This window comes from Achromobacter sp. 413638 (assembly GCF_043119405.1).
Classification (GTDB): Bacteria; Pseudomonadota; Gammaproteobacteria; order Burkholderiales; family Burkholderiaceae_B; genus Achromobacter.
Window position 1 is genome coordinate 1 of sequence record NZ_JBICCO010000048.1, and the last position, 49143, is coordinate 49143.

The 49143-nt window shown below is 66.0% G+C and carries 43 protein-coding genes and 1 pseudogene; 19 read left to right on the forward strand and 25 right to left on the reverse strand.

Features of this window, described 5'->3' with window-relative positions; translation table 11 throughout:
• Positions 1-64: 64 nt before the first annotated feature.
• Positions 65-2821, reverse strand: coding sequence for a M16 family metallopeptidase (locus ACEU5R_RS19000; RefSeq protein ID WP_392411232.1), 2757 nt, complete (start codon positions 2819-2821; stop codon positions 65-67).
• Positions 2822-2915: 94 nt separating this feature from the next.
• Between ACEU5R_RS19000 and ACEU5R_RS19005 the strand changes: the two genes are divergently transcribed.
• From ACEU5R_RS19005 to ACEU5R_RS19015, 3 genes are all read left to right on the forward strand, one after another.
• Complete coding sequence (locus tag ACEU5R_RS19005) at positions 2916-3518, forward strand: GNAT family N-acetyltransferase (RefSeq protein ID WP_392411233.1); 603 nt, start codon at positions 2916-2918, stop codon at positions 3516-3518.
• Between the two features lie 251 nt (positions 3519-3769).
• Positions 3770-4147: a hypothetical protein gene (locus ACEU5R_RS19010; protein WP_212314511.1), complete on the forward strand. Its 378-nt coding sequence runs from the start codon at positions 3770-3772 to the stop codon at positions 4145-4147.
• A 107-nt stretch (positions 4148-4254) separates the two neighbouring features.
• Entirely contained in the window at positions 4255-4812 is a 558-nt protein-coding gene (locus tag ACEU5R_RS19015) for a GNAT family N-acetyltransferase (protein ID WP_103276336.1), read from the forward strand.
• A gap of 34 nt (positions 4813-4846) precedes the next feature.
• On the opposite strand, the gene ACEU5R_RS19020 is transcribed toward ACEU5R_RS19015, so the two are convergent.
• Positions 4847-6019 carry a VWA domain-containing protein gene (locus ACEU5R_RS19020; RefSeq protein ID WP_392411234.1) on the reverse strand — a complete coding sequence of 391 codons (1173 nt, stop codon included), beginning with the start codon at positions 6017-6019 and terminating at the stop codon, positions 4847-4849.
• Positions 6020-6038: 19 nt separating this feature from the next.
• Positions 6039-6908 carry a MoxR family ATPase gene (locus ACEU5R_RS19025; protein ID WP_103276337.1) on the reverse strand — a complete coding sequence of 290 codons (870 nt, stop codon included), beginning with the start codon at positions 6906-6908 and terminating at the stop codon, positions 6039-6041.
• Positions 6909-7058: 150 nt separating this feature from the next.
• Here ACEU5R_RS19025 and ACEU5R_RS19030 point away from each other — a divergent pair, with 150 nt between their 5' ends.
• Positions 7059-7412, forward strand: coding sequence for a cytochrome c (locus ACEU5R_RS19030; RefSeq protein WP_103272869.1), 354 nt, complete (start codon positions 7059-7061; stop codon positions 7410-7412).
• A 14-nt stretch (positions 7413-7426) separates the two neighbouring features.
• Complete coding sequence (locus ACEU5R_RS19035; protein ID WP_103272870.1) at positions 7427-7789, forward strand: c-type cytochrome; 363 nt, start codon at positions 7427-7429, stop codon at positions 7787-7789.
• 209 nt (positions 7790-7998) lie between these two features.
• Here the strand turns inward: ACEU5R_RS19035 and ACEU5R_RS19040 are convergent, their stop codons facing one another.
• Positions 7999-8424 (reverse strand): DUF1841 family protein, encoded by a 426-nt coding sequence (locus ACEU5R_RS19040; protein WP_103272871.1) that lies wholly within the window; start codon positions 8422-8424, stop codon positions 7999-8001.
• 200 nt (positions 8425-8624) lie between these two features.
• On the opposite strand from ACEU5R_RS19040, the gene icd reads away from it, so the two are divergent.
• The 4 genes from icd (at position 8625) to ACEU5R_RS19060 (ending at position 14555) form a co-directional block, all read left to right on the forward strand.
• On the forward strand, positions 8625-9881 hold the full coding sequence (icd, locus tag ACEU5R_RS19045; RefSeq protein ID WP_103272872.1) for an NADP-dependent isocitrate dehydrogenase: 1257 nt from the start codon (positions 8625-8627) through the stop codon (positions 9879-9881).
• Between the two features lie 542 nt (positions 9882-10423).
• Positions 10424-11404 (forward strand): glycosyltransferase family 9 protein, encoded by a 981-nt coding sequence (locus ACEU5R_RS19050; protein ID WP_103272873.1) that lies wholly within the window; start codon positions 10424-10426, stop codon positions 11402-11404.
• 106 nt (positions 11405-11510) lie between these two features.
• Entirely contained in the window at positions 11511-12782 is a 1272-nt protein-coding gene (locus tag ACEU5R_RS19055; RefSeq protein WP_103276338.1) for an O-antigen ligase, read from the forward strand.
• A gap of 231 nt (positions 12783-13013) precedes the next feature.
• On the forward strand, positions 13014-14555 hold the full coding sequence (locus tag ACEU5R_RS19060; protein WP_103272874.1) for a methyl-accepting chemotaxis protein: 1542 nt from the start codon (positions 13014-13016) through the stop codon (positions 14553-14555).
• On the opposite strand, the gene dapA is transcribed toward ACEU5R_RS19060, so the two are convergent.
• From dapA to kdpF, 9 genes are all read right to left on the reverse strand, one after another.
• Positions 14533-15426, reverse strand: coding sequence for a 4-hydroxy-tetrahydrodipicolinate synthase (gene dapA, locus ACEU5R_RS19065; RefSeq protein ID WP_233772733.1), 894 nt, complete (start codon positions 15424-15426; stop codon positions 14533-14535). The genes ACEU5R_RS19060 and dapA overlap by 23 nt on opposite strands.
• 9 nt (positions 15427-15435) lie before the next feature.
• On the reverse strand, positions 15436-15759 hold the full coding sequence (locus tag ACEU5R_RS19070) for a hypothetical protein (RefSeq protein ID WP_392411236.1): 324 nt from the start codon (positions 15757-15759) through the stop codon (positions 15436-15438).
• A 147-nt stretch (positions 15760-15906) separates the two neighbouring features.
• On the reverse strand, positions 15907-16668 hold the full coding sequence (locus ACEU5R_RS19075) for a TorF family putative porin (protein ID WP_392411237.1): 762 nt from the start codon (positions 16666-16668) through the stop codon (positions 15907-15909).
• 113 nt (positions 16669-16781) lie between these two features.
• Entirely contained in the window at positions 16782-17474 is a 693-nt protein-coding gene (gene kdpE, locus ACEU5R_RS19080; RefSeq protein ID WP_392411238.1) for a two-component system response regulator KdpE, read from the reverse strand.
• Positions 17475-17486: 12 nt separating this feature from the next.
• On the reverse strand, positions 17487-20273 hold the full coding sequence (locus ACEU5R_RS19085) for a DUF4118 domain-containing protein (RefSeq protein WP_392411239.1): 2787 nt from the start codon (positions 20271-20273) through the stop codon (positions 17487-17489).
• 57 nt (positions 20274-20330) lie between these two features.
• Positions 20331-20942, reverse strand: a complete 612-nt coding sequence (gene kdpC / locus ACEU5R_RS19090) for a potassium-transporting ATPase subunit KdpC (protein WP_392411240.1) — start codon at positions 20940-20942, stop codon at positions 20331-20333.
• A 25-nt stretch (positions 20943-20967) separates the two neighbouring features.
• On the reverse strand, positions 20968-23127 hold the full coding sequence (kdpB, locus tag ACEU5R_RS19095; protein ID WP_103272880.1) for a potassium-transporting ATPase subunit KdpB: 2160 nt from the start codon (positions 23125-23127) through the stop codon (positions 20968-20970).
• 244 nt (positions 23128-23371) lie between these two features.
• A complete protein-coding gene (gene kdpA / locus ACEU5R_RS19100; RefSeq protein WP_392411241.1) occupies positions 23372-25168 on the reverse strand; it encodes a potassium-transporting ATPase subunit KdpA in 1797 nt (598 codons plus the stop codon).
• Positions 25168-25257, reverse strand: a complete 90-nt coding sequence (gene kdpF / locus ACEU5R_RS19105) for a K(+)-transporting ATPase subunit F (RefSeq protein WP_103272882.1) — start codon at positions 25255-25257, stop codon at positions 25168-25170. Before kdpF ends, kdpA begins: the two co-directional genes overlap by 1 nt.
• Before the next feature lie 743 nt (positions 25258-26000).
• Between kdpF and ACEU5R_RS19110 the strand changes: the two genes are divergently transcribed.
• Positions 26001-26273: a DUF4212 domain-containing protein gene (locus ACEU5R_RS19110; RefSeq protein WP_103272883.1), complete on the forward strand. Its 273-nt coding sequence runs from the start codon at positions 26001-26003 to the stop codon at positions 26271-26273.
• The gene (locus ACEU5R_RS19115) at positions 26273-28363 is read left to right on the forward strand and encodes a sodium:solute symporter family protein (RefSeq protein ID WP_103272884.1); all 2091 of its coding nucleotides are present in this window, start codon (positions 26273-26275) and stop codon (positions 28361-28363) included. The genes ACEU5R_RS19110 and ACEU5R_RS19115 overlap by 1 nt, the downstream gene beginning before the upstream one ends.
• A 22-nt stretch (positions 28364-28385) precedes the next feature.
• Here ACEU5R_RS19115 and ACEU5R_RS19120 read toward each other — a convergent pair whose 3' ends face one another.
• The 3 genes from ACEU5R_RS19120 to trxB are packed head-to-tail and all read right to left on the reverse strand — an operon-like array spanning position 28386 to position 30366.
• A complete protein-coding gene (locus ACEU5R_RS19120) occupies positions 28386-28715 on the reverse strand; it encodes a multidrug efflux SMR transporter (RefSeq protein ID WP_103272885.1) in 330 nt (109 codons plus the stop codon).
• A complete protein-coding gene (locus tag ACEU5R_RS19125; RefSeq protein ID WP_103272886.1) occupies positions 28712-29395 on the reverse strand; it encodes a Smr/MutS family protein in 684 nt (227 codons plus the stop codon). Before ACEU5R_RS19125 ends, ACEU5R_RS19120 begins: the two co-directional genes overlap by 4 nt.
• On the reverse strand, positions 29395-30366 hold the full coding sequence (gene trxB, locus ACEU5R_RS19130; RefSeq protein WP_103272887.1) for a thioredoxin-disulfide reductase: 972 nt from the start codon (positions 30364-30366) through the stop codon (positions 29395-29397). The genes ACEU5R_RS19125 and trxB overlap by 1 nt, the downstream gene beginning before the upstream one ends.
• A gap of 42 nt (positions 30367-30408) precedes the next feature.
• Between trxB and ACEU5R_RS19135 the strand changes: the two genes are divergently transcribed.
• Positions 30409-32787: a DNA translocase FtsK gene (locus ACEU5R_RS19135; RefSeq protein ID WP_103272888.1), complete on the forward strand. Its 2379-nt coding sequence runs from the start codon at positions 30409-30411 to the stop codon at positions 32785-32787.
• Positions 32787-33422 carry an outer membrane lipoprotein chaperone LolA gene (gene lolA / locus ACEU5R_RS19140; RefSeq protein WP_103272889.1) on the forward strand — a complete coding sequence of 212 codons (636 nt, stop codon included), beginning with the start codon at positions 32787-32789 and terminating at the stop codon, positions 33420-33422. The genes ACEU5R_RS19135 and lolA overlap by 1 nt, the downstream gene beginning before the upstream one ends.
• A 192-nt stretch (positions 33423-33614) precedes the next feature.
• Here the strand turns inward: lolA and ACEU5R_RS19145 are convergent, their stop codons facing one another.
• The 9 genes from ACEU5R_RS19145 to ACEU5R_RS19185 all read right to left on the reverse strand — a co-directional run bounded on the left by ACEU5R_RS19145 (position 33615) and on the right by ACEU5R_RS19185 (position 43487).
• On the reverse strand, positions 33615-34025 hold the full coding sequence (locus ACEU5R_RS19145; protein ID WP_103272890.1) for a RidA family protein: 411 nt from the start codon (positions 34023-34025) through the stop codon (positions 33615-33617).
• Between the two features lie 14 nt (positions 34026-34039).
• Positions 34040-35515, reverse strand: coding sequence for an amidohydrolase family protein (locus ACEU5R_RS19150; RefSeq protein WP_392411242.1), 1476 nt, complete (start codon positions 35513-35515; stop codon positions 34040-34042).
• Between the two features lie 14 nt (positions 35516-35529).
• Positions 35530-36405 (reverse strand): MurR/RpiR family transcriptional regulator, encoded by an 876-nt coding sequence (locus ACEU5R_RS19155; RefSeq protein WP_103272892.1) that lies wholly within the window; start codon positions 36403-36405, stop codon positions 35530-35532.
• Positions 36406-36433: 28 nt separating this feature from the next.
• Complete coding sequence (locus ACEU5R_RS19160; protein WP_233772736.1) at positions 36434-37495, reverse strand: ABC transporter ATP-binding protein; 1062 nt, start codon at positions 37493-37495, stop codon at positions 36434-36436.
• Positions 37492-38499 (reverse strand): ABC transporter ATP-binding protein, encoded by a 1008-nt coding sequence (locus ACEU5R_RS19165; RefSeq protein ID WP_103272893.1) that lies wholly within the window; start codon positions 38497-38499, stop codon positions 37492-37494. Before ACEU5R_RS19165 ends, ACEU5R_RS19160 begins: the two co-directional genes overlap by 4 nt.
• Before the next feature lie 2 nt (positions 38500-38501).
• Positions 38502-39374, reverse strand: coding sequence for an ABC transporter permease (locus ACEU5R_RS19170; protein ID WP_103272894.1), 873 nt, complete (start codon positions 39372-39374; stop codon positions 38502-38504).
• Between the two features lie 142 nt (positions 39375-39516).
• Positions 39517-40458 (reverse strand): ABC transporter permease, encoded by a 942-nt coding sequence (locus ACEU5R_RS19175; RefSeq protein WP_103272895.1) that lies wholly within the window; start codon positions 40456-40458, stop codon positions 39517-39519.
• 88 nt (positions 40459-40546) lie between these two features.
• Positions 40547-42106 (reverse strand): ABC transporter substrate-binding protein, encoded by a 1560-nt coding sequence (locus ACEU5R_RS19180; RefSeq protein ID WP_392411243.1) that lies wholly within the window; start codon positions 42104-42106, stop codon positions 40547-40549.
• 109 nt (positions 42107-42215) lie between these two features.
• The gene (locus tag ACEU5R_RS19185; protein WP_103272897.1) at positions 42216-43487 is read right to left on the reverse strand and encodes an amino acid deaminase; all 1272 of its coding nucleotides are present in this window, start codon (positions 43485-43487) and stop codon (positions 42216-42218) included.
• Positions 43488-43703: 216 nt separating this feature from the next.
• Here ACEU5R_RS19185 and ACEU5R_RS19190 point away from each other — a divergent pair, with 216 nt between their 5' ends.
• From ACEU5R_RS19190 to ACEU5R_RS19215, 6 genes and pseudogenes are all read left to right on the forward strand, one after another.
• Positions 43704-44495: a deaminated glutathione amidase gene (locus ACEU5R_RS19190; protein ID WP_392411244.1), complete on the forward strand. Its 792-nt coding sequence runs from the start codon at positions 43704-43706 to the stop codon at positions 44493-44495.
• Between the two features lie 63 nt (positions 44496-44558).
• On the forward strand, positions 44559-45755 hold the full coding sequence (locus ACEU5R_RS19195; protein WP_392411245.1) for an AAA family ATPase: 1197 nt from the start codon (positions 44559-44561) through the stop codon (positions 45753-45755).
• Positions 45755-46348 (forward strand): DUF4276 family protein, encoded by a 594-nt coding sequence (locus ACEU5R_RS19200; RefSeq protein WP_392411246.1) that lies wholly within the window; start codon positions 45755-45757, stop codon positions 46346-46348. Before ACEU5R_RS19195 ends, ACEU5R_RS19200 begins: the two co-directional genes overlap by 1 nt.
• Positions 46349-46419: 71 nt before the next feature.
• Positions 46420-46878, forward strand: a complete 459-nt coding sequence (locus ACEU5R_RS19205) for an AAA family ATPase (protein ID WP_392411248.1) — start codon at positions 46420-46422, stop codon at positions 46876-46878.
• Positions 46871-48175, forward strand: a complete 1305-nt coding sequence (locus ACEU5R_RS19210; RefSeq protein WP_392411249.1) for a replication-associated recombination protein A — start codon at positions 46871-46873, stop codon at positions 48173-48175. The genes ACEU5R_RS19205 and ACEU5R_RS19210 overlap by 8 nt, the downstream gene beginning before the upstream one ends.
• A 55-nt stretch (positions 48176-48230) precedes the next feature.
• Positions 48231-49143: pseudogene (locus ACEU5R_RS19215) on the forward strand (hypothetical protein); the annotation flags it as partial.

A 49143-nucleotide genomic window follows, 5' to 3' on the forward strand; every position in this document is an offset into this window, starting at 1 on the left:
GCCCCTGCCGAGGCAGGGGCTGGATGGGCAGCAGCGGGGCGGGCGAGGCCGCCCCTGTTAGGCGTCAGGGCGCCGCTTTTTTCTTGAAGTCGCCGGCGACGGCGGTGCTGAAGGCGTCCGGGCGCAGATACTTGCGCATGGCCGCGTTCACCACGTCGGGCGTCAGCGCGGAGATCTTCTTGTCCATGTCGGCCGACCAGGCGAAGGTGCGTCCGCGCTCCAGGTAGTCCAGCCACACGCCGGCCACCACGTCATCCTGCGCGCGGGCGAGGTTGCGGTAGTTCAGCAGAGCGGTGATGCCGTCGGAGATCTCCTTGTCCGAGAAGCCGTCCTTCAGTACGCGGGCCAGTTCCTCGCCCACGGCCTTTTCCAGGCGCTCGCGGTTCTGCGGCGCATAGATGGCGTAGATGCTCCACGAGGCGTTCGGCTCGAATGCCGACACCGACAGCGAGCTGCGCACGTTGTAGGACAGCCCTTCGGTTTCGCGCACGCGGTTCCACAGGCGCGAGGTTTCCGAGGCGCCGAACAGGTAGTTGGCCAGGTACAGCGCCGCATAGTCGGCGTCGCTGTCCTGCAGCTTCAGCGGCATGCGCGACAGGTAGAAGGCGTTGGCCTTGTCGGGCGTCTCGATATCGAAGCGCTGCGCGGCGATCTCGCGGTACGGATTTGCCACGCGCTCATAGGCGGGCGCGCGTTTCCAGCCGGCCAGGCCGGCCTTGATGGCCTTCTCGATGGCCTCGGGCTGGAAGTCGCCCACGGCCGAGTACTCGATGTTGCCGGCGCCGTAGAACCTGGCGTGGAATTTCGCCAGGGCGTCGCGGTTCAGGCCGCGGGCGCTGGCCAGCGCTTCGTCGAAAGTCGGCACGTAACGCAGGTCATCGGCGGGCCACGGATTGTCCTGGCGGGCCAGGGCGCGCGAGGCCAGCGCCGAGGGCTCGGTCATGGCGTTGCGGATCGAGGTTTCGAGCTGGCGCTGGTACTCCTCCAACTGGTCCTTCGGGAAGTTGGCGTTGCGGACGATGTCCAGCGCCAGCGTGGTCAGCTCGGGCAGGTTCTCGCCCTTGGTGGACATGGCGATGCGCAGCGTGGTGCCCGAGCCCGAGAAGCCCAGCTCGGCCTGCAGCTTGTCCAGGCGATCCTGGATGTCCTGGCGCGAGAGCTTGGCCGTGCCGCGGTTGAGCTGGTCAGCCACGGCGGCGGCATTGACGCGCTGGCCGCGCAGGTCCTGCGCGGTGCCGAACTGGATCTGCATCTGTGCCTGCACGCGGTTGCCGCGCGTGGCCTTGGGCAACAGCGCCAGCTGCACGGGGCCGTTGGGCAGGTCCAGCTTCTTGCGCAGCGTCAGCTTGTCGATGTTGGCGGGCGAGGGGTCGAAGGCCGACGCGCTCTTGAAGTCCGGGTCGCCCTTGTAGTCCTTGAACACCTCGCTCAGGTCCACGCGCTGCGCCTGCGGCGCGCGCTGCGGTTTTTCGGTGGGCAGGTAGCGGCCCTCGATGCGGTTGCTCTGCACCAGGTAGGACGTGGCCGCCTTCTGCACTTCGCCCAGCGTGGCCTTGCGGGCGCGGTCGCGCTGCAGGAAGAACAGGCGCCAATCGCCGGCGGCGATGGCTTCGGACAGCGCCACGCCGACCTGCTCGGGATCGCTGTACACCTGTTCCCACGAGGTCAGCCACTTGCTGCGCGCGCGTTCCAGTTCCTGCGCGGTGAAGGGCTTCTTGTCCAGCGTTTCGAGCGTGCCGGTCAGCGTCTTGAGCGCCGCGTCCACGTTCTTGCCCGGTGACAGCTGCGCGCCGAACATGGCCAGGCCGGGATCGAGCTGCTCCATGGTGAAGCCGAACACGCCCGAGGCCATCTTGGTGGGCACCAGTGCGTGATACAGGCGGCCGGAAGGCGTATCGGCCAGGATGGTGGCGGCCAGGTCCAGCGGCACGAAGTCGGCGCTGCCGGCGGCGGGGATGTGATACATGGCCGCGACCAGCGGCGTGCCGCCCGCGCGGCGCAGCGTCACCGAGCGTTCGCCGTCCTGCACCGGTTCCACCGTGTACTCGCGCGGCAGCGCGCGTTCGGGCTTGGGCAGCTTGCCCAGCGTTTCCTCGATGTCGGCGAGCGTGGCCTGCGGGTCGAACTTGCCGGCCACGATCAGCACGGCGTTGTCGGGCTGGTAGTACTGATGATAGAAGGCGCGCAGCTGGCCGATGTCGACGTTTTCCACGTCGGAGCGCGCGCCGATGGTGTTCTTGCCGTAGCTGTGCCACTGGAACGCGGCCGCCTGCATCTTCTGCATCAGGATGCGGGACGGGCTGTTCTCGCCGCTTTCCATTTCGTTGCGGACCACGGTCATTTCCGAGTCCAGGTCTTCCTTGGCGATCAGCGAATTGACCATGGCGTCAGCCTGCCAGCCCAGGTACCACTTGAGCGTCTCGGGGTTGGCGGCGAAGCTGGCGAAGTAGTTGGTGCGGTCGCCAGAGGTCGAGCCGTTGGCCTGCAGGCCGCGGCGCGAGAATTCGCCCATCGCGTTGCGCGTGGTGGACGTGCCCTTGAACAGCATGTGCTCCAGCAGGTGGGCCATGCCGGTCTGGCCGTAGTTCTCGTTGCGCGAGCCGACCAGGTAGGTCATGTTGACCGTGGTGGACGGCTTGGACTCGTCCGGCACCAGCAGCACCCGCAGGCCGTTGCCAAGGCGGTACTCGGTGATGCCTTCGATCGAGGCGGCCTCCGTGACGCCTGCCGGCAGGCTGGCGGCGCCGGCCTGGAAGGCCAGGAAGGAGGTGAACAGCAGCGTGCCCAATGGGCGCGGCAGCTTCGACAGGGACAGGCGCATGGCGAATCATTCCTTGGTCATGGCAGAATCCGTTGGAGTGTATACGGTGTGATAGGTTCAGGCTGTTCCGGGCCGCGCACCCAAGGAATCCCGCATGTCCCTGTCTATGGAAATCGAAACGCCGCGTCTGCTGCTGCGGCAATGGCGCGCCGCCGACCGCCGGCCTTTCGCCGAGCTGAACGCCGATCCGCAAGTCACTGAATACCTGGTGCCACTGGACGCCGCGCAGAGCGATGCGCTGGCGGACCGGCTGGCGGCCGAAATCGATGAGCATGGCTGGGGCGTCTGGGCGGTCGAAGCGCCGGGCGTGGCGCCGTTTATTGGTTTCGTCGGCATCCGGCCGCTGTCGTCCGCACTGCCTTTCGCGCCTGGCATCGAGATCGCCTGGCGGCTGGCGCGCCCATACTGGGGGCGTGGCTATGCGGCCGAGGCCGCGCGGGCCGCGCTGAGGGTGGGCTTCGAGCAGTTGCGCGCGCCCGAGATCGTCGCGTTCACGGTGGTGGAAAACCGGCGCTCGCGCGCGGTGATGGCGAAGCTGGGCATGCGCGAGGATCCCGTCCAGTTCCGGCATCCCGCCTTGGCCGAGGACCATACGCTCAGCCTGCATGTGCTGTATCGGCTGCGTCAGCAGGACTGGCGCGCGGCGTCCGGTCGCGATGGTGATGGGGACCGCTGCACGCCGGTCGCGGCCGCATAACGGCCCGCGCGGCACGCGGTCATGCCGTGTTGCGACGCAACAAGCAGGCGCGGCGCCGTGGATTTGAAGACCGCCCGGTCACGGGTGTAAGCTGTCCGCACCGTATCACCTGTTGCAGACGGGGTGCGCGACAGCCGCTTAGCAGGTTTCCCGTCCAACGCCAGACGCCGCTGGTTCATCGCGGCGCCGGTGCTTGTGTTCGCGCCTTCGCCGCCGGCATCCTGCCGGCGCATCTTTCGGAGGAACGACCCATGCTGACCGAGATCGTCACGCGTGCCTTGTCCCAACTGACCGGCCGGCCCATGAGCGGCGAGCTGATCAAAGGACAGTTTCAATACGCCTATGCCAGCGACGACGGCCAATTCGTAGCCATACTCACCCATGACATGACGACCTACGTGGTCGACCTGAGCGCGCGCCGCTACTTCGCCGAATGCGGCGGCTCGCCCAGGGGATTCGCCGGCCATGTGCTGGAAATGGAGGGATCGGCCGCGCGCCGGCATCCCTGGCCCGCCGCCAACGACCTGTTCGACCTGGACATGGACGCGGACGAACTGGCCTGGCGCAATTGTCCGGGCCTGCGCTCCGCTGGCGCGGCGGGAGGATCAGTGGAGAGCCGCGCCGCCTGACAGAGTGGCCAGAAGCGGCAGCATCTGCTTGAACCGGCGTCTCGCGCCGGTTTTTTTTTCGCGCCGCGCTGGCGTCGCGATGCGTGGGCCATCGCTACAATCAGCGCATGAACCCGTCCGCCGAATTCCCCGCGCCCGAGGGCGCCACGCTGGTCGACTGCACGCTCGAGCGCCATGCCGACCAGATCCTCGCCATTTTCAACGATGCCATCGCCACGTCCACCGCGCTGTACGACTACAAGCCTCGGCCGCGCGAGTCCATGGATACCTGGTTCCAGACCAAGCAGAAGGGCGGATTTCCGGTGATCGGCTTCGAGAACGCGGCGGGCGAGCTGATGGGCTTCGCCAGCTACGGCACGTTCCGCGCCTGGCCCGCGTACAAGTATTCGGTGGAGCACTCGGTCTATGTGGACGGCCGCCATCGCGGACTGGGATTGGGCGAGGCGCTGATGCGCGCGCTGATCGCCCGCGCGCGCGAGCGCGACGTGCATGTGCTGGTCGGCGGCATCGACGCGGCCAACCAGGGCAGCATCCGCCTGCACGAAAAGCTGGGCTTCAAGCACGCGGGCACGCTGCGCGAGGCGGGCTTCAAGTTCGGCCGCTGGCTGGATCTGGCGTTCTATCAATTGACGCTGGATACGCCCGCGAACCCGGTCGACGGCTGACAGGTCGAACCCGTCCGGACGCGGCGCGGGCGGACTACTTCGACAGGACGCGCATGGCCTGTTCCAGGCCGGCGACGGTCACGGGGTACATGCGGTCCTGCATGATGTCGCGCAGCAGCGCGATGGATTGGCGGTATTGCCAGGACGCGGTCGGCTCCGGATTGAGCCAGACCGACTTGGGCCAGGCGTCCAGCAGCCGCCGCAGCCACAGCGCGCCGGGCTCGGCGTTGTAGTGCTCGACCGAGCCGCCCGGCTGCAGAATCTCGTATGGGCTCATGGTGGCGTCGCCGACGATGATGAGCCGCCAGTCCGGGTTGTACTTGCGCAGCACGTCCCAGGTGTCGAAGCGCTCGTTGTTGCGGCGCCGGTTGCTCTGCCACAGGCTTTCGTACGGGCAGTTGTGGAAGTAGTAGACGTCCAGGTTGCGGAACTCGCTGCGCGCGGCGGAAAACAGTTCCTCCACGCGTGTGATGTGGTCGTCCATGCTGCCGCCCACGTCCAGCAGCATCAGCACCTTCACAGTGTTGTGGCGTTCCGGCACCATGCGCAGGTCCAGGTGGCCGGCGTTGCGCGCGGTGCTGGCGATGGTGTCGTCCAGGTCCAGCTCCAGCTCGGCGCCTTCGCGCGCGAAGCGCCGCAGCCGGCGCAGCGCCACCTTGAAGTTGCGGGTGCCGAGTTCGACCTGGTCGTCGTAGTCGCGGAACTGGCGCATGTCCCAGACTTTGACCGCGCTGCGGTTGCCGGCCGAGTCGCCGCCCACGCGGATGCCCTCGGGATGGTAGCCGCCATTGCCGAACGGCGAGGTGCCGCCCGTGCCGATCCACTTGTTGCCGCCGGCGTGGCGTTCCTTCTGTTCTTCGAGCCGCTGCTTGAACAGCTCCATCAGCTTGTCCCAGCCGTGTTTATGGATGGCGGCCTTTTCCTCTGGCGTCAGGCTCTTTTCGAACTGTTTGATCAGCCAGTCCGCCGGCACTTCGCGGCCTTCGGGCAGCGCGGCCGCGATGCCCTTGTAGTACGCGCCGAAGGCCTTGTCGTAGCGGTCGTACAGCGATTCATCCTTCACCAGCGTGGCGCGCGCCAGGAAGTAGAAATCGTCCAGCGTCGGCGGCATCAGGTCCTGGCGCAGCGCGTTCACCAGCGTCAGGTACTCGTTGACCGAGACCGGCAGCTTGTGCGCCCGCAGGTGGTAGAAGAAATCGATCAGCATGGCGGGGCCGGCGCAAGGCTTAGCGGCGTTGTCCGCGGGTCATGGCGGCCAGGCGGTCGAGCAGGTGCATGTCCTGCTCGTTCTTGAGCAGCGCGCCGGCCATCAGCGGTACGGCCGCGGCGGCGTGCGCGTCGATCTCGGCGGCGGTGGCGTCTTCGGCCAGCAGCAGGCGCAGCCAGTCCAGCAGCTCGGACGTCGACGGCTTTTTCTTCAGGCCCGGCGCCTCGCGCAGCGCGAAGAAATTGTCCAGCGCGGCGCGCAGCACGTCCTGCTTCAGTTCGGGGAAATGCACGGCCACGATCTCGCGCATGGTCTCGCGGTCGGGGAAGCGGATGTAATGGAAGAAGCAGCGGCGCAGGAACGCGTCGGGCAGGTCCTTCTCGTTGTTCGACGTGATGATCACCAGCGGGCGGTGGCGCGCGGCGATGGTCTGGCGCGTTTCGTACACATGGAATTCCATGCGGTCCAGCTCGCGCAGCAGGTCGTTGGGGAATTCGATGTCGGCCTTGTCGATCTCGTCGATCAGCACCACCACGGGCTCCGGCGCTTCGAAGGCCTGCCACAGCGTGCCCTGCACGATGTAGTTGCGGATGTCGCGGACCTTCTCGTCGCCGAGCTGCGAGTCGCGCAGGCGCGACACCGCGTCGTACTCATACAGGCCCTGGTGCGCCTTGGTGGTGGACTTCACGTGCCATTGCAGCAGCGGCCGGCCCAGCGCGCGGGCCACTTCCTCGGCCAGCATGGTCTTGCCGGTGCCGGGCTCGCCCTTGATCAGCAGCGGTCGCTGCAGGGTCAGCGCGGCGTTGACCGCCAGCTTGAGATCGTCGGTGGCGACGTAGGTATCGGTGCCCTCGAAGCGCGCGGGCGTTGCGGATTGAGCTGCGGACATGGGGTTTTGCCGGATGGGATTGACGGGGATCAATACGCTTTCAAAGGTATTCATTCATGGCAATTATCGTACAATCGGGCAGTTTTGCAGCCGGGTTCGCCCCGCGAAGTGTTTGCCCTGTCCCTAGCCATATCAAGAAGAGTCATTCCAATGAAGTTGCGAACCTCTCTGAAGTGCACGGTTTCCGTGTTGGCCGCGATGGCATCCTGTGCGATCGCCGGTCAGGCAGTCGCTGCCGACGCAGCCCCGGTCGGCAATATCCAGAACGCCCGCGATAAAGTCTCCATGTGCATCGGTTGCCATGGCATTGAAGGCTACAAGGCGACGTTCCCCGAGCTGTACCACGTACCCAAGATTGCTGGCCAGAACGCCAAGTACATCGAAACGGCCCTCAACGAGTACAAGAAAGGCGCGCGCAGCCATCCCACGATGGACGCCGTCGCCGGCAGCCTGTCCGACCAGGACATCGCCGACCTCGCCGCTTACTACTCGAATCTCAAATAAGAGGGGGCCACACCATGAATCGCACCATGCTTGCCCTCGCGGGCGCAACCCTGGCCATGGCGGGCGCCGCCGCCCAGGCGCAAGACCTGGCGGCCGGCAAGGCCGTGTTCGACAAGTTCAACTGCGCGTCCTGCCACGGCGCCGACGCCAAGAGCGCGGTGGATCCGGCCTATCCGACGCTGGCTGGCCAGCACGCCGACTACCTGGTCCATGCGCTGAAGGCCTACAAGCGCGGCGCCTCGGGCAGCGCGGCCACGGCCAATGTGCGCAAGAATCCCATCATGGGCGCGTTCGCCGCCCAGCTTTCCGACCAGGACATCAACAACGTCGCCGCCTGGCTCTCGTCCCAGCCCAGCGATCTGGGCGTGCGGAAGTAGAGGGGTCCACCCCCGAAGCGCTGCGCGCTTCCCCCTCTAGGGGGCATGCCTACGGACCGGCGGAGCCGGATCCGTGGCATCGCGCTCTTGGGGCGTCTGCGTTTTGCGGGGGCGCTGTGCTGTGGCTGCACGGTTGGTATTGCGCGGCTCAGGTTGTGGCGGGCGTGCGGGATCGCAATGCCTTGCGCATTGCTGGCTGGTGCCGGGCTTCAGCGTTCGGCGCGCTGGCGGATCAGTTCCACGTAGCTGTCGCTGTCCAGCGGCTTGCCCAGCCGTTGCGCTTCCCAGACCACCTGGCCCAGGCATTCCATGATTTCGTGGGCGGCGTGGTGGGCGTCGCTGCGCGAGACCAGCTTCTGATAGGCGCGGCGGATGCCGGGCGGGTGGTCGATGGACAGCTGCTCGGCGATGGCCAGGTGCATCGACAGGTGCAGGAACGGGTTGGTGCGCCCCTTTTCCACCGCGTATTCGGCCGTCATGGCTTCCGGGCTTTCCAGGTCGCCATGGTATTCGGGGTGCTCGATGATCCAGTCCAGGGCCATGATCTCGAGAGGCGTCAGCACCTCGGACGCGCGGTGCTTGCGCCAGGTTTCGATGAAGAATTCGCGGACTTGGTCGCGTGATGGGTTGAACATCTGCAAAAGTGAATTGGCGATAGATGTCCACATTTTAGCGCTCGCGGCCGGGCGGGCCCCGCCGGGCGGGCCATTGCGATATAGAATGGGTTGCCATCCGCTTGCCTCGTGCGTCCAGCGGGCCGCCGCGCCCGGCCGGGAAGCACGACGGGCGTCGCGGCGCGCGCGCAGAATAATCACCCGGAGCAAATGGAGCATTCATGTCCTATCAACATATCAAGGTTCCCGCCGGCGGCCAGAAGATCACGGTCAATGCCGATTTCTCGCTGAATGTGCCTGAGCAGCCCATCGTGCCTTTCATCGAAGGCGATGGCACTGGCGCCGACATCACGCCGGTGATGATCAAGGTCGTCGACGCCGCCGTGCAGAAGGCCTACGGCGGCAAGCGCAAGATCCACTGGATGGAAGTCTATGCGGGCGAAAAGGCCACCAAGGTCTATGGTCCCGACGTCTGGCTGCCCGAGGAAACGCTGGACGTGGTCAAGGACTACGTGGTCTCCATCAAGGGGCCGCTGACCACGCCGGTGGGCGGCGGCATCCGTTCGCTCAACGTGGCCCTGCGCCAGCAGCTGGACCTGTATGTGTGCCTGCGCCCGGTGCGCTACTTCAAGGGCGTGCCCTCGCCGGTGCGCGAACCCGAAAAGACCGACATGGTGATCTTCCGCGAAAACTCGGAAGACATCTATGCCGGCATCGAATACATGGCCGAGAGCGAGCAGGCCAAGGAACTGATCCAGTTCCTGCAGACCAAGCTCGGCGTGAAGAAGATCCGCTTCCCGGCCACCTCGTCCATCGGCATCAAGCCGGTGTCGCGCGAAGGCACCGAGCGGCTGGTGCGCAAGGCCTTGCAGTACGCCATCGACAATGACCGCGCCTCGGTCACGCTGGTGCACAAGGGCAACATCATGAAGTTCACCGAAGGCGGCTTCCGCGATTGGGGCTACGCCCTGGCGCAGAAGGAATTCGGCGCGCAGCTGATCGACGGCGGCCCGTGGTGCAAGTTCAAGAACCCGAAGACGGGCCGCGAGATCATCGTCAAGGACTCGATCGCCGACGCCTTCCTGCAGCAGATCCTGCTGCGCCCGGCCGAATACGACGTGATCGCCACGCTCAACCTCAACGGCGACTACGTCTCCGACGCGCTGGCGGCGCAGGTGGGCGGCATCGGCATCGCGCCGGGCGCCAACCTGTCCGACTCGGTCGCCATGTTCGAGGCCACGCACGGCACCGCGCCCAAGTACGCGGGCAAGGACTACGTGAACCCGGGTTCGGAAATCCTGTCGGCCGAAATGATGCTGCGTCACATGGGCTGGACCGAAGCCGCCGACCTGATCATCGCCAGCATGGAGAAATCCATCCTGTCCAAGAAGGTCACCTACGACTTCGCCCGCCTGCTGGAGGGCGCGACCCAGGTGTCTTGCTCGGGCTTCGGGCAGGTGATGATCGACAATATGTAGGATGGGCCAACGATTGCTGGACAGCGAAACGCCGCGGATGACGTCTTGCTGCTTTCGTTGTCCGGCGGTCACGTGCCCGGGGGCCGATACGATTGTGCTGCGGTTGACTGTCAACGGGCGAGCCGGACGTGCGTGTTTCTTGGGATCACGTTCGTGTTTGCCTGGAGGCCGCGAGGTTTTCCTGGCCCCGCGTTTGGCTGATGCGCAAGGGGGGCAAATCCGCTAAAGTGGAATCCAGACGGCGCTTGGCCACGAGGCGTTCGAGCTTTTCAGACTCATTTTCCGGGGCGCGATTTGCCAGCCGATGCTCCATCGGCGCCTGGGAGTGATACTGTTGGCGCGTACCCTCACGTAAAAACCCGCAAGGTCGAGCTGGCCTGCGGGTTTTTTGTTAATGCTTGGGCTGAAAATTGTTATTAATGCGATGAAAATGAAGTTAATCGTATTCAATTGTTAAGACTTGGGGAATATAATGCCCGCCTCACCGGAACTAAGCACTATCGTGCTGTTGTTTCCCGCGCATTCCGCCGACCTCTGAAACGATGGCACAACCCGCGCCGAACATGCCGCCTTATGACGTATCATCCTGCCTGCGCAGTTTGCGCGAGGCGGAGCGCGTCGCGTTGCTGATGGCGCCGCGGCTGGGTGATACCTTGCTGATGATGGCCATGGCCAGCAACCTAGCCAAGCATGGCCGGGCCGTGACGGTGTTTGGCGACTATGCCTATGCCTTACGCAGCTGGTTTCCCGGCGTGGACATCCGTCCTTCGTTGTCGGAGTCAGATGCGGCTGGTGCGCTCGCCGGTTTTGACTGCGCCGCCCAGATGCATGTGGGTTGGCCCTATGCCTTGCACGATCATGCGCGCTCGTACTTCTACTACGATGCCCATGTCGTGATCACCGGGAAGGGCTTTGTAAAGGTCAATCAGATCAGCGATTTTTGTCGCGACCAGCTTGGTTTGGCGCTTTCGACGACGGACATCGGCCTGTGTCCTCCCGTCGGCGGGCGACATCGGCTGCACCGGCGACGGGTCGCCGTCCATCCTTCGTCGAGCGGCATAGAGCGCTGCTGGGCGCCCAGGCATTTCGTGGAATTGGGCCTGCGCTTGAAGCGCGACGGCTATGAGCCGTTCTATATCCTGGCGCCGCATGAGCGGGATCGATGGGCGTGCCTAGCGGAAGCCGGCCTGCAGATCCAGCAAGCACCGTCGCTGGCCGATGTCGCTGCCTTCATCCATGAATGCGGCTGGTTCATCGGCAATGAATCGGGCGTCGGTCATCTGGCGTCCAGCGTGGGCGTTCCGACTCTGACGCTCACGGGGCGGCCCACCCGAACCAGGGCATGGCGACCGGGCTGGTCCTTGTCGCATATCGTCTATCCCGCATATATTCCTGGCGGCAGATGGCGCGATCGTTTCTGGCGTGACTGGTTGTGGCCGGGCAGCGTCATGGCTGCCTTTGGACGCCTTGCCCGGGAGTATGAGGGGTCCGCGGCGTCCTCGAAAAGATTCCATCTCGAATAAGCCTGGTCTGCGTGCTTGAAGCGCGGCGTGGCCCGCTTAGCGACGGCGTCGCACACCTACTTCTTTCCCATTTGCAGCCCACCTCCTGGTGGACAAGTCCATCGATATGTCTATGATCAGTTCCCGTTGTGTTGCCTTGCTGGTCATGCTTGTACCGGCGATGGCCCTGACCAGCGCCGTTGGCGGTCCCGCAGTCATTTATCTGACCGCGTTGATCTCACTGGCCGTTCTGGCGTCGAATGCCTTCACCCGTCGGCAACTGTTCGATTTCAGGGAGTTGATGCCGATGGCGGTGGCGCTGTTCGCGCCTTTCACTGCGATGTTGATCAGCAGTATATGGCTGGGTGTATGGAGCGCATCCGAGATCGAAAAACTGCTCAGGTTCGCGCTGGCTGTACCCGTGTGCTGGATGTTGTTGCGGGCGCCGCGCCACTGGCTGCAGCATGTGCAATGGAGTGTGCTGTTTGGCGCGTATGCCGGCTCGATCATGCTTTTCGTCATCCTGCTGCACCCGGGCCTGGGACGGGGATTTGTATCGGACTACGGCGGGCGCTACAACGCCGTTGCCTTCGCCGACCTGACCCTGTTGTTCGGCGTAATGTCGATCGTGACCCTGCCCTGGACGTTGACGCGCTGGGCCAGGTTTGAGGCGGCGTTGAAGATCTTCGCCCTGCCGCTGACGCTGGCTGCCGTCTGGGTGTCCCAGACCCGCAGCAGCTGGGGCTTGCTGCCGGTGTGCGGTGTGGTGTTTCTACTGGCCAAACGTGGCTGGACGGTACGCAAGAAGGCGATTTTCGTGGCCTGCATTGCCGCGGTCCTGGCCCTGGGAGCGGTGGCGGCATGGCATGCCAAGGGCACGCGCTGGACTGAAGCGGCATCGGACGTGAGCCTCTTCACCGAGAACAAGGAACGCGATACCTCCGTTGGCATACGCATGCAGCTCTGGCACGCGTCCTGGCTGATGTTCAAGCAAAGCCCGCTGGTCGGCGTGGGCGTGCCCAACTTCCGGCCCGAGCTGGTCAAGATGGCGGAGCAGGGGACTGTGACCAAGCTGGTCTCCACGGACTTTGGCGAGCCGCATAATGATTATCTGGGCGCGTTGGCGGGCTACGGCCTGCTTGGCATCCTGAGCATCTTCGCCCTCTATTTCGTCCCCGCGGCGGTGTTCATGCGCCGCATGCGCAGCGATGATGTGGTGGTGCGGGTAGGCGCCCAGCTCGGCCTGCTGTTTTGCCTGGGCTACAGCGTCTTCAGCCTGTCCGAAATGATGTTCCGCAACATGCGCAGCGTGCCTATCTACGCGGTGACGGTCGTGCTGCTGTACGCGCTGACCACGGTTCGCAGGAACCGCTCCCAGGCCTCGTCCGCCAGCGCCTGAAATCCGAGGCGCTTTTCGCGCTGCTCCGGTCAAAAAACGCAAGGTCTGATCCTTGCGTTTTTTTTCGTCCGCGATCAAAACCCGGGCGGCATTGACCTGTGTCAACAGCATGATCTCTTCCTGGTGAAAACCCTGGCTCATCCCCGTATTCTGATGAAACGCAACATATAAACCGTCACATTCTGCCGCTATTGCTTGCATGCGCAGGGTGGGCATAGAAAGAGAGGTTCTATGAAAAATTCCAGTTTGCGTAGGGAATTGCTGTGGTTCGTATTCGCCATCGGCGCGGCCGTGCTGGCCCTGGGCGTCTGGGACGCCTGGGAGCGGCGGGCCGAGATGGTGGCGCAGCGCAAGACCGAGCTGCGGCACGTGCTGGACCTGGCGTCCAGCATCGTGCAGAACGGCAAGCGGGGCGTGAGGGAGGGGCTCACGCTGGAGCAGGCGCAGCGCAATGTCGCCCAGCGCCTGGCGCAGCTGCGCTATGGCGCCGACGGCTACGTGGGCGCGTTCCGCGACGATTATTCACTGCTGGTGCATCCGGATTCCAAGCTGGTCGGCACCAATGTGCGGGACACGCGCGACGCCGAGGGCAGGCCGATCTTCGAGGATCTGTATGCGCAGGGCAAGGCCGGCGGCGGCTATGTCGATTACCTGTTTCCGCGTCCGGGATCGGACGAAGCCCTGCACAAGATCAGCTATGCGGTTTATGAACCCGAATGGGGCTGGCTGCTGTTCACCGGGCTGTACGTCGATGACGTGGACGCGGCATTCCGCGCCACGCTGTGGCGCCAGGGCGGCGTGACGCTGGGCTTGCTGGCGGTGGTGCTGCTGGCGGCGCTGCGCTTTTTCCGCACGCACATCATCCGTCCGCTGGACGAGGCGGTGGTCGTGTGCGAGCGAGTGGCGCAGGGCGATCTGTCCAGCATCGTGTCGCGTCATCACCGGGGCGAGATCGGCCGGCTGTTCGACGCCATGGCGCTGATGCAGGAACGCCTCGATGTGGCCGTGCGCAGCATCGTGCATTCCACGGGCTCGATCGCCGCCGCTTCGCGTCAGATCGCCGCCGGCAGCATGGACCTGCATGACCGCACCGAGAAGCAGGCGGCTGCGCTGGAGCAGACGGCGGCCAGCGTGGAGCAGATCACGGCCACCGCCAAGCAGAGCGCCGACCATGTGCGCGAAGTGAGCGCGCTGGCGGGCCAGTCGGCGCAGCTGGCGCGTCAGGGCAGCGAGGAAACCCAGCACGCCATCGACGCCATGCGCGAGATTTCGCAAAGCTCGCAGCGCATCGACGAGATCATCCGCCTGATCGACGAGATCGCGTTCCAGACCAACATCCTGGCGCTCAACGCCGCGGTCGAGGCGGCGCGCGCGGGCGAACAGGGCAGGGGCTTCGCCGTGGTGGCGGGCGAAGTGCGGGCGCTGGCGCAGCGCTCGGCCACCGCGGCCAAGGAAATCAAGGGCCTGATCGAGGCGTCCTCCGATTCGGTGGAGCGCGGCAGCCAGCGCGTGGAACAGGCCAGCGCCACCATGGGCAGCGTGCTGGAATCGGCCCGCAACAGCGCGCCGCTGATGGGCGAGATCGCCACGGCCTCGGCCGAGCAGAGCGTGGGCATCGAGCAGATCAATCAGGCCGTCACGCACCTGGACAGCGTGACGCAGCAGAACGCCTCGCTGGTGGAGGAGTTCGCCGCGTCGGCCGCCACGCTGCACGACCAGGCCGACGACCTGGCCCGCGCCGTGTCGGTGTTCAAGCTGTCTGCAGCCTACTAGGCGAGCACTGGACCACGCTCATGGCGCGCTGCAGCCGCGCGCTAAGTTCGCGGCTGGCGCTGGTCATGGGCGGGCGCAGCTCGTCCGTGATCAAACCTTGCAAGGCCAGCGCGCGCTTGATCGGCGCCGGATTGGGTTCGGCGAACAACAGCCGGATCAGGCCGCGCAGCGGTTCGAACAGCTCGCGCGCTGCTTCGGCGTGGCCGTCACGCGCCAGCTGCATTACCTCGACGTAGCGCTCGGGATACAGGTGCGCCGCTGCGGGAATGGCGCCGCGACCTCCCATCTGGAAGTGATCCAGGAAGGCCATGTCCTCGCCGCACAGGACGTCCATCCTGCCGCGCGCGTTGAGCGCGGACAACAGTGAGGGATTGCATTCCTTGACCGAGCCGAATTGCGGCAGCGCGGCCAGCGTTTCCATGGTCTCAACCGTCATCGCAACGCCCGCGCGCTTGGGGATGTTGTACAGGATGACGGGGCGTTCGGTGGCCCAGGCGATCTGGCGGTAGTGCCACAGGATGCCTTGTTGCGACGGGCACAGGTAGTACGGCGGCGGCACCAGGTAGCCGGCCGGGCTCAGCTTGTCCAGGCGGCGGATGGCCGCCGCCACGCCGCGCGTGTCCACGCCGCCGGCGCCGAACACCAGCGGCAGCGCGTGCGGATCGGTGCGGATGGCTTCGATCATGTCGATCTTCTCCGGCAGGCTCAGCAGGTTGCCTTCGCCGGTGGAGCCGAACAGGACCAGGCCGGCGATGCCGGCGTTGCGATAGTAGCGGGCCAGCGCCTGGGCGGCCTCGCAATCCACGTGTCCGGCGCGCATGGGCGTGACCATGGGCAGCCAGATGCCTTCGAAGACGGGGCGGGCGGGCATGTCCATGGCTCAGTGCCTCCGCGCGGAACCGGCCAGCAGCACCGGGCCGAATTCGGCGCGCGGCAGGCCGGACATGACCGCATGCATGATGGCGTCGACCTGGTCGCGAGCGCACTGCAGCTGGACGGCGGTCTGGCCATGCTGGTGATCGACCGCCAGCACGTAGACGCCGATGCGCGCGCCCAGCGCCCGATGCAGCGCCAGCCGCAGGTTCAGCGCGTCCAGGCTGTCGATCCGGATGGTCAGCGACACGTCCGCCGGCGCGTGGCGCGGCGGAATCCGTGACGCGGGATTGAAGACTGGGGAGGCGGCGCGGGCTTGTCGAGGAATCATGGCGTGGGGCCGGGCGAGGCCGGAAAACGTGTTTCCGGGGTACCGGCTTGGGGTGGTTGACGACGCTTCCACTATAGGAAGCGCGTCGTAAATCCTGCCGATAAATGCGGGCGCGGCGCGTAAAAACCGCGTCAACGCCCGGCGGGCTCAGAACGTCTTGGTCAACGACAGCAGCCCGGTGGAGCGGCCCATGTAGCGGCCCTTGCTGTTGGTGTAGGCGCCACGGTCGGCGTTGGTGTCCAGATAGGCCAGCGACACGGCGAAGCCCTGGCCGAAGTCCTTGGTCAGGCCCAGCTTCCAGTCCGTGTAGGAACCGTTATCCACGTTGCGCACCGTCTGCCGGCCCACGTGCGCATTGACGGTCAGGCCCCAGACGCCGGTGTCGAAGTTGCCGGACAGGTCGAAGTACTGGCTGTACTTGCTGTCGACGGCGCCGAACAGATTGGTCATGGCGATGGAGTACTTGAACATCACCGGGCCGTAGCCCAGGCCGGCATACAGCTCGGTGGTGTCGGGACTGGTGTAGCCGGACGGGTAGTCGCCGGGATAGTAGTACTGCATCACGCCCAGATCGAAGGGCACGCTGGGCGCCAGTTCGCCCTTATAGCCGCCGTAGAAGTCCATTTCCACGGGCGCGGAGACGGCGCTATTGCTGTCGCCGAGCCAGCTGATGCTGGAGTTCCAGTTGCCCAGGTACAGGCCGCTGGAATGCGCCAGGTCGAAGCCGCCCTGGATCGCGGGCTTGTTGTTGGTCTGCATCAGGCCGCGATAGCGGTACTGGCTGGCCAGCGTCACGTTGGCGCTCAACGTGAAATCGGATTGCGTGGATTGCGGGGCGGGCGCCTGCTCGGCATGCGATGGCGCGGTCAGCGCGATCAGCGCCAGGGCGGCCAGGGTGTTGCGGGACATCGGAATGCTCCATGCGTTGAACGGATCGCAACGATAGGAGAAGCCGCATAAACGCCGAGACAAGAGTGGCGCCGCGCGCGTAAACGCGCCGTCAATGCCGAGTCCGGCGAGGGTCAGCCGGCGAAGCGGTAGCCGACGCCGATCTCGGTGAGCAGGTACACGGGCTGGGCGGGATCGGCTTCCAGCTTCTGGCGCAGGTGTCCCATGTAGATGCGCAGGTAGTGGTTGCTCTCCACATGCGAGGGGCCCCAGACCTCGCGCAGCAGTTCGCGGTGCGTCATGACCTTGCCGCGATGCGCCAGCAGGGCCGCCAGCAGTCGATACTCCATCGCCGTCAGGTGCACGTGCTGGCCGTTGCGTTCGACCACGCGCTTGGCGAAATCCACGCGCACGTCGCCGAAGCTGATCTCCGACGCGTTGCCCGCGCCGCCCCGGGCGTGCCGCCGCAGCAGCACGCGCAGCCGCGCCAGCAGCTCGCTGACGCCGAAGGGCTTGGTCAGGTAGTCATCCGCGCCGGCGTCCAGCGCCGCCACCTTGTCGGCCTCGGCGCTGCGCGCCGACAGCACCAGCACCGGCACCTCGGTCCAGCCGCGCAGTTCGCGGATCAGCGTCATGCCGTCCTCGTCGGGCAGGCCCAGGTCCAGCACGATGGCGTCGGGCTGGCGGGTGCCGGCCTCGATCAGGCCGCGCTTGACGGTGTCGGCCTCATGGACCGTGCAGCCCTCGCTTTCCAGGGCCTGGCGCACGAAGCGCCGGATGTAGTCGTCGTCCTCGATGATGAGCACGGTGGGCTGGTAGTCGAACATGCGTGGTGGGACTCAGGGAGTTTCGGGTTGGATGGCGGGCGGTTCGCCCAGCGGCAGCGTGAAGACGAATTGCGCGCCGCTGGGCCGGCCTGGCGCGTGCTCGACCCAGATGCGGCCATGGTGGGCGGTGACGATGGCTTCGCACACCGCCAGGCCCAGGCCCACGCCCGGCGTGGCGGATTCGCGTTCGCCGCGGGTGAATTTCTGGAAGATCCGGCGTTCGGCGCCGGCGGCCACGCCGGGGCCATTGTCGCAGACCGAGATGCGCAGTTCCTTGTCCTGCACGGTCGCGCCCAGCTGGATGGCGCTGCCAGCCGGCGTGTACTTGGCCGCGTTTTCCAGCAGGTTGCAGAGCACGCGCTCGATCAGCACGCCGTCGCATTCCACCAGCGGCAGCTGGGACAGGCTGGACACCGTCACCTGGTGCGCGGCCAGTGGTTCGCGCATGGCCGCCAGCGCCGCGCCCACCAGTTCCTCTACCGACTGCCATTCCAGCCGCAGCGGCGTGTCGCCGCTTTGCAGCCGGGCCATGTCCAGCAGGTTGGCCACCAGCGCATGCATGCGCTGGGCCTGGTCGCGCATCGCGCGGATGGTGTCCTGCACATCGGCCGGCAGCGCGGTTTGCTGGCGTGCCAGCGTGTCGGTCATGCCGACCAGGCTGGTCAGCGGCGTGCGCAGGTCGTGCGACACCGCGGCAAGCAGCGAGTTGCGCAGCTTCTCGGATTCCATGCTGACCAGCGCCTGTTGCGCAACCTCGACATAATGCAGGCGCTCGAGCGCGATGGCGATCAGCGTGGCGTAGGCTTCGATCTGACGCCGCGATTCGGGATTGGAGAACAGGCTGCGGCGCGGCGCGGCCAGCGCCAGGACGCCGCGGGTGCGCATGGGGGCCTTCAGCGGCAGGTAGAGCAGCTCGCTGTTGGACAGGGTGGACGTGCCGGCGCCGGCGGGCTGGCCATGGTCGTACACCCACTGCGCCAGCGCCGATTCCAGCGGCGGCATGTCGTCGGCAGCGGGCGAGGCCAGCTTGAGCCGGTCGTCCAGGCCCAGGATGTACAGCGCGCAGCGCGAGCCGAAGGTGGCATGGACGAACAGGCCGGCCGAGGCCACGATCTGCTCGGGCAGCAGGGCCGACGACAGCTCGCGCGCGAACTCATACAGGCTGCGGGCGTCGGCCTCGCGCTTGACCGAGACCTGGGCCTGCAGGCGCAGCCCGGCGGTGAGTTGGCCGATCAACAGGCCCACCGCCAGCAGCACGCCGAAGGTCAGCAGGTACTGCACGTCCGACACCGCGAAGGACGCCAGCGGCTGCACGAAGAAAAAATCGAACAGACCCACGCTGACCACCGAAGCCAGCGCCGCCGGCCCGCGTCCGTGCCTGACGGCCACCGCCACCACCGCCAGCAGGAACAGCATGACGATATTGGTCTGGTGCAGCGCCGGAAAGGCCAGCGCCGACAGCGCCGTGGCGATGGCGCAGTAGCACAGCGCCCAGGCATAGCCGGCCAGGGGGCGGCCGCCGCGTTCGTCCGCCGCCTGGCGCGCGCGCTGGCCCAGGGTCAGCGGATCGCGTCCCGGCGCCGCGCTGGCGGGCAGCGGCGGCGCGCCCAGCCGGATCACGTCGATCTCCGGGCAGCCGGCGGCCAGCATGTCGGCGAAGCTGTGGCGGCGCCACAGCCAGCCCGGCGACAGGGCTGCGTTGAGCAGGGCGGACGCCGACAGCCGCAACCGCAGCAGGCCGCTGGCGCGGGTGCGGCCGACGACGGCCTTGGTGATGTTGTGGCGGCGCACGTAGCGGACCATGGCTTCGACCATGTCGCCGCCGGCCAGCGTCTCGGCGCGCGCGCCCAGCGTGTCGGCAAGCGCCATCGCGCGCTGCAGCCGCTCCTGGGCGCTTTGCGGCGCGGGCGCGGCGCGCGCCGTGTCGACCGTCACCACGTGCAGATCGCATTCCAGCTGCTGGCTCAGGCGGTGGGCGCTGCGGATGACGTACTCGGCGTCCTCGTCGGCGCCGATGCAGGCGACCACGGCCTCGCGCGTGCGCCAGACCGGCTCGATCGCGCGGTCGCGGCGATAGGCCTGCACGTCGTCGTCCACGTGGTCGGCGGTGCGGCGCAGCGCCAGTTCGCGCAGCGCGATCAGGTTGCCCTTGCGGAAGAAGTTGCGGGTGGCGTGACGCGCCTGCTCGGGCAGGTAGACCTTGCCTTCCTTCAATCGGCGCAGCAGCTCGTCGGCCGACAGGTCCACCAGGATGACTTCGTCGGCGCCGTCGAAGACCTCGTCGGGCACCGTTTCCCAGACCCGCACGCCGGTGATGCTGCCGACCGCCTCGTTCAGGCTGTCCAGATGCTGCACGTTCAGCGTGGTCCAGACATCGATGCCGGCGGCCAGCATTTCCTCGATGTCCTGCCAGCGCTTGGCATGGCGCGAGCCGGGCGCGTTCGAGTGCGCCAGCTCGTCCACCAGCGCCAGCGCCGGATGGCGCGCCAGCGCGCCGTCCAGGTCGAACTCCTTGAGCACATGGCCGCGATAGGCCACGTCCTTGAGCGGCAGCGTCGGGATACCGTCCAGCAGGGCGGCGGTCTCGCGGCGGCCGTGGGTTTCGACGATGCCGGCCAGCACGTCCACGCCCTGCGCCGCCTGGGCGCGCGCCGCGACCAGCATGGCATAGGTCTTGCCCACGCCGGCCGATGCGCCGAAATAGACGCGCAGCTTGCCGCGCACAGCCTGGCGCGCGGCGTCGTCCAGCGTTTTCAGGAGCGCGTCCGGATCGGGACGCTCGTCAGCGGTATCGGCCATGGGCGCGCGGCTTCAAGGAGAACAGGGCTGGCAATACTATACCCAGGCGCATGGCCGTCAGCGCCGGGGCGCCAGCTTGTCCAGCGCCAGGTTGAGCTTGAGCACGTTGACCGCGGGATCCCCCAGCAGGCCGATCCAGGGCTTTTCGGTGTTCGCCGCGATCAGCGCATCGACCTCGGCGCGAGGCAGGTTGCGCGCGCGCGCCACGCGGGCGGCCTGGTAAACCGCTGCCGCCGGACTGATGTGCGGGTCCAGACCGCTGCCCGAGGCGGTGACCAGATCCACCGGGACAGGCAGCGGATTCTCCGGATCGGCGGCCTTGAGCAGGGCGATGCGGGCCTGGATCGCCTCGGCCAGCGCGGGGTTGCGCGGACCCAGGTTCGAGCCGCCCGAGCCGGCCGCGTTGTACGGCATTGGCGCGGTGGCCGACGGCCGGCTCCAGAAATACTGCGGCGAGCTGAAGGACTGGCCGATCAGCTCCGATCCCACCACCTTGTCGCCGTCGCGGATCAGCGAGCCGGCGGCTTCGTGCGGAAAGACAGCGGCGGCGATGCCGTTGGTCAGGAAGGGATAGGCCAGGCCGGTCACGAGCGATAGCGCGACGAACACGACCAGGGCCGGGCGCAGGATGCCGCCTTGGCGCGGCAGGGCATGGATGGCTTGCTTCATAATGAAATTCTCCTAGTGTCGCGGATCAGACCCAGCCCAGCGCGGCCAGGACCATGTCGACCAGCTTGATGCCGACGAAGGGAACCAGCAGGCCGCCCAGGCCATAGATCAGCAGGTTGCGGCGCAGCAGCACCGCGGCGCCCAGCGGCCGGTAGCGCACGCCTTTCAGGGCCAGCGGGATCAGCACGACGATGATCAACGCGTTGAAGATCACGGCCGACAGGATGGCCGAGGCCGGCGTGGCCAGCGCCATGATGTTCAGCACATTCAGCTGCGGATAGACGGTGGCGAAGGCGGCCGGGATGATGGCGAAGTACTTGGCCACGTCGTTGGCCACGCTGAAGGTGGTCAGCGCGCCGCGCGTCATCAGCATCTGCTTGCCGATCTCGACGATCTCGATCAGCTTGGTGGGATTGGAGTCCAGGTCCACCATGTTGCCGGCTTCCTTGGCGGCCTGCGTGCCCGAGTTCATGGCCACGGCCACGTCGGCCTGAGCCAGCGCCGGCGCGTCGTTGGTGCCGTCGCCGGTCATGGCCACCAGCCGGCCTTCGCCCTGGTAGGCGCGGATCAGCTTGAGCTTGGCTTCCGGCGTGGCTTCGGCCAGGAAGTCGTCCACGCCGGCCTCGGCCGCGATGGAGGCGGCTGTGAGCTTGTTGTCGCCGGTGATCATCACGGTCTTGATGCCCATGCGGCGCAGCTCGGCGAAGCGCGACTGGATGCCGGGCTTGACGATGTCCTTGAGCTCGACCACGCCCAGCGCGCGGTTGCCGTCGCTGACCAGCAGGGGCGTGCTGCCGCGCCGCGCCACATCCTCGGCCAGGCGCAGCACCGTGTCGGGCACGGACGCTTCCTGCGCCTGGATCCAGGCGGCCACGGCGTCGACCGCGCCTTTGCGGATCATGCGTTCGCCGACGTTTACGCCGCTCATGCGGGACTGGGCGGTGAAGGGCACGAATTCGGCGGCGGCCAGCTGCGGCGCGGGCGCGTGAATGGTCTTGTCGGCCAGCGCCACGATGCTGCGTCCCTCGGGCGTTTCGTCGGCCAGCGAGGCCAGGCGGGCGGCGTCGGCCAGCTCGCGCGACGAGACGCCGGGCGCCGGCAGGAAGGTGGAGGCCTGGCGGTTGCCGAAGGTGATGGTGCCGGTCTTGTCCAGCAGCAGCACGTCCACGTCGCCGGCGGCTTCCACCGCGCGGCCGGAGGTGGCGATGACATTGGCGCCCATCATGCGGCTCATGCCGGCCACGCCGATGGCCGAGAGCAGGCCGCCGATGGTGGTCGGGATCAGGCACACCAGCAGCGCCACCAGCACCGTCACGGTCACCGTCGTGCCGCCGCCGGCGGTCGAGACCGCGTAGATCGAGAACGGCATCAGCGTGACCACCACCAGCAGGAACACCACCGTCAGTCCCACCAGCAGGATGGTCAGCGCCAGTTCGTTGGGCGTCTTCTGGCGCTTGGCGCCTTCGACCATGGAGATCATGCGGTCCAGGAAGCTCTCGCCGGGATCGGCCGCGATGCGTACGAAGATCCAGTCCGACAGCACCCGCGTGCCGCCGGTGACGGACGAGAAGTCGCCGCCGGATTCGCGGATCACGGGCGCGGATTCGCCGGTGATGGCGCTTTCGTCGACGGACGCCACGCCGGCGATCACCTGGCCATCGCCGGGGATGGTTTCGCCGGCCTCGACCAGCACCACGTCGCCGCGGCGCAGCAGCCCGGAGGGCTGGCTGACGGCCTGGCCGCGCCATGCGTCGGGCGTGGCGCGGTTGGCGTCGGCGTCCTTGAATCCCTTGAGCAGGCGCGCGTCGATGGTGGTGCGCAGGCCGCGCAAGGTGGCCGCCTGCTGCTTGCCGCGGCCTTCGGCCAGGGCTTCGGCGAAGTTGGCGAACAGCACGGTGAACCAGAGCCATACCGTGATCGCCAGGATGAAGCCCGCCGGGGCCTCGGCCTGGCCGCGCAGTGCCATGATCCACAGGATCGTGGTCAGGATGCTGCCGGCGTAGACCACGAACATGACGGGGTTCTTCATCTGCGCGGCCGGCGAGAGCTTGCGCAGGCTGTCCAGCAGCGCCGGGCCGACCAGCGCGCTCGACCACATGCCGAACTGGCGTTCATGGACGCCGCTGGACGCGGCGCGGGCGGCGCCGCCTCCGGCGCCGGTCGTAGAAGTTTCAATCTTGGCCATTTTCATTCCTAGCCGTTGGTGTTCAAGTTGTCTGCGGCGCTGGCGAGCCATCCGCAGCATGGAGAAGCTCGCCGCCTCGCGGGGCCGCGCGGATCCGGCTTTGCCGGTCCGCGGCGGCGCCCCCTTGAGGGGGAAGCGCGCAGCGCTTCGGGGGTGGGCTTCACCCGCGGAGCCGGCTTTGCCGGTCCGCAGCGGCGCCCCCTTGAGGGGGAAGCGCGCAGCGCTTCGGGGGTGGGCTTCATCATTAGCGGAGCAGGTGCTCGGCGACGGGGCCAAGCGCCAGCGCGGGCACGTAAGTCAGCGCGCCCACGAGCAGCACGGCGCCGATCAGCAGCACCACGAACAGCGGGCCGTGGGTCGGCATGCTGCCGGGGCCGGCGGGCAGGCGGCGCTTGGCGGCCAGCGAGCCGGCCATCGCCAGCACGGCGACGATGATGGCGAAGCGGCCGAACCACATCGCCGCCCCCAGCAGCACGTTGTAGAAGGGCGTGTTGGCGGACAGGCCGGCGAAGGCGCTGCCGTTGTTGTTGGCCGCGGAGGTCAGGGCGTACAGGATTTCCGAGAAACCGTGGATGCCAGGATTGAGCACGCCCGCCTGGCCGGCGCTGACCGACACGGCCAGCGCGGTGCCGCCCAGCACCAGCAGCGGAGTGGCCAGGATGACGATGGACACCATCTTCATGTCGTAGGCCTCGATCTTCTTGCCCAGGTATTCCGGCGTGCGGCCGATCATCAGGCCGGCGATGAACACCGCCAGGACGGCGAAGGCCAGCATGCCGTACAGACCGGAGCCGACGCCTCCGTAGACCACCTCGCCCAACTGCATCTGCAGCATCGGCGTCACGCCGCCCATGGCGTTGAACGAGTCGTGCATGCCGTTGACCGCGCCGCAGGACGCCGCCGTGGTCACGGTGGCGAACAGCGAGGTGGCGGCGATGCCGAAGCGGGTTTCCTTGCCTTCCATGTTGCCGCCGGGCGAGAAGGCCGAGAGGGTGCTGTCCGCGCCGGCCTGCGCCGCCATCGGATTGGCCTGTTGCTCGAAATAGCCGACGTTGATCGCGAAAGCGACGAACAGCGCCGTCATCGCCGCCAGCACCGCGATGCCCTGCTTGCGGCTGCCGACCATCTCGCCGAACGAGAAGCACAGTGCGGCCGGGATGATCAGGATGGCCAGCATTTCCAGGAAGTTCGCCAGCGGCGTGGCGTTCTCATAGGGATGGGCCGAGTTGGCGTTGAAGAAGCCGCCGCCGTTGGTGCCCAGCAGCTTGATCGCTTCCTGCGAGGCCACCGGACCCATCGCCAGCGTCTGGGTCTGCGTGACCGCCGGGTCGGTGACCGGCTGGCCGGCCGCGTCCAGCACCGGCTGGCCCTGCGCGTCCACGCGCGGCTGGTCGTAGTGCAGCGCCTCGACGGTCTGCGCCTCGACATAGGGGCTGAAGTTCTGGATCACGCCCTGGCTGACCAGCGCCAGTGCCAGGATCAGCGACAGCGGCAGCAGCACATACAGCGTGCTGCGGACCATGTCGGTCCAGAAGTTGCCCAGCGTGGCGCTGCAATGGCGCGCCAGCCCGCGGATCAACGCGAACAGCACGGCGATGCCGGTCGCGGCGGACACGAAGTTCTGCACCGTGAGCGCCAGCATCTGCGTCAGGTAGCTCATGGTCGATTCGCCGCCGTAGCCCTGCCAGTTGGTGTTGGCGACGAAGCTGATGGCGGTGTTCAGCGCGGAATCGGGCGATACCGGGCCCATGCCGGCCGGGTTCAGCGGCAGCATGCCCTGCAGGCGTTGCAGGGCGTAGACGGCGATGATGCCGAGGATGTTGAAGGCCAGCACCGCCAGCGCGTAGCGCTTCCAGCCCATCTCGGCTTGCGGATCGATGCCGGACAGCCGGTAGATGACGCGTTCCAGCGGACGGCCCCAGGTGGTCCAGCGGGACTGCCCGTCCTCCATGGCGATGCGGATGTAGCGCCCGAGAAACGGCGCGAGGGCAAGCAGGACTGCGAGATAGAGCACGAGCAGTCCGATGTATTGGGCGTTCATCAGAACTTCTCCGGTTTGAACAGGGCGACCAGCAGGTACACGAACAGGGCGGCCGCGGTCAGGCCGCTGAGCCAGTAGAGCCAGCTCATGATTGGTCTCCCGATGACAGGGCTGCGCACAATCCCAGCAGGGCGTAAGTCAGCCCGGCCATGACGGCGAAGATGGCGATATAGATGGCATCCACGTTCTTTCCTCCCGGGAGCGATGCTCCCTGCGTGCGTCGGGCCATGCGCGGCAGAGGGGATGCGGGCCGCGCAGGCGCAATGACCAATCAGGACAGCGGCAGGTTACGGAGCGGGGGGTAAAAACGGGGTATAGCTTTGGCCGGCGGGTGTAAACGGGATATAAAAACGGCGCGGACCGCCCCGTGGCGGGGCGTGGCGGCCAGGCGCGCCCGGATGCGGGCGCGGTGGCGCCAGGATGGGGAAGGGCGGTGCAAATCGGGTTTTGCGGCAAGGCCGTAAATGGACGCCGACTCGCGGGCATCCGGGAAAAATCCCAAAGGTTGGGACGAGCTGGGTGATTTGCACCATTGTGGTGCCAGTTATATGTAAATGAATGCGCCGAATTAGGGCATTCCCCTAGTGTGACAATCCCGCGTCTGGTGCAGAATCTCGTCCCATGCAGGTGAGGAGACAAGCCCTGCATCATGGGCACGAGACCGGCGGCACCGGTACATAAAAAAAGTAAAGCAGTATCAAAAAAAGCAAAACGCACAACGGCTGGCACCAGGCAGTGCCGGCCGTTGTCGCTTAAAGCGTCCGGAAATGCTTGCTCCGGCGCGGCGGGCGCCGCGTTTCGCGATATTCAGGCCAGGTTGTCAAAAATCGCTATGCCCGAATCCCGCGTTCCCTCCGCATCCCCCTCCCGTTCCTATTGGCGCCGCAACTTGCGCCTGATCGCGCTATTGCTCGCGCTCTGGGCCGGGCTGACCTTCATCCCCTCGTATTTCGCCCGCGGCCTGTCCTTCGACTTCCTCAACTGGCCATTCTCGTACTGGATGGCGGCCTATGGCGCGCCGCTGGCCTACCTGATCATCATCGCGGTCTACGCCGGGGTCATGAACCGCGCCGACCGGCGCGCCGAGCTTGAGGGGGACCGCTGATGCCGTTTTTCAGCGGGGACACCCCGCAGGAATTCAGCCTGCGGCTGCGGCGCATCTATGTCCTGTACACGGCCGGTTTCGCGCTGCTGATCCTGCTGATGGCGCTGGCCGAGATCCTGGGCATGCCGCGCAACTGGATCGGCTATGTCTTCCTGCTGGTGACGGTGAGCCTGTACGCCGGCATCGGCATCGTCTGTCGCACCTCCGACCAGGTCGAGTACTACGTCGCCGGACGGCGCGTGCCGGCCATCTACAACGGCATGGCCACGGCGGCCGACTGGATGTCGGTGGCGTCCTTCATCGGCGTGGCGGGCACGCTCTACCTGACCGGCTACGGCGGGCTGGCCTACATCATGGGCTGGACTGGCGGCTACGTGCTGGTGGCCATGCTGCTGGCGCCCTACCTGCGCCGCTTCGGCCAGTACACCATCCCCGATTTCATGGGCGCGCGCTACGGCGGCAACCTGCCGCGCCTGGCCGGCGTGGCCTGCGCCATCCTGTGTTCCTTCACCTATCTGGTCGCGCAGATTTACGGCGTGGGCATCATCACCACCCGCATGACCGGCATCTCGTTCGAGCTGGGCATCTTCGTGGCGCTGGGGGGCATGCTGGTCTGTTCCTTCCTGGGCGGCATGCGGGCGGTGACCTGGACCCAGGTCGGGCAGTACATCATCCTGGTGATCGCCTATCTGGTGCCGGTGGTGTGGCTGTCGGTCAAGCACACCGGATCGCCCGTGCCGCAGGTCTCGGCCGGCATCGTGTTGCAGCAGGTGGCCGAGAAGGAAAGCTATCTGCTGAACGACACCGGCGAGATCGAGGTGCGGCGCATCTGGCAGGAGCGGGCCGACGAGATGGGCCAGCGCATCGCCGCGCTGCCCGAGTCCTGGACGCTGGAGAAGGACAAGCTACGCAGCCGGCTGGCCCAGCTCAACGCCACCGACGCGCCCATGGTGGAGATCCGTTCGCTGGAGCGTGAGCTGGCGTCCTATCCGCCGAATGCCGAGGAGGCGCGCGCGGCCTGGTCGCAGTCCAAGGCCCTGTTCGAGGCGCGCGCCGCGCCGCCCACGCCGCATGCCGAGCCGTTTCCGGCCAAGGACGCGGAAGAGCGCAGCAACATGCGCACCAATTTCCTGGCGTTGGTGCTGTGCCTGATGCTGGGCACCGCCGGCATGCCGCACATCCTGATGCGCTCATACACCACGCCCTCGGTGAGCGAGGCGCGGCGTTCCGTGTGCTGGTCCCTGCTGTTCATCCTGCTGCTGTATTTCATGGCGCCGGCGCTGGCCCTGCTGGTGAAGTACGAGGTCTACACGCAGGTGGTCGGCTCCAACTTCCTCAGCCTGCCCAACTGGGTGCACGCCTGGAGCGCGGTCGACAGCAACCTGCTGGACGTGACCGACATCAACCGCGACGGCATCGTGCAGCTGGGCGAGATCAGCATGGGGGCGGATGTGGTGGTGCTGGCCATGCCGGAGATCGGCGGGCTGCCCTATGTGATTTCCGGGCTGGTGGCCGCCGGCGGGCTGGCCGCCGCGCTGTCCACTGCCGACGGCCTGCTGCTGACCCTGTCGAACTCGCTGTCGCACGACATGTGGTATCGGGTGGTGTCGCCGCGCATGCCGGCGGCGCGGCGCGTGATGGCGTCCAAGATCCTGCTGCTGGCGGTGGCGTTCGGCGCGGCCTGGGTCGCGGCGCGCAAGCCGGCCGACATCCTGTTCATGGTGTCCGCCGCCTTCTCCTTCGCCGCCTCGTCTTTCTTCCCGGCATTGGTCATGGGCGTGTTCTGGCGGCGAGCGAACAAGTGGGGGGCGACGCTGGGCATGGCGGCGGGGCTGCTGGTCACGTTCTCCTACATGACACACACCCAGCCCTGGCTGCGCGAATGGGTGCTGGGCATCTCGCGCAGCGAGCCGATCACGCTGTGGTGGGGCATTCAGCCCATCGCCGCCGGCGTGTTCGGCGCGCCGGTGGCCTTCCTGACCATCATCGTGGTGTCGCTGCTGACCCCGCCGCCCGACCGCGCCACGCTGGCGCTGGTCGATTACCTGCGCCAGCCGGGCGGGGGCGCGCCGCCGGCCGCGAACAGCTAGCTCGGGGAGGCTGCTGTGGGGCTCAGTGGGAAACGGACTTCGAGAAGACGTTCATCACCACCACGCCGGCGATGATGAGGCCCATGCCGATCATCGCCGGCGCGTCCAGGTGCTGCTTGAAGAGCAGCGCGCTGACGATGGAGATGAGCACGATGCCCACGCCCGACCAGATCGCGTAGGCGATGCCGACCGGCACCTCGCGCAGCGTCAGCGACAGGAAATAGAACGACACCACGTAGCCGAGCGTCGTCACCACCGACGGCAGCAGCCGCGTGAAGCCATCGGAGCTTTTCAGGGCGCTGGTGGCGACGATCTCGGCCAGGATGGCCACGGCCAGGTACAGCCATTTCATTTGCGGGCTCCTTCGGCCTGGCGCAGCAGCACCAGCAGGGCGCCGGCGCCGCCTTCGCGCTCGGGCGCCTCGGAAAACGCCAGCACCTCGTTCTTCTGCACCAGCCAGGTGCGGGCCTTGTCCTTGAGCACCGGCTCCAGTCCCTGCGAGCCGTAGCCCTTGCCGTGCACGATGCGCACGCAGCGGATGCCGTGTTCCTGGCATTCATCCAGGAAGGACAGCAGGGCGTGGCGGGCCTGTTCCACGCGCAGGCCGTGCAGGTCGAGTTCGGCGCCCGCGCGCCACTGGCCGCGACGTAGGTTGCGCGCGGTGTCGGGCGCGGCGTCGCCGCGCACGAAGGCGGTGCCGCCTTCGGACAGCAGGTGGATGACTTCGCCGCCGTCGGACACGCCGGCGTCGGCGCGGGTCGGGGTCTCGCCCAGCGCGTTGGCGCGGCGCAGGGCCGGCGCGGGCGTGGCCACGGGCTTGTGCTCGACGCGGGCGTCGCGCCTGATCGGGGTGACGGACCGCAGGCTGCGCCGCAGCGCCTCGGCATCGTCGGCGGGATTGGCGGACTCGGCCGCCGGCTTGCGCGCGGCAGCCGCGGCCGAGGCGCGGGCCAGCGTGGCGCGCTGGCGCTCGGCCTCCAGGTCCTTCTTCAGGCGCTTCAGGTCGGCCAGGCCGACTTTGCTGCCTTTCATTACTGGCCTTCGCTCTCCAGCCAGCGCTGGGCATCCAGCGCGGCCATGCAGCCGGTGCCGGCGCTGGTGATGGCCTGGCGGTAGACGTGGTCCTGCACGTCGCCGGCGGCGAACACGCCGGGCACCGAGGTCATGGTGGCCATGCCGGACAGGCCGCTCTTGGTGACGATGTAGCCGTCCTTCATTTCCAGCTGGCCCTGGAAGATGCTGGTGTTGGGCTGGTGGCCGATGGCGATGAAAGCGCCGGTGACCTTCAGGTCCTCGGTGGCGCCGGTGTCGACGTGGCGCACGCGCACGCCGGTCACGCCGCTGTCGTCGCCCAGCACTTCTTCCAGCGTATGGAAGACCTTGAGCTCCATGTTGCCGTTCTCGACCTTGGACATCAGCTTGTCTACCAGGATGGGCTCGGCGCGGAACTTGTCGCGGCGGTGGATCAGGGTGACCTTGCGGCAGATGTTCGACAGGTACAGGGCTTCCTCGACGGCGGTGTTGCCGCCGCCCACCACGACCACGTCCTGGTTGCGGTAGAAGAAGCCGTCGCAGGTGGCGCAGCCCGACACGCCGCGGCCCATGAAGGACGCTTCGGACGGCAGGCCCAGGTACTTGGCCGAGGCGCCGGTGGCGATGATGAGCGCGTCGCAGGTGTAGACCTTGCCGCCGTCGCCGTTCAGCGTGAACGGGCGCTTGGACAGGTCGACGCTGGCGATGTGGTCGAACAGCATTTCGGTGTTGAAGCGTTCGGCGTGCTTCTGGAAGCGCTGCATCAGGTCCGGACCCTGCACGCCGTCGGCGTCCGCCGGCCAGTTGTCGACGTCGGTCGTCGTCATGAGCTGGCCGCCCTGGGCCAGACCTGTAACAAGTACGGGGTTCAGATTGGCGCGCGCGGCATAGACGGCGGCCGTGTAACCGGCGGGGCCGGAACCAAGTATCAAAACTTTAGCGTGCTTGGGCGTGGAGGTAGGCGTGGACATGGGCAGGTATCTTTAGATTGACGCCCAATTATAATGAGCCGCATGCCGCGTATCTCGAATGCCACTCCACGCGCCTCGCGCAATACCCGCAACGGACCTTCCCCGCTGCAGACACGACTATCCTCGCTGCTGCGCGAGGCCCGTTGGATCCTCTTTGCCGCCCTGGCGGCCTGGCTGACCCTGGTGCTGGCCACCTGGAACGCCGCCGACCCCGGCTGGTCGCACTCGGTGCCCGCCGGCGCGGTGCACAACCGCGGCGGCATGTTGGGCGCCTATCTGGCCGACATCCTGCTCTATCTGTTCGGATTTTCCGCCTGGTGGTGGGTGGTGTTGCTTTTGCACCGCGTCCGGGCCGGTTATCGCCGCCTGGCCAGCCAACTTAAAGTTACCAATAGTAAGCAACCCGAAGTCCTGCCCCGCGTTCACTGGGAAGAGGGCATCGGCTTCTTCCTGCTGATGGTCGGTTCGCTCGGCATGGAGGCCCTGCGCCTGCCCAGCCGTGGCATGCACCTGCCCGGCGCGTCCGAGCACGCCAGCGGCGCGGGCGGCGTCATCGGCCATACGCTGGCCGACCTGATCGGCCGCAGCATCGGCTTCACCGGCAGCACGCTGGCCTTCCTGGTCATGCTGGCCATCGGCCTGAGCCTGTTCTTCTCGTTCTCCTGGCTGAACATCGCCGAGCGGGTCGGCGCCTGGATCGAAGGCATGGTGTTTCGCGTGCGCAGCTCCTATGCCGCGCGCGAGGACCGCAAGGTCGGCGAAGTGGCCAAGGCCGTGCGCACCGAGCAGGTGGTGGCCAAGCAGGAAAAGCTGGTCCACGAGCAGCCTGTGCGCATCGAGCCCGCCATCACCGTGGTGCCTAAGTCCGAGCGCGTGGAAAAGGAAAAGCAGCAGTCGCTGTTCTTCGCCCCGCCGCCGGGCGCCGAGGGCGACCTGCCCGCCATCAGCCTGCTCGACCCGCCGCCGCCCAACCAGGAAACCGTGTCGGCCGAGACCATCGAATTCACCTCGCGCCTGATCGAAAAGAAGCTGGCCGACTTCGGCGTGTCCGTCACCGTGGTGGCGGCGCAGGCGGGCCCTGTCATCACGCGCTACGAAATCGAGCCGGCCACTGGCGTCAAGGGTAGCCAGATCGTCAACCTGGCCAAGGACCTGGCGCGCGCGCTCAGCCTGGTCAGCATCCGGGTGGTGGAAACCATACCCGGCAAGAACCTGATGGGCCTGGAACTGCCCAACCCGCGCCGCCAGATGGTCAAGCTGTCGGAAATCCTGGGTTCGCAGACCTACCACGCCAGCCACTCGGTGGTGACGATGGCGCTGGGCAAGGACATCGCCGGCAATCCGGTGGTGGCCGACCTGGCCAAGATGCCTCACCTGCTGGTGGCCGGCACCACCGGCTCCGGCAAGTCGGTCGGGATCAACGCCATGATCCTGTCGCTCCTGTACAAGGCCGACGCCTCGCACACCCGTCTGATCCTGATCGATCCGAAGATGCTCGAAATGAGCGTCTACGAAGGCATTCCGCACCTGCTGGCGCCGGTGGTCACGGACATGCGCCAGGCCGGCAACGCGCTGAACTGGTGCGTGGGCGAAATGGAAAAGCGCTACCGCCTGATGAGCAAGATGGGCGTGCGCAACCTGGCCGGCTACAACACCAAGATCCGCGACGCCATCAAGCGCGAGGAACCCATCCCCAATCCGTTCTCGCTGACGCCCGACCAGCCCGAGCCGCTGGCGCCGCTGCCCACCATCGTGGTGGTCATCGACGAGCTGGCCGACCTGATGATGGTGGTGGGCAAGAAGATCGAAGAGCTGATCGCGCGCCTGGCGCAGAAGGCGCGCGCCGCTGGCATCCACCTGATCCTGGCCACCCAGCGCCCCAGCGTGGACGTGATCACCGGCCTGATCAAGGCCAACATCCCGACCCGCATCGCCTTTCAGGTCTCGTCCAAGATCGACTCGCGCACCATTCTCGACCAGATGGGCGCGGAAACCCTGCTGGGCCAGGGCGACATGCTCTACATGCCGCCGGGCACCGGCCTGCCGGTGCGCGTGCACGGCGCCTTTGTCAGCGACGATGAAGTCCATCGCGTGGTCGAGAGCCTGAAGGCCCAGGGCGAGCCGAACTACATCGAAGGCCTGCTCGAGGGCGGCCTGGATGGCGACGGCGCGGAAGGCGCGGGCAGCGTCACCGGCATCGGCGGCGACGCCGAGTCGGACCCCATGTACGACCAGGCCTGCGAAGTGGTGCTCAAGCACCGCCGCGCGTCCATTTCGCTGGTGCAGCGCCATCTGCGGATTGGTTACAACCGCGCGGCCCGGTTACTGGAGCAGATGGAGCAATCGGGTATGGTGTCGGCGATGCAGTCCAATGGCAACCGGGACATCCTGGTGCCGGCCGCAGCCCGAGAGGAAGCATGATGAAGATGTTCCAAGGCCTGGCCGCCGCGGCGGCCCTGTGCATGGCTTCGATCCTGGCATCCGCGCCCGCCGCGGCCGCCAGCGCGCAGGAGCAGCTGCGCGATTTCGTCGGCAAGGTGAACGGGGCCACCGGCTCGTTCTCGCAATACACGGTGAACGCCCAGGGCCGCACCCAGCCGGCGCAAACCGGCACGTTCTCGTTCCAGCGCCCCGGCAAGTTCAAGTGGGCGGTGCAGAAGCCCTACGAGCAGCTGGTGATCTCGGATGGCGCCAAGGTCTATCAGTACGATCCGGACCTGCTGCAAGTGACCGAACGCAAGGTCGACGCGGCCATCGGCACCTCGCCCGCCGCGATCCTGTTCGGCTCGGGCTCGCTGGAGCAGTCGTTCGAGGTGTCGGCGCTGCCGTCCAAGGACGGCCTGGACTGGCTGCGCGCCAAGCCGCGCAACGCCGACGCCGGTTTTTCGCGCGTGGATATCGGTTTGAAGGACAACCTGCCGGCGCGCGTCGAGCTGCTGGATTCCTTCGGCCAGACGACGCGGGTGGACCTGTCGGGCATCACCCCGAATCCGTCCATCGGCGCCAAGGAATTCCAGTTCACCGCGCCCAAGGGCGTGGATGTGGTCAAGATGTAGACGGACGTAGGCAGCGCCACGCCACCCCAAAAACAAACGGCCCCACGAAGGATTCGTGGGGCCGTTTGCTTTGGAGTACGACAGGCGTGGAGGCGCGTGCGCTGGCGTCGCTAGCCAGGCCGCGCGGATCCGGCTCCGCCGGTCCGCAGCGGCGCCCCCCTGGGGGGGAAGCGCGCAGCGCTTCGGGGGGGGTCACCTCTTATACGCCACGCAATCGATCTCGACCTTGGCGTCCACCATCAGCGGCGACTGCACGCAGGCGCGCGCCGGCGGGTTTTCGCCGAAGTACTCCTTGAACACCTTGTTGAACGACGGGAAGTCGCGCGCGTCGTCCAGCCACACGCCGCAGCGGACCACGTGCTCGGGGCCGTAGCCGGCTTCCTTCAGGATGGCCAGCACCTGCTGGATGGCCTTGTGCGACTGGGCCACGGTGCCGCCCTCGATGACTTCGCCGTTTTCCATGGGGACCTGGCCCGACACGTACAGCCAGCCGTCGGCTGCCACGGCGCGGGCGAAGGGCATGTGCGAGCCGCCCTGGCCGGTGCCGCCGGCCACGCCGTAGCGGGTGATGCCGTTGCTGTCGGTGGTGGAGGAATTGCTCATGATGTGCTCCTTGCTTAGAGAGTGGGAGAGGACGCCGCCGCGAAGCTCGCGCGCAGGTCGCCATTGCGCGGCAGCCAACGGCCGGCGCGTTCGCCGGTGGGCTGCCCGTGTAGATAGGACAGGGCGCCATTGACCCAGACCGCCTCGATGCCGGCCGCCGCCTGGACGGGATCGGCGAAGGTGGCGCGGTCGATCACGGTGTCCGGATTGAACAGCACCACGTCGGCGTGATAGCCCTCGCGGATCAGGCCGCGTCCGGCCAGGCCATAGCGCGCGGCCGACAGGCCGGTCATCTTGTGCACCGCCTGGTTCAGCGGGAACAGGCCGGCGTCGCGGCTGTAGTGGCCGAGCACGCGCGGGAAGGCGCCCCACAGCCGGGGATGCGGCTTGGGATCGTTGGGCAGGCCGTCCGAGCCCACCATCGTGAGCGGATGCGACAGCACGCGCCGCACGTCGTCTTCGTGCATGTTGTGGTAGACGGCGCCGGCCGGTTGCAGGCGTCTGGCCGCTTCCAGCAGCGTCACGTTCCAGTCGGCGGCGATCTCGGCCAGCTTGCGCCCGGCCTGGTCCGGATGTGGCGCCGACCAGTTGATGATGATGTCGAACTCGTCCGTGACCTGCTTCAGGTCCAGCGTGGACGAGCTGGCGGAATAGGGATAGCAATCGCAGCCCACGCGCTGCATCTTGCCGGCGTTCTCCAGCTTGAACAGCACTTCCTTCGTGCGGCCCCAGTTGCCGGCGCCGGCGCATTTCAGGTGCGACACCACCACCGGCACGCGCGCGTGCAGGGCGATGTCGAACGCTTCCTGCATGGCTTCCAGGATGGCGGCGAACTCCGAGCGCAGGTGCGTGGTGTAGAGCGCGCCGAACTCGTCCAGCGCCTCGGCCAGCAGCTTGACCTCTTCGGTGTCGGCCTCGATGGCCGAGCCGTAGGCCAGGCCGGTGCTCAGGCCGATGGCGCCGTGCGCCAGCGCCTCGCGCAGCTGCTCGCGCATGGCCAGGACTTCGTCGCGGGTGGCGCTGCGGTCCAGCCGGTCCATGTGGTTGTTGCGCAGGGCGGTGTGGCCCACCAGCGCCGCCACGTTCACCGCCGGCTGCGCGGCCTCGATGGCGCGGGTGTAGTCGGCGAAGCTGGGATAGCTGAAATCCTCGCGCGCGCCCAGCAGGTTCATGGGATCCGGCGGCTCGCCGCGCAGCGAGACGGGCGAGGCGCTGATGCCGCAGTTGCCCACCACCACCGTGGTCACGCCTTGCGACAGCTTGGGCAGCATGCCCGGCGTGCGGATGACGTTGGTGTCGTCGTGCGTGTGCACGTCGATGAAACCCGGCGCCAGCGCCAGGCCGTCGCCGTCGACCACGTGCCGCGCCTGGGCGCCGGGCAGCTCGCCGATGGCCGCGATGCGTCCGCCTTCCAGCGCCACGCTGGCGCGGTATTCGGCCTGGCCGCTGCCGTCCAGCACGCGCACGTCGCGTATGAGAGTGTCAAACATCTTCTGTTCCAGGTTCAATCGCCCAGCGGCAGCCGGTTCGGGCCGCCGCGGTAGCCGTCCAGCGCCAGCTTGATGCGGCGCAGGCGTTCACGGTTTTCTTCTTGATGCAGCATGGCCAGTTCGGTGGCCAGCAGGTCGATCGCCAGCATCATGGCGTAGCGCGAGGCCGAGGGCTTGTAGATGAAGTCGGTCTCGTCGGTGCGGATCGGCAGCACCACGTCGGCCATCTCCGCCAGCGGCGAGGTCGCGTCGGTGATGGCGACGATGCGGGCGCGGTACTGCTTGACGATGCGCGCCGCGCCCAGGATCTCGGGCGTCAGGCCCGAGGCCGACAGGATCAGCACCGCGTCGCGCTCGTCCAGCGTGGCCGCGACCATGCGCAGCAGCACCGCGTCGGTGTAGACCGCGATGGGATAGCCCAGCCGCACCAGCCGCGACTGCACTTCCTGCGCCAGCACGGCGGACGCGCCACCCATGCCGAACACGTAGATCATGCGCGCCTCGTGCGCGATGGCCGTGGCCTGGCCGAACAGTTGCTCGGTGAAGGTCGGCAGGTGCGCGCGCAGCGTGCTTTCGATATCGGCGTAGATGCGCGCGTAGAACGTGCTTTCCTCGGCCGGCGCGGTGGGGTCCAGGAAGCGGCTGCCCACGGTGCTGGCCTGGGCCAGCTTCATCTTCAGGTCGCGGGTGTCTTCGCAGCCCACCGTGCGGGCGAAGCGCGAGATCGTGGCGATGCTGACGCTGGCCTTGGCGGCCAGCTGGTCGACCGTGGCGCTGGCGCTCCAGATGATGTTGTCCAGGATGGCGTCGGCGACCTTGCGCTCGGTGACGCTCAGGTCGTCGCGCCGGCTGCGTATCTGGAAAACGATGTCGCGGATGTTGTTCTTCATGGGAAGGGTCCTGGATCGGGGGCGCAGTCTAGGCCGCCAGCTCGGGGTCTCCGAGGCGGATACAGGCCACATGATGCCCCGGGCCGACATTGGCCGCCGGCGGCAGCGGCGCGGCGCAGGCCTCGGTCGCGTGCGGACAGCGGGTGCGGAACACGCAGCCCGACGGCGGGTTGACCGGGCTGGGAATGTCGCCCTTGAGCAGGATGCGCGAGCGCGGCGCGCGCGGGTCCGGCACCGGCGCGGCCGACAGCAGGGCGCGAGTATAGGGGTGGCGCGGCCGGGCGTATACCTCGCTGGTGGGGCCGCGTTCCATCACGCGGCCCAGGTACATCACCACGACTTCGTCGCACAGGTAGTCCACCACCGCCAGGTCGTGGGCCACGAACAGCATGGTCAGGCCCAGGTCGCGCTGCAGGTCCTGCAGCAGGTTCAGCACCTGCGCCTGGACCGACACGTCCAGCGCCGAGACCGGCTCGTCGGCCACGATGAAGTCCGGCTCCACCGCCAGCGCGCGGGCGATGCCGATGCGCTGGCGCTGGCCGCCCGAGAACTCGTGCGGATAGCGGCGCGCGTGGTCGGCGTTCAGGCCGACGCGTTCCAGCAGTTCGCCGATGCGAGCCGCGCGGCGGTTCTGCGCCAGCTTGTGCGTGTCCAGCGCCTCGCCCAGGATCTCGGACACCGTCATGCGCGGGTTGAGGCTGGCGTAGGGATCCTGGAACACGATCTGCATGCGGCGGCGCCACGGCAGCATCTGCTTTTCGCTGAGGTTCGTGATGTCCTGGCCGTCGAACAGGATGCGGCCGGCGGTCGGCGCGAACAGGCGCAGCAGCGCGCGGCCGGTGGTGGTCTTGCCCGAGCCTGACTCGCCGACCAGGCCGACGATGGTGTTGCGCGGCACGTCGAAGGTGACGCCGTCCACCGCCTTGACCATGGGCGCGTTGCGCGACTGCGAGGTCGGGAAATGGACCTTCAGTTCCTCGATGCGCACCAGCGGATCCGCGGCGCGGACGACGGGCTGGCGCGAGCGGCCGGCGGCGGCCGGCTCCAGGGCCGGCGTCGCGGGAATCTCGTTCTGGGGGAGGGCGTTCATAGCGGAGTCACCTTGATGCAGCGCGCACGGTGCTCGGGCTGCACCGGAATCAGTTCGGGCACGTCGCGGCGGCAGCTGTCGTCGGCCTGCGGGCAGCGCGGCGCGAAGGTACAGCCGGCCGGCAGCGACAGCACGCTGGGCACGTTGCCGGGAATCGCGCGCAGCCGTTCGCCCGAGGCCAGCAGGGCGGCGGTGGGCAGGCAGGACAGCAGGCCGCGCGTGTACGGATGCGTGGGCTTCTCGAACAGATCGTAGACGCCCGCGTCCTCGACCACGCGGCCGGCGTACATCACCGCCACGCGGTGCGCGATCTCGGCCACCACGCCCAGGTTGTGGGTAATGAACAGGATGCTCATGTTCATCTCGGCCTGCAGGCGGCGCAGCAGGTCCAGGATCTGCGCCTGCACGGTCACGTCCAGCGCGGTGGTCGGCTCGTCGGCGATCAGCACCGCCGGGTTGCAGGCCAGGGCCAGCGCGATCATCACGCGCTGGCGCATGCCGCCGGACATCTGGTGCGGGTACTCGTTGACGCGGCGCTCGGCCGCCGGAATCTCGACGCGCTCCAGCATTTCGCGGGCGCGGCGCAGGGCGTCGGCGCGCGAGCCGCCCTCGTGCAGCAGGATGGCCTCGGCGATCTGGTCGCCCACCGTGTACAGCGGGTTCAGGCTGGTCATGGGCTCCTGGAAGATCATGGCGATCTCGGCGCCACGGATGCGCCGCAGCGTGGCGGGCGTGGCCCGCGCCAGGTCATGCTCCTGGCCCTTGCGGTCGCGGAAGCGGATCTTGCCGGCCTCGATGCGGCCCGCGGGCTTGGGCAGCAGGCCCATGATGGACAGGCTGGTCACGGACTTGCCGGAACCGGACTCGCCCACGATGGCCAGGGTTTCGCCGCGGGCCAGGTCGAAGGTGACGCCGTCCACGGATTTGGCCACGCCGTCGCGGCTGTGGAACCAGGTCTTGAGTCCTTCAACGGACAGCACGACGTCTCGGGTGCTTGCCGACATGATCAAAGCTCCTTGCGCAGGCGCGGGTCCAGCACGTCGCGCAGGCCGTCGCCGACCAGTTGCAGCGACAGCACCGAAAGAATGATGGCGATGCCGGGGAAGATCATGATCCAGTCGGCCGAGCCCATGTACTGCTGGCCGGCGTTGATCATGGTGCCCCAGGTGGGAATGTCGGGCGATACGCCCACGCCCAGGAACGACAGGCCGGCTTCGGCCAGGATCGCGTAGGCGAAGATGAAGGTGCCCTGCACCAGGATGGGCGACACCAGGTTGCGCAGCACGTGCACGCTGATGATGCGCCAGGTCGGCACGCCCAGCGCGCGCGCGGCCTCCACAAAGGGCAGCTCGCGGATCACCAGCGTCGAGGCGCGCACGATGCGGGCCAGGCGCGGCGTGTACACGATGCCCAGCGCGATCACCACGTTGGTCAGCGACGGGCCCAGCGCGGCCACCAGCGAGATCGCCAGCAGGATGTCCGGGAAGGCCATCATGGCGTCGATCACGCGCGAGACGATCTTGTCGGCCGAGCGGAAGAAGCCGGCGACCAGGCCCAGCGCGATGCCCAGCACGCTGGACAGCACCACCACCGAGAAGCCCACCGTCAGCGACAGCCGGCCGCCGTGGATCACGCGGCTGAATACGTCGCGGCCGAAATCGTCGGTGCCGAACCAGTGCGCGGCGCCGGGCGCCTTGAGCCGGTTCATGATGGACAGCTTCATGGGGTCGTAGGGGCTGACCCAGGGGGCCAGCAGCGCGGCGCCGATCAGCACGATCAGCACGATCAGGCTGATCAGCACGGTCTTGCGCGAAACCAGCAGGCGCAGCACCTGCCAGCGGTCCGCGCCGCCGGGAGTTGCGGTAATTGCATTCGTCATATCAGTGCTCCAAAACGCCACGCGTTGCCGACAACGCACGAGAGGATGCAGCCCCATCGGGATGCCGCGGAGCCGGCTTTGCCGGGCCGCAGGCATGCCCCCTCGAGGGGGAAGCGCGCAGCGCTGCGGGGGTGGGCCTCCATCAATAGCGGACGCGGGGGTCCACCAGTAGGTACAGCAGGTCGATGAACAGATTGATCAGCACGTAGATCGCCGCGATGATCAGCAGCGCGCCCTGGATCACCGGGTAGTCGCGCCGCAACACCGCCGACACCACCAGGCTGCCCACGCCGGGCAGGCCGAACACGGTCTCGGTCACGACCGCGCCGCTGATCAGCAGCGCCGTGGTCAGGCCCAGCACCGTCAGGATGGGGATAAGCGCGTTGCGCACCGCGTGCTTGAGGATCACCTGGCCTTCCGGCAGGCCCTTGGCGCGGGCGGTGCGCACGTAGTCGTCGCGCAGCACGTCCAGCATGCTGGCGCGGATGAAGCGGGTGATCAGCGCCGAGTTCACCAGGCCCAGCACCACCGCCGGCAGGATCAGGTGCGACAGCCGCGTCGCCAGCGAGGCGTCCGGGCCGCCGTAGCCGGCCACGGGCAGCCAGCCCAGCTTCACCGAGAAGACCTGCATCAGCAACAGGCCCAGCCAGAAGCTGGGCACGCTGGAGGTGAACATCGAGAACGACAGCACCGACTGGTCCAGCGTGGTGCCGCGCTTGACCGCGGACAGGATGCCCACCGGCAGCGCGATGGCGCTGGCGATGATGAGCGACATCAGCGTCAGCAGCAGCGTGGGTTCGGCGCGGTCGGCCAGCGCCGACAGCACAGGCTTGTTCATGAAGATGGATTGCCCCAGGTCGCCCTGGACCAGCTTGCCCAGCCAGCTCACGTACTGCACGGCGAAGGGCTGGTCCAGTCCGAGCTGCGCGCGCAGCGCGTCGATGTCCTGCTGGCTGGCCTGGGGGCCCAGCATGACGGCGGCCGGATCGCCCGGCGTGATGCGGATGATCACGAACACGATGGTCGCGACGATGAACATCACGGCCACCAGCCCGACCAGCCGGTTCAAGAGATAACGCAACACGATGGTGTCCTAGATCAAGGCGAAAACTCGGGGCATTCCTGCAAGGGGCGGGGCGGCGGCCCGACCGGCCCGCCGCCCCGCGCATCGCTTACTTGGCGCTCTTCCAGGCATTCCAGAAGAACGGCCACGGCGCCGGCTTGGTGCCCTGCAGCGACGGCGAGCGCGCGCCCTGGGCGTTGAAGTCCCCGACCTTGATGAAGGGGATCTCGTCATACACGGCCTGCTGCACGTCGGCCCAGCGCTTGACGCGTTCTTCCTGGGTGCGCGCCTGGTTGTACGCGTCCATGACCTGGGCGCGGCGCGGCGTGTCCCACCAGCCCGGCGCGTCCTTGGACGGGAAGTCGATCAGGGCGGGTTCGGGCAGGAACACGCTGTGGGTGATGAAGATGTCCCACACGGCCGGATCCTGGCGGCGCTGCGTCAGCGTGGCCCAGTCCACCACCTGCATGTCCACCGTGAAGCCGGCGGCCTTCAGGTACTCGGCGGCGACCAGCGCCATCTTGTAGTGGAACTCGTACTGCTGGCTGGTCAGGATGCGGATCTTCTTGTCGGCGACGTTGGCGCCGTCCAGCAGCTTCTTGGCGGCGGCGGTGTCGGCCTTGTTGTAGACCTTGCCGCCCAGCGACGTGGCCCAGGGGTAGCCCTCGGGGTACAGGTCGCCGTTGAGCTTGTAGAACTCCTTGTTGCCGAAGGCGGCGAACAGCATGTCCTCTTCGTTCAGCGCCAGCTGCACGGCCTGGCGCACGGCCAGGTTGGACATGATGCCCTGCTTGGTGTTGAGCACCAGGCGCGGCCAGCCGAAAGGCTTGAGCATGACCGGATCGGAGCGGCCGCCCTTGAGCTTGTCCAGCGATTCCACCGGCAGCGAGTCGACGTAGTCGAACTGGCCGGCCACGGCGGCTTCGGTGCGGGTGTTGGCGTTGCTCACCGGCACGAAGCGGATTTCGTCCAGGTACTGCTTGCGGGCGCCGCCGTAGCCGTCGGGCTCGCCTTCGCGCTGCTTGTAGCCGTCGAAGCGCACCAGCTGGATGTACTGGTCCGGCACGCGCGCCTTGAGTTGGTAAGGACCGGTGCCGACGATCTCGGTCAGGACCGGGGCGATCTTGCCCTTGGGCATGATGACGGCGGCGGCGTTGTTCATGGCCAGCAGCGCGGTCAGCGGCGAGTAGGGCTGCTTGAGCGTGATGCGGATGGTGTTGGCGTCGGGCGCCTCGATGCTGGAGATGACCTTGGCCGCGCCCTTGCCGCGCGTGGCGGTTTCGGTCCAACGCTTGAGCGAGGCCAGCACGTCGGACGAATCCATCTTCGAGCCGTCGTGGAAGGTGATGCCCTGGCGCAGCGGAATCGTGTAGACCAGGCCGTCGGCGCTGATCTCGGGCATCTTGTCGGCCAGCAGCGGGGTCAGGTTCCACTGGGCGTCGAAGGTGTACAGCGTTTCGAAGAAATGCTGCGTCAGGATGCCGACCAGATCGGCGGTGCTGCCCATCGGATCCAGCGTCGGCGGCTCGCCGATGGTGGCGACCGAGATCGTGCCTCCCTTGACCGGCGTCGGGGCGCTGAAGGCAGGGGCGGACAGGGTGGTCAAGCCGATGGCGCCGGCCAGCAGCAGGCGTTGCAGCCCGCCGCGCCGGGAGGTGCGGAAGTTCATGTCTCTCTCCAGAGGGTCAAAAACAGTTGTCGCGTGATTCAGGAAAGCGCCGGGCCGTCCCAAGTTTTTCCCCCTTGGGGGCCTGGCGCATTACCGCAGGGGGCGCTTCTTAGAAAAATGTTTCCGCGACGTCGATGACGCGGTATTGCTCGTCCACCAGCAGGACCTGGCGCCACTTGTCGAACGTCAGGCAGGGATGGGAGATATCGAAGGCGATCATGTCGCCGACCTGGATGTCGTCGCCTTCGCTGATCTGCATGAAGGCATGCTGATCCATCATGGCCGTCAGCTTCCAGTGCGCCGGGGCGGCGCCGGGGGCGGCCTGGCCGGGACGGTAGCGCTGGGCCGGCGTGGGCAGGCCGGCGTCGAAAGCGGCGTCGCGCTTGCCCAGCGCGATGATGGCGCGGCCCGGCTCGGGCAGCGATTGCACATAGGCCCAGACCTGCAGCGCGGGTTGCAGGCCCGGATCCATCTTGCGGGCCACGGGGTTGTGCGCGTTGATGCGCTCGGCGGCCGAGCGGTAGACGCCCACGTCGTGCGACAGGTAGCAACCGGGGCGCAGCACCACGTCCAGCGGCGCGCCGATATCCAGGTTCGAGAATTCCTCGGCCACCACGTCGAACCAGGCCGAGCCGGCGCCGGAGATCAGTGCCGGGCCGTTCTTGCGCAGGCGGCCCGCTTCGGCCAGGCCGCGCAGCGCGCCGGTGGCGCGGCGCAGGAAGGCGCGGATGGCCTGTTCTTCCTGCAGCACGCCCTCGTAGACTTCGATGCCGGCCAGGGCCAGCGCGGGCCAGCGGGCGATCTCGTCGGCCACCGCCTGGAATTGCGCGTCGTCGCGCACGCCGGTGCGGCCGCCGGCCGGGCCCAGCTCGATCAGCACGGGCAGCGTCAGGCCCTGTTCGCCGAAGTAGGCGCCCAGGTGGGCGGCATTGGCCGGCGAATCGATGATGCAGAAATAGGTGAAGTCCGGATCCTGGCGCAGGATGCGGGCGATGATGGCCATGTTGGCGCGGCCCACCAGCTGGTTGGCCATCAGCACGCGGCGGATGCCGTGGTTGTGCGCGGCCTGCACCTGGGGCGCGTTCGCCAGCGTGATGCCCCAGGCGCCGCCGTCGATCTGGCGCTGGAACAGGGCCGGGCTCATGGTGGTCTTGCCGTGCGGCGCCAGCTTGACGCGGTAGGCTTCCATGAAGCGCTGCATCCATTGCAGGTTGTGGCGCACGCGGGCTTCGTACAGCACGGCGGCCGGCAGGCTGACGTCCTCGGCCAGCAGATTCCAGCCCAGGTCCGCCACGCCGGCGGTGGTACAGGAAGCCGGGAAGGCGCCGAGGCCTTTGCCGTTCACGTCCAGGGGGGCTGCGGGGAAGGAGGAGATGCTCATGGCGCTGGCGGGTCTTGGTGGGCAGTCTTGGAAAATATTTACGGGAAATCCGTTTTTTTTCATTATCGTGAAAGAAATTTACAAGCGGGAGCTGGGGGTTTCCCTAAGACGCCCGTCTCGGGGCGGAAGGCGCGACAATGGAGGGCCGCGTAGCCGCGCGGGCATCGCCCGCCAGGGCGTCACCGCCCGGCCGCCACTCCGTTTCGAGGAAAAACCATGCTGAAAGTCGCCTTGGGCCAGTTCGCCGTCAGCCGCGTCTGGGAAGAAAACGCCCAGGTCTGCGAGGACCTGATGCGGCGCGCCCGCGAGGCCGGCGCCGGCCTGCTGATCCTGCCGGAAGGCATCCTGGCCCGCGACATCACCGACCCGCAGATCGTGCTCAAGGCGGCCCAGCCGCTGGACGGCCCCTTCGTGTCCCGCCTGCTCGCCGCCAGCCGGGGCTCGCGGCTGGCCACCCTGTTCTGCGTGCACGTGCCCACGGGCGACGGCCGCGTCTGGAATACCCTGGTCACGCTGCGTGACGGCGAGATCATTTCCGAGTACCGCAAGCTGCACCTGTACGACGCCTTCAACATGAAGGAATCGACCAACGTCACGCCGGGCGACCGGATCCCGCCGCTGCTGGAGATCGACGGCCTGAAAATCGGACTGATGACCTGCTACGACGTGCGCTTCCCGGAAATGGCCCGCCGCCTGGCGCTGGACGGCGCCGACCTGCTGGCGCTGCCGGCGGCCTGGGTGCGCGGTTCGCTCAAGGAAAACCACTGGGAAGTGCTGGTGACGGCGCGGGCGCTGGAAAACACCTGCTACGTTGCCGCCACCGGCGAGTGCGGCGAGCGCAACATCGGCCGCAGCATGGTGGTGGATCCGCTGGGCGTGGTGACGGCCAGCGCGGGCGAGGGGCCGGCGCTGGTGGTCGCCGAGATCGATCCCGAGCGGCTGGCGCACGCGCGCAAGGTGCTGCCGGTGCTGGCCAACCGCCGCTTCGCGGCGCCGGAGCTGGCCTAGAGCGGCCGATGCGCCAGCGTCATTGAATCAGCAATCCATCAAACGTTGTTCCAGGCATAGCCCATGCAAATCGAATCCATCGCCATCAAGAACTATCGGCTTTTCCGCGATACGAAGCTGGAGAACATTCCTAGGCTTTGTGTGCTCGTCGGCGCCAACGGCACCGGCAAGTCGACCTTGTTCGATGTGTTTTCGTTTCTCAAGGATGCCTTGTCCATGAATGTGGCCAAGGCGCTTGCCAAGCGCGGGGGATACCGCGAGGTGGCAAGTCGGGGCTGCGCTGACGAGCCTATCGAAATCACGCTGCAGTTCCGGTTGGAAATCACCGGCCGTGAACGGCTTGTGACCTATGTGCTCAGGATTTCCCGGGACGAGGATGGCAAACCGTTCGTCGAGCGCGAGGTGCTGCGCTATAAACGCGGCGCCTATGGCGCGCCGTTCCGGTTCCTGGATTTTTCAGCCGGGAAAGGCTATGCCATCACGAACGAAGAGGACTTCTCCCTGCCGGACGAGGAATTGACGCGCGAGGAGCAAGCTTTGGACGCGCCCGACATTCTTGCCATCAAGGGATTGGGGCAATTCGAGCGCTTCAAGGCTGCCAGCGCGTTTCGCTTGATGATCGAAAATTGGCATATTTCCGACTTTCATGTCTCCGAGGCGCGTCCCAGCCAGGAAGAGGGTTTTGCCGAGCATCTTTCCACCAGGGGCGACAATCTTCCCTTGGTGGCCAATTACCTGTTCGAGCATCATCGCGACCGCTTTGATCGCGTGCTGCTCGCCATGCAACGCCGTGTTCCCGGCGTATCGGTGGTGGAACCCAAGCAGACCGAGGACGGCCGGTTGGTGCTCCGCTTCCAGGATGGCAGCTTCAAGGATCCTTTCATCGCTCGCCACGTGTCGGATGGCACGATCAAGATGTTTGCCTATCTGGTGCTGCTCAATGATCCAAAGCCCTATCCGTTGCTGGCCGTTGAGGAGCCCGAGAATCAGCTCTACCCTGAACTGCTTCCCGAATTGGCCGAGGAATTCCGCGACTATGCCGAGCGTGGCGGGCAAGTCTTCATATCGACTCATTCTCCGGATTTCCTCAACGCGTTGACGCTCGACGAGATCTATTGCCTGCGCAAGGACCAGGGGTTCACCGCCATTACGCGGGCCAGCGATTCCGAAAACCTGAGATCGTTGTTCGAGGCGGGAGATTTGCCCGGCTATCTGTGGAAGCAAGGGCTGTTCGAGGGACTCAACAAGGACGTGAGCTGATGCAGGGTCGTATTGTCTTCTTGCTTGAAGAACCTTCAATGCGGGTCTTGCTGGATGATTGGCTGCCGCGTCTATTCCCGGGATGGGTGGATGGTCAGCAGTTTTTATGCATACCGCATGAAGGCAAGAGCGACCTGGATCGCAGCATTGCGCGAAAGCTGGCTGCCTGGCGCATTCCCGGGGACCATTTTGTCGTCCTGCGGGACAACGACGGCGCCGATTGCGTAGCCGTGAAACGCAGCTTGCAAGCGTTATGCGCCCAAGGTGGTCGGCCTGAAACGATGGTGCGCCTGGTTTGCCAGGAGCTTGAGGGTTGGTATCTGGGAGACCTGGCCGCGTTGGCCGCAGCCTTTGACGAGCCAAAGGTGGATACCACGGCGCATCGCAAGCGTTTCAAGGATCCCGATGCCTGGCAAAAACCGTCCGTTGAAGTCAAACGGCTGGTTCCGACTTTTCAAAAGATGGGGGGCGCACGCGCCATGGCCCGCCATCTGTCCCAGGAAAACAATGGATCCCACAGCTTGAGGGTCTTCGTGACGGGCTTGCGCGGTCTCGCTGAAGGCTTGGGGTACCAGGGCACGGCGACTCGTTAGGCGGTGGCCGGTATCCTGCCGTGGTGTAATGCTGTCTTGAAACCCTTGCCTTATTCCCCCATCTGCTGCCAATGAGCAACGATCTCTTCGCGGCCGATCCTGCCCATCGGCCTTACGTGCCCCTGGCCGAGCGCCTGCGTCCGCGCACGCTGGCCGACGTGGTCGGGCAGTCGCACCTGCTGGGCCCGGACAAGCCGCTGCGCGTGGCCTTCGAATCGGGCCGGCCGCATTCCATGATCTTCTGGGGGCCGCCCGGCGTGGGCAAGACCACGCTGGCGCGCCTGATGGCCGACGGCTTCGATGCCCAGTTCATCGCCATTTCCGCCGTGCTGGGCGGCGTCAAGGACATCCGCGACGCCGTCACCGTGGCGCAGGTGGCGCAGGGGCAGGGACGGCGCACCATCCTGTTCGTGGACGAGGTGCACCGCTTCAACAAAGCCGTCAACCACCATATAAATCAACAACTTAAAAAGCCGATTGTGCAATTATTTGTGCTTCCCCGTTGTTCAATGGGGGTGAAACATGGCTGATCTGTTCGCACAAGAGCCTGTTGCACCACTGGCAGAAGCACTCCGTCCCAAGACTTTGGATGAGGTGATTGGGCAATCCCATCTACTGGGTGAAGGCAAGCCCTTGAGACTGGCTTTCCTATCTGGAAAACCACACTCCATGATCTTCTGGGGCCCACCTGGTGTTGGGAAGACCACTCTTGCAAGGCTGACTGCTACAGCCTTTGACTGTGCATTCATAGCACTGTCTGCGGTCTTCTCTGGTGTCAAAGACATCAGGGGTGCGATGGAACAAGCAGAACAGAATCTTGCTCAAGGCAAGCACACCATTCTGTTCGTAGATGAAATTCACAGATTCAATAAGTCCCAACAAGATGCTCTTCTTCCCTATGCAGAAAGTGGCTTGGTCACTTTCATAGGTGCAACGACTGAGAACCCATCTTTTGAGGTGAACTCTGCCCTGCTGTCTCGTGCTCAGGTCTATGTACTGAAATCTTTGACAGAAGATGAGTTGAAGCTTCTGCTGAAACGAGCACAGGAAAAAGCACTTGATGGACTGGACTTTGACGACTTGGCACGAGACACCATCATTGGCTATGCCGATGGTGATGCAAGAAGGTTCTTGAACCTGCTGGAACAGTGCAAAACGGCTGCTGGCGCTGCTGGTGTTCAGAAGATTGATGCTGACTTCATCCAGAATGCTTTGACACTGAATTCAAGGCGTTTTGATAAGGGTGGAGACAACTTCTATGACCAGATTTCAGCCTTGCACAAGTCGGTTCGCGGTTCCAATCCTGATGCTGCTTTGTATTGGCTGACAAGGATGTTGGATGGTGGTGCTGATCCAAGGTATCTATCCAGAAGAATTGTTAGGATGGCCTGGGAAGACATAGGACTTGCTGATCCAAGAGCCATGCAGATAGCCAACGATGCGGCTACAACCTTTGAACGGTTAGGAAGTCCTGAAGGTGAATTGGCACTTGGACAGGCTGTGATTTACCTAGCTGTAGCTGCCAAGAGCAATGCTGGCTACAACGCCTACAACCAAGCAAGGGCCTTCGTGAAGCAGGACAAGAGCAGAGAAGTCCCTGTTCATCTCCGCAATGCTCCTACCAAGTTGATGAAGGAACTGGGCTATGGGCATGAGTACAGGTATGCCCATGATGAACCCAATGCCTATGCTGCTGGTGAAACCTATCTTCCTGATGGAATGCAGGAGCCTGGTTGGTATCAGCCAGTTCCACGAGGATTGGAAATCAAGATTGGTGAAAAGCTGAACCTGCTGAAGAAGTGGGATGAAGAAGCTGGTAAAAAGTAATAATGGAAAGCACTCGTATGAGTGCTTTTTTTTAAATTAAAACCAAGGGATTAACATGAAGCTGTCTGTAGACCTTAAGAACTGCTATGGCATCAGTGAATTGGTGCATGAATTTGACTTCGGCAACAGCAATGGATATGCCGTTTATGCGCCAAATGGCTTCATGAAAACTTCGTTTTCAAAGACTTTTGATGATCTAGCTAAGGGACGGGACACTAAGGACTTGATCTTTCCAGATAGGGCATCAAGCAGAGTCATTAAAGATGATGCTGGAAACGACATTGCTGCTGATTCAGTGTTTGTTGTAGAGCCATACAATGCCGATTTTTCATCTGAGAAGACATCACTACTTCTTGTGAATAGTGAGGTTAAGCGGAAGTATGATGATGCCCTCAAGGAGATTGCAGATAAACAGTCATCTTTGTTTGCGAAGCTGAAACAGTTATCTGGTTTGACTGGTAGAACGGTCACTCCTGAAACCGAAATATTGAAATGCTTTGGAAAGAAGTCACTTGCTGAACTTGTAGAGTCATTGGAAGAACAAGTAAAGGCCGGCACTCCTTCGCAGCTTTCCACTGTGGTCTATGCAGAAGTTTTCAATGACAAGACAGTTGGGCTTCTGGATTCTGGGTCAATCAAAGATCAGCTAGAAGAATATATCCAAAAATACAACGAACTGGTTTCCAAGTCTGACGTCCTCAGTAAGCAATTCAATCACTACAGCGCATCAACTGTTAACAAGCAACTCAAAGACAATGGATTTTTTGAGGCAAAACATTCAGTAAATCTCAGAACCAAAGATGGGATGAAAGAGATTTCCACTGCTGACGAGCTTGCTGAAAAGATTGAAGAGGAACGAAAGAAGATTCTGACCGACAAGGATCTTGCTACCAAATTTGATGCCATAGATAAGAAAATCCAAAACACTGAGCTACGGAAGTTCAGAGACTACCTCTTTGATAATCAGC

What these genes read in the sequence shown, in the direction of transcription:
- ACEU5R_RS19165 (WP_103272893.1), bottom strand. Translation starts at nt 38,499, where the DNA reads ATGTCGGCAAGCACCCGAGACGTCGTGCTGTCCGTTGAAGGACTCAAG.
- ACEU5R_RS19195 (WP_392411245.1), top strand. Translation starts at nt 44,559, where the DNA reads ATGCAAATCGAATCCATCGCCATCAAGAACTATCGGCTTTTCCGCGAT.
- ACEU5R_RS19015 (WP_103276336.1), top strand. Translation starts at nt 4,255, where the DNA reads ATGAACCCGTCCGCCGAATTCCCCGCGCCCGAGGGCGCCACGCTGGTC.
- kdpB (WP_103272880.1), bottom strand. Translation starts at nt 23,127, where the DNA reads ATGGCCAAGATTGAAACTTCTACGACCGGCGCCGGAGGCGGCGCCGCC.
- ACEU5R_RS19030 (WP_103272869.1), top strand. Translation starts at nt 7,059, where the DNA reads ATGAAGTTGCGAACCTCTCTGAAGTGCACGGTTTCCGTGTTGGCCGCG.
- ACEU5R_RS19075 (WP_392411237.1), bottom strand. Translation starts at nt 16,668, where the DNA reads ATGTCCCGCAACACCCTGGCCGCCCTGGCGCTGATCGCGCTGACCGCG.
- dapA (WP_233772733.1), bottom strand. Translation starts at nt 15,426, where the DNA reads ATGCCCGCCCGCCCCGTCTTCGAAGGCATCTGGCTGCCCATGGTCACG.
- ACEU5R_RS19120 (WP_103272885.1), bottom strand. Translation starts at nt 28,715, where the DNA reads ATGAAATGGCTGTACCTGGCCGTGGCCATCCTGGCCGAGATCGTCGCC.
- ACEU5R_RS19205 (WP_392411248.1), top strand. Translation starts at nt 46,420, where the DNA reads ATGAGCAACGATCTCTTCGCGGCCGATCCTGCCCATCGGCCTTACGTG.
- ACEU5R_RS19025 (WP_103276337.1), bottom strand. Translation starts at nt 6,908, where the DNA reads ATGTCCGCAGCTCAATCCGCAACGCCCGCGCGCTTCGAGGGCACCGAT.
- ACEU5R_RS19020 (WP_392411234.1), bottom strand. Translation starts at nt 6,019, where the DNA reads ATGCTGATCGATTTCTTCTACCACCTGCGGGCGCACAAGCTGCCGGTC.
- ACEU5R_RS19040 (WP_103272871.1), bottom strand. Translation starts at nt 8,424, where the DNA reads ATGTTCAACCCATCACGCGACCAAGTCCGCGAATTCTTCATCGAAACC.
- ACEU5R_RS19035 (WP_103272870.1), top strand. Translation starts at nt 7,427, where the DNA reads ATGAATCGCACCATGCTTGCCCTCGCGGGCGCAACCCTGGCCATGGCG.
- ACEU5R_RS19200 (WP_392411246.1), top strand. Translation starts at nt 45,755, where the DNA reads ATGCAGGGTCGTATTGTCTTCTTGCTTGAAGAACCTTCAATGCGGGTC.
- ACEU5R_RS19145 (WP_103272890.1), bottom strand. Translation starts at nt 34,025, where the DNA reads ATGAGCAATTCCTCCACCACCGACAGCAACGGCATCACCCGCTACGGC.
- ACEU5R_RS19135 (WP_103272888.1), top strand. Translation starts at nt 30,409, where the DNA reads ATGCCGCGTATCTCGAATGCCACTCCACGCGCCTCGCGCAATACCCGC.
- ACEU5R_RS19190 (WP_392411244.1), top strand. Translation starts at nt 43,704, where the DNA reads ATGCTGAAAGTCGCCTTGGGCCAGTTCGCCGTCAGCCGCGTCTGGGAA.
- ACEU5R_RS19055 (WP_103276338.1), top strand. Translation starts at nt 11,511, where the DNA reads ATGTCTATGATCAGTTCCCGTTGTGTTGCCTTGCTGGTCATGCTTGTA.
- ACEU5R_RS19115 (WP_103272884.1), top strand. Translation starts at nt 26,273, where the DNA reads ATGCCGTTTTTCAGCGGGGACACCCCGCAGGAATTCAGCCTGCGGCTG.
- icd (WP_103272872.1), top strand. Translation starts at nt 8,625, where the DNA reads ATGTCCTATCAACATATCAAGGTTCCCGCCGGCGGCCAGAAGATCACG.
- ACEU5R_RS19155 (WP_103272892.1), bottom strand. Translation starts at nt 36,405, where the DNA reads ATGAAGAACAACATCCGCGACATCGTTTTCCAGATACGCAGCCGGCGC.
- kdpF (WP_103272882.1), bottom strand. Translation starts at nt 25,257, where the DNA reads ATGAGCTGGCTCTACTGGCTCAGCGGCCTGACCGCGGCCGCCCTGTTC.
- kdpA (WP_392411241.1), bottom strand. Translation starts at nt 25,168, where the DNA reads ATGAACGCCCAATACATCGGACTGCTCGTGCTCTATCTCGCAGTCCTG.
- ACEU5R_RS19180 (WP_392411243.1), bottom strand. Translation starts at nt 42,106, where the DNA reads ATGAACTTCCGCACCTCCCGGCGCGGCGGGCTGCAACGCCTGCTGCTG.
- ACEU5R_RS19185 (WP_103272897.1), bottom strand. Translation starts at nt 43,487, where the DNA reads ATGAGCATCTCCTCCTTCCCCGCAGCCCCCCTGGACGTGAACGGCAAA.
- lolA (WP_103272889.1), top strand. Translation starts at nt 32,787, where the DNA reads ATGAAGATGTTCCAAGGCCTGGCCGCCGCGGCGGCCCTGTGCATGGCT.
- ACEU5R_RS19010 (WP_212314511.1), top strand. Translation starts at nt 3,770, where the DNA reads ATGCTGACCGAGATCGTCACGCGTGCCTTGTCCCAACTGACCGGCCGG.
- ACEU5R_RS19125 (WP_103272886.1), bottom strand. Translation starts at nt 29,395, where the DNA reads ATGAAAGGCAGCAAAGTCGGCCTGGCCGACCTGAAGCGCCTGAAGAAG.
- ACEU5R_RS19070 (WP_392411236.1), bottom strand. Translation starts at nt 15,759, where the DNA reads ATGATTCCTCGACAAGCCCGCGCCGCCTCCCCAGTCTTCAATCCCGCG.
- kdpC (WP_392411240.1), bottom strand. Translation starts at nt 20,942, where the DNA reads ATGAAGCAAGCCATCCATGCCCTGCCGCGCCAAGGCGGCATCCTGCGC.
- ACEU5R_RS19000 (WP_392411232.1), bottom strand. Translation starts at nt 2,821, where the DNA reads ATGCGCCTGTCCCTGTCGAAGCTGCCGCGCCCATTGGGCACGCTGCTG.
- ACEU5R_RS19110 (WP_103272883.1), top strand. Translation starts at nt 26,001, where the DNA reads ATGCCCGAATCCCGCGTTCCCTCCGCATCCCCCTCCCGTTCCTATTGG.
- ACEU5R_RS19005 (WP_392411233.1), top strand. Translation starts at nt 2,916, where the DNA reads ATGTCCCTGTCTATGGAAATCGAAACGCCGCGTCTGCTGCTGCGGCAA.
- ACEU5R_RS19050 (WP_103272873.1), top strand. Translation starts at nt 10,424, where the DNA reads ATGGCACAACCCGCGCCGAACATGCCGCCTTATGACGTATCATCCTGC.
- ACEU5R_RS19170 (WP_103272894.1), bottom strand. Translation starts at nt 39,374, where the DNA reads ATGACGAATGCAATTACCGCAACTCCCGGCGGCGCGGACCGCTGGCAG.
- ACEU5R_RS19085 (WP_392411239.1), bottom strand. Translation starts at nt 20,273, where the DNA reads ATGGCCGATACCGCTGACGAGCGTCCCGATCCGGACGCGCTCCTGAAA.
- ACEU5R_RS19210 (WP_392411249.1), top strand. Translation starts at nt 46,871, where the DNA reads ATGGCTGATCTGTTCGCACAAGAGCCTGTTGCACCACTGGCAGAAGCA.
- ACEU5R_RS19150 (WP_392411242.1), bottom strand. Translation starts at nt 35,515, where the DNA reads ATGTTTGACACTCTCATACGCGACGTGCGCGTGCTGGACGGCAGCGGC.
- trxB (WP_103272887.1), bottom strand. Translation starts at nt 30,366, where the DNA reads ATGTCCACGCCTACCTCCACGCCCAAGCACGCTAAAGTTTTGATACTT.
- kdpE (WP_392411238.1), bottom strand. Translation starts at nt 17,474, where the DNA reads ATGTTCGACTACCAGCCCACCGTGCTCATCATCGAGGACGACGACTAC.
- ACEU5R_RS19060 (WP_103272874.1), top strand. Translation starts at nt 13,014, where the DNA reads ATGAAAAATTCCAGTTTGCGTAGGGAATTGCTGTGGTTCGTATTCGCC.
- ACEU5R_RS19160 (WP_233772736.1), bottom strand. Translation starts at nt 37,495, where the DNA reads ATGAACGCCCTCCCCCAGAACGAGATTCCCGCGACGCCGGCCCTGGAG.